This window comes from Nitrospinota bacterium (genome assembly GCA_016217735.1).
Taxonomy (GTDB): domain Bacteria; phylum Nitrospinota_A; class UBA7883; order JACRGQ01; family JACRGQ01; genus JACRGQ01.
In genome coordinates this window covers 1-56,155 of sequence record JACRGQ010000059.1, presented here as the reverse complement: position 1 = coordinate 56,155, position 56,155 = coordinate 1, and the positions used below count along the sequence as shown (strand labels likewise).

59 protein-coding genes, 1 tRNA gene and 1 pseudogene (1 of these 61 cut by a window edge) are annotated in these 56,155 nt (G+C 58.3%); 38 read left to right on the top strand and 23 right to left on the bottom strand.

Translation table 11 applies throughout. The annotated features are described in order from the left end of the window. Positions 1–113 carry the beginning of a hypothetical protein gene (locus tag HZA03_09835; GenBank protein ID MBI5638255.1) on the bottom strand. Its footprint begins 3,808 nt before the window's first position, so the window shows 113 of its 3,921 coding nt (coding positions 1–113); the start codon lies at positions 111–113; its stop codon lies beyond the left edge, outside the window. Between the two features lie 321 nt (positions 114–434). Between HZA03_09835 and mtgA the strand changes: the two genes are divergently transcribed. After that, positions 435–1,268, top strand: a complete 834-nt coding sequence (gene mtgA, locus HZA03_09830) for a monofunctional biosynthetic peptidoglycan transglycosylase (GenBank protein ID MBI5638254.1) — start codon at positions 435–437, stop codon at positions 1,266–1,268. A 129-nt stretch (positions 1,269–1,397) separates the two neighbouring features. Here the strand turns inward: mtgA and HZA03_09825 are convergent, their stop codons facing one another. Further along, the gene (locus HZA03_09825) at positions 1,398–1,538 is read right to left on the bottom strand and encodes a hypothetical protein (protein ID MBI5638253.1); all 141 of its coding nucleotides are present in this window, start codon (positions 1,536–1,538) and stop codon (positions 1,398–1,400) included. Positions 1,539–1,769: 231 nt separating this feature from the next. On the opposite strand from HZA03_09825, the gene HZA03_09820 reads away from it, so the two are divergent. The 13 genes from HZA03_09820 to rho all read left to right on the top strand — a co-directional run bounded on the left by HZA03_09820 (position 1,770) and on the right by rho (position 12,057). Then, a complete protein-coding gene (locus HZA03_09820) occupies positions 1,770–2,048 on the top strand; it encodes a hypothetical protein (GenBank protein MBI5638252.1) in 279 nt (92 codons plus the stop codon). Positions 2,049–2,212: 164 nt separating this feature from the next. Then, positions 2,213–3,289 carry a tRNA 2-thiouridine(34) synthase MnmA gene (gene mnmA, locus HZA03_09815; protein MBI5638251.1) on the top strand — a complete coding sequence of 359 codons (1,077 nt, stop codon included), beginning with the start codon at positions 2,213–2,215 and terminating at the stop codon, positions 3,287–3,289. Continuing rightward, on the top strand, positions 3,290–4,072 hold the full coding sequence (locus HZA03_09810; protein MBI5638250.1) for an inositol monophosphatase: 783 nt from the start codon (positions 3,290–3,292) through the stop codon (positions 4,070–4,072). It abuts the gene before it with no gap. A gap of 89 nt (positions 4,073–4,161) precedes the next feature. Then, positions 4,162–4,965: a 4-hydroxy-tetrahydrodipicolinate reductase gene (locus HZA03_09805; protein MBI5638249.1), complete on the top strand. Its 804-nt coding sequence runs from the start codon at positions 4,162–4,164 to the stop codon at positions 4,963–4,965. Positions 4,966–4,983: 18 nt separating this feature from the next. Then, on the top strand, positions 4,984–5,121 hold the full coding sequence (locus tag HZA03_09800) for a hypothetical protein (GenBank protein MBI5638248.1): 138 nt from the start codon (positions 4,984–4,986) through the stop codon (positions 5,119–5,121). Beyond that, positions 5,108–5,569: a PTS sugar transporter subunit IIA gene (locus tag HZA03_09795; GenBank protein MBI5638247.1), complete on the top strand. Its 462-nt coding sequence runs from the start codon at positions 5,108–5,110 to the stop codon at positions 5,567–5,569. Before HZA03_09800 ends, HZA03_09795 begins: the two co-directional genes overlap by 14 nt. Next, on the top strand, positions 5,570–5,905 hold the full coding sequence (locus HZA03_09790; protein MBI5638246.1) for a hypothetical protein: 336 nt from the start codon (positions 5,570–5,572) through the stop codon (positions 5,903–5,905). It abuts the gene before it with no gap. Positions 5,906–5,926: 21 nt separating this feature from the next. Next, complete coding sequence (locus HZA03_09785; GenBank protein ID MBI5638245.1) at positions 5,927–7,108, top strand: cation:proton antiporter; 1,182 nt, start codon at positions 5,927–5,929, stop codon at positions 7,106–7,108. After that, a complete protein-coding gene (locus tag HZA03_09780; protein MBI5638244.1) occupies positions 7,105–8,439 on the top strand; it encodes a cation:proton antiporter in 1,335 nt (444 codons plus the stop codon). Before HZA03_09785 ends, HZA03_09780 begins: the two co-directional genes overlap by 4 nt. Positions 8,440–8,770: 331 nt before the next feature. Next, complete coding sequence (locus tag HZA03_09775) at positions 8,771–9,352, top strand: flagellar basal body-associated FliL family protein (protein ID MBI5638243.1); 582 nt, start codon at positions 8,771–8,773, stop codon at positions 9,350–9,352. 45 nt (positions 9,353–9,397) lie between these two features. Further along, on the top strand, positions 9,398–10,378 hold the full coding sequence (gene fliM, locus HZA03_09770) for a flagellar motor switch protein FliM (GenBank protein ID MBI5638242.1): 981 nt from the start codon (positions 9,398–9,400) through the stop codon (positions 10,376–10,378). A gap of 89 nt (positions 10,379–10,467) precedes the next feature. Continuing rightward, positions 10,468–10,833: a flagellar motor switch protein FliN gene (gene fliN / locus HZA03_09765; GenBank protein ID MBI5638241.1), complete on the top strand. Its 366-nt coding sequence runs from the start codon at positions 10,468–10,470 to the stop codon at positions 10,831–10,833. A gap of 102 nt (positions 10,834–10,935) precedes the next feature. Beyond that, the gene (gene rho, locus HZA03_09760) at positions 10,936–12,057 is read left to right on the top strand and encodes a transcription termination factor Rho (protein ID MBI5638240.1); all 1,122 of its coding nucleotides are present in this window, start codon (positions 10,936–10,938) and stop codon (positions 12,055–12,057) included. A gap of 179 nt (positions 12,058–12,236) precedes the next feature. On the opposite strand, the gene HZA03_09755 is transcribed toward rho, so the two are convergent. After that, positions 12,237–13,235, bottom strand: coding sequence for an ABC transporter ATP-binding protein (locus HZA03_09755; GenBank protein MBI5638239.1), 999 nt, complete (start codon positions 13,233–13,235; stop codon positions 12,237–12,239). Beyond that, complete coding sequence (locus tag HZA03_09750; protein MBI5638238.1) at positions 13,235–14,155, bottom strand: histone deacetylase; 921 nt, start codon at positions 14,153–14,155, stop codon at positions 13,235–13,237. Before HZA03_09750 ends, HZA03_09755 begins: the two co-directional genes overlap by 1 nt. Before the next feature lie 174 nt (positions 14,156–14,329). On the opposite strand from HZA03_09750, the gene HZA03_09745 reads away from it, so the two are divergent. Further along, a complete protein-coding gene (locus tag HZA03_09745; GenBank protein MBI5638237.1) occupies positions 14,330–15,904 on the top strand; it encodes a tetratricopeptide repeat protein in 1,575 nt (524 codons plus the stop codon). Positions 15,905–16,129: 225 nt separating this feature from the next. Here HZA03_09745 and HZA03_09740 read toward each other — a convergent pair whose 3' ends face one another. Together HZA03_09740 and HZA03_09735 are read right to left on the bottom strand one after the other, a co-directional pair. After that, positions 16,130–16,861 (bottom strand): M23 family metallopeptidase, encoded by a 732-nt coding sequence (locus HZA03_09740; GenBank protein ID MBI5638236.1) that lies wholly within the window; start codon positions 16,859–16,861, stop codon positions 16,130–16,132. Between the two features lie 63 nt (positions 16,862–16,924). Then, complete coding sequence (locus HZA03_09735) at positions 16,925–17,158, bottom strand: rubrerythrin (protein MBI5638235.1); 234 nt, start codon at positions 17,156–17,158, stop codon at positions 16,925–16,927. A 157-nt stretch (positions 17,159–17,315) separates the two neighbouring features. On the opposite strand from HZA03_09735, the gene cobA reads away from it, so the two are divergent. Together cobA and HZA03_09725 are read left to right on the top strand one after the other, a co-directional pair. Further along, positions 17,316–18,839, top strand: coding sequence for a uroporphyrinogen-III C-methyltransferase (gene cobA / locus HZA03_09730; GenBank protein ID MBI5638234.1), 1,524 nt, complete (start codon positions 17,316–17,318; stop codon positions 18,837–18,839). Continuing rightward, positions 18,820–19,182: a PilZ domain-containing protein gene (locus HZA03_09725; protein MBI5638233.1), complete on the top strand. Its 363-nt coding sequence runs from the start codon at positions 18,820–18,822 to the stop codon at positions 19,180–19,182. Before cobA ends, HZA03_09725 begins: the two co-directional genes overlap by 20 nt. Before the next feature lie 125 nt (positions 19,183–19,307). On the opposite strand, the gene HZA03_09720 is transcribed toward HZA03_09725, so the two are convergent. Next, positions 19,308–19,392: transfer RNA gene (locus HZA03_09720), tRNA-Leu, on the bottom strand. A 156-nt stretch (positions 19,393–19,548) separates the two neighbouring features. Between HZA03_09720 and HZA03_09715 the strand changes: the two genes are divergently transcribed. Further along, positions 19,549–20,970: an aldehyde dehydrogenase family protein gene (locus HZA03_09715; protein ID MBI5638232.1), complete on the top strand. Its 1,422-nt coding sequence runs from the start codon at positions 19,549–19,551 to the stop codon at positions 20,968–20,970. A gap of 13 nt (positions 20,971–20,983) precedes the next feature. Then, positions 20,984–21,538, top strand: a complete 555-nt coding sequence (locus tag HZA03_09710) for a DUF1780 domain-containing protein (GenBank protein MBI5638231.1) — start codon at positions 20,984–20,986, stop codon at positions 21,536–21,538. 79 nt (positions 21,539–21,617) lie between these two features. Here the strand turns inward: HZA03_09710 and HZA03_09705 are convergent, their stop codons facing one another. Further along, a complete protein-coding gene (locus HZA03_09705) occupies positions 21,618–23,762 on the bottom strand; it encodes a nitrate- and nitrite sensing domain-containing protein (GenBank protein ID MBI5638230.1) in 2,145 nt (714 codons plus the stop codon). Between the two features lie 216 nt (positions 23,763–23,978). On the opposite strand from HZA03_09705, the gene HZA03_09700 reads away from it, so the two are divergent. The 7 genes from HZA03_09700 (at position 23,979) to HZA03_09670 (ending at position 32,184) form a co-directional block, all read left to right on the top strand. Beyond that, a complete protein-coding gene (locus tag HZA03_09700; protein MBI5638229.1) occupies positions 23,979–24,731 on the top strand; it encodes a pyridoxine 5'-phosphate synthase in 753 nt (250 codons plus the stop codon). Continuing rightward, complete coding sequence (locus tag HZA03_09695; protein ID MBI5638228.1) at positions 24,728–25,021, top strand: Dabb family protein; 294 nt, start codon at positions 24,728–24,730, stop codon at positions 25,019–25,021. The genes HZA03_09700 and HZA03_09695 overlap by 4 nt, the downstream gene beginning before the upstream one ends. 117 nt (positions 25,022–25,138) lie before the next feature. Then, positions 25,139–27,412, top strand: a complete 2,274-nt coding sequence (locus HZA03_09690) for a hypothetical protein (protein ID MBI5638227.1) — start codon at positions 25,139–25,141, stop codon at positions 27,410–27,412. Positions 27,413–27,460: 48 nt separating this feature from the next. Beyond that, a complete protein-coding gene (gene mtnP, locus HZA03_09685; GenBank protein MBI5638226.1) occupies positions 27,461–28,333 on the top strand; it encodes an S-methyl-5'-thioadenosine phosphorylase in 873 nt (290 codons plus the stop codon). Between the two features lie 3 nt (positions 28,334–28,336). Next, the gene (gene hemL / locus HZA03_09680) at positions 28,337–29,620 is read left to right on the top strand and encodes a glutamate-1-semialdehyde 2,1-aminomutase (GenBank protein ID MBI5638225.1); all 1,284 of its coding nucleotides are present in this window, start codon (positions 28,337–28,339) and stop codon (positions 29,618–29,620) included. Between the two features lie 40 nt (positions 29,621–29,660). Beyond that, positions 29,661–30,668 (top strand): hypothetical protein, encoded by a 1,008-nt coding sequence (locus HZA03_09675; GenBank protein ID MBI5638224.1) that lies wholly within the window; start codon positions 29,661–29,663, stop codon positions 30,666–30,668. A 664-nt stretch (positions 30,669–31,332) separates the two neighbouring features. Beyond that, positions 31,333–32,184, top strand: coding sequence for a flagellin FliC (locus HZA03_09670; protein ID MBI5638223.1), 852 nt, complete (start codon positions 31,333–31,335; stop codon positions 32,182–32,184). Positions 32,185–32,253: 69 nt separating this feature from the next. Here HZA03_09670 and ispD read toward each other — a convergent pair whose 3' ends face one another. The 3 genes from ispD to HZA03_09655 all read right to left on the bottom strand — a co-directional run bounded on the left by ispD (position 32,254) and on the right by HZA03_09655 (position 34,556). After that, positions 32,254–32,967, bottom strand: coding sequence for a 2-C-methyl-D-erythritol 4-phosphate cytidylyltransferase (gene ispD, locus HZA03_09665; protein MBI5638222.1), 714 nt, complete (start codon positions 32,965–32,967; stop codon positions 32,254–32,256). Between the two features lie 7 nt (positions 32,968–32,974). After that, a complete protein-coding gene (locus tag HZA03_09660) occupies positions 32,975–33,859 on the bottom strand; it encodes a TRAM domain-containing protein (protein ID MBI5638221.1) in 885 nt (294 codons plus the stop codon). A 193-nt stretch (positions 33,860–34,052) separates the two neighbouring features. Next, positions 34,053–34,556 carry a CarD family transcriptional regulator gene (locus HZA03_09655; protein MBI5638220.1) on the bottom strand — a complete coding sequence of 168 codons (504 nt, stop codon included), beginning with the start codon at positions 34,554–34,556 and terminating at the stop codon, positions 34,053–34,055. Positions 34,557–34,901: 345 nt separating this feature from the next. On the opposite strand from HZA03_09655, the gene HZA03_09650 reads away from it, so the two are divergent. From HZA03_09650 to sppA, 8 genes and pseudogenes are all read left to right on the top strand, one after another. Then, positions 34,902–35,768, top strand: a complete 867-nt coding sequence (locus HZA03_09650; GenBank protein ID MBI5638219.1) for a prephenate dehydrogenase/arogenate dehydrogenase family protein — start codon at positions 34,902–34,904, stop codon at positions 35,766–35,768. A gap of 59 nt (positions 35,769–35,827) precedes the next feature. Then, the gene (locus HZA03_09645; GenBank protein ID MBI5638218.1) at positions 35,828–36,148 is read left to right on the top strand and encodes a nucleotidyltransferase domain-containing protein; all 321 of its coding nucleotides are present in this window, start codon (positions 35,828–35,830) and stop codon (positions 36,146–36,148) included. Continuing rightward, entirely contained in the window at positions 36,132–36,545 is a 414-nt protein-coding gene (locus HZA03_09640) for a HEPN domain-containing protein (GenBank protein ID MBI5638217.1), read from the top strand. The genes HZA03_09645 and HZA03_09640 overlap by 17 nt, the downstream gene beginning before the upstream one ends. Positions 36,546–37,178: 633 nt before the next feature. Then, positions 37,179–38,634 (top strand): annotated as a pseudogene (locus tag HZA03_09635) (N-6 DNA methylase). Continuing rightward, positions 38,589–40,019 carry a restriction endonuclease subunit S gene (locus tag HZA03_09630; protein MBI5638216.1) on the top strand — a complete coding sequence of 477 codons (1,431 nt, stop codon included), beginning with the start codon at positions 38,589–38,591 and terminating at the stop codon, positions 40,017–40,019. Before HZA03_09635 ends, HZA03_09630 begins: the two are co-directional and overlap by 46 nt. Further along, entirely contained in the window at positions 40,016–40,663 is a 648-nt protein-coding gene (locus HZA03_09625; GenBank protein ID MBI5638215.1) for a (d)CMP kinase, read from the top strand. The genes HZA03_09630 and HZA03_09625 overlap by 4 nt, the downstream gene beginning before the upstream one ends. A 45-nt stretch (positions 40,664–40,708) precedes the next feature. Continuing rightward, the gene (locus HZA03_09620) at positions 40,709–42,382 is read left to right on the top strand and encodes a 30S ribosomal protein S1 (GenBank protein MBI5638214.1); all 1,674 of its coding nucleotides are present in this window, start codon (positions 40,709–40,711) and stop codon (positions 42,380–42,382) included. A 12-nt stretch (positions 42,383–42,394) separates the two neighbouring features. Next, positions 42,395–43,324, top strand: coding sequence for a signal peptide peptidase SppA (gene sppA / locus HZA03_09615; protein MBI5638213.1), 930 nt, complete (start codon positions 42,395–42,397; stop codon positions 43,322–43,324). A gap of 296 nt (positions 43,325–43,620) precedes the next feature. Here sppA and HZA03_09610 read toward each other — a convergent pair whose 3' ends face one another. From HZA03_09610 to HZA03_09580, 7 genes are all read right to left on the bottom strand, one after another. Next, positions 43,621–44,541, bottom strand: coding sequence for a TIM barrel protein (locus HZA03_09610; GenBank protein MBI5638212.1), 921 nt, complete (start codon positions 44,539–44,541; stop codon positions 43,621–43,623). A 10-nt stretch (positions 44,542–44,551) separates the two neighbouring features. Further along, complete coding sequence (locus tag HZA03_09605; protein ID MBI5638211.1) at positions 44,552–44,998, bottom strand: hypothetical protein; 447 nt, start codon at positions 44,996–44,998, stop codon at positions 44,552–44,554. A 161-nt stretch (positions 44,999–45,159) separates the two neighbouring features. Next, positions 45,160–45,312 (bottom strand): hypothetical protein, encoded by a 153-nt coding sequence (locus HZA03_09600; protein ID MBI5638210.1) that lies wholly within the window; start codon positions 45,310–45,312, stop codon positions 45,160–45,162. Positions 45,313–45,336: 24 nt separating this feature from the next. Then, complete coding sequence (locus tag HZA03_09595; GenBank protein MBI5638209.1) at positions 45,337–45,909, bottom strand: hypothetical protein; 573 nt, start codon at positions 45,907–45,909, stop codon at positions 45,337–45,339. A gap of 96 nt (positions 45,910–46,005) precedes the next feature. Next, positions 46,006–47,241, bottom strand: coding sequence for a hypothetical protein (locus HZA03_09590; GenBank protein MBI5638208.1), 1,236 nt, complete (start codon positions 47,239–47,241; stop codon positions 46,006–46,008). A 19-nt stretch (positions 47,242–47,260) separates the two neighbouring features. Further along, positions 47,261–48,175, bottom strand: a complete 915-nt coding sequence (locus HZA03_09585; protein MBI5638207.1) for an LPP20 family lipoprotein — start codon at positions 48,173–48,175, stop codon at positions 47,261–47,263. Positions 48,176–48,179: 4 nt separating this feature from the next. Further along, on the bottom strand, positions 48,180–48,983 hold the full coding sequence (locus tag HZA03_09580) for a tetratricopeptide repeat protein (protein ID MBI5638206.1): 804 nt from the start codon (positions 48,981–48,983) through the stop codon (positions 48,180–48,182). A 154-nt stretch (positions 48,984–49,137) separates the two neighbouring features. On the opposite strand from HZA03_09580, the gene HZA03_09575 reads away from it, so the two are divergent. Further along, positions 49,138–49,422 carry a hypothetical protein gene (locus tag HZA03_09575; GenBank protein ID MBI5638205.1) on the top strand — a complete coding sequence of 95 codons (285 nt, stop codon included), beginning with the start codon at positions 49,138–49,140 and terminating at the stop codon, positions 49,420–49,422. Between the two features lie 19 nt (positions 49,423–49,441). Here the strand turns inward: HZA03_09575 and HZA03_09570 are convergent, their stop codons facing one another. After that, the gene (locus tag HZA03_09570) at positions 49,442–49,789 is read right to left on the bottom strand and encodes a DMT family protein (protein MBI5638204.1); all 348 of its coding nucleotides are present in this window, start codon (positions 49,787–49,789) and stop codon (positions 49,442–49,444) included. Positions 49,790–49,827: 38 nt separating this feature from the next. Beyond that, positions 49,828–51,798: a YgiQ family radical SAM protein gene (locus tag HZA03_09565; GenBank protein MBI5638203.1), complete on the bottom strand. Its 1,971-nt coding sequence runs from the start codon at positions 51,796–51,798 to the stop codon at positions 49,828–49,830. Between the two features lie 239 nt (positions 51,799–52,037). Between HZA03_09565 and HZA03_09560 the strand changes: the two genes are divergently transcribed. Both HZA03_09560 and HZA03_09555 read left to right on the top strand, forming a co-directional pair. Then, positions 52,038–52,292: a type II toxin-antitoxin system prevent-host-death family antitoxin gene (locus HZA03_09560; protein MBI5638202.1), complete on the top strand. Its 255-nt coding sequence runs from the start codon at positions 52,038–52,040 to the stop codon at positions 52,290–52,292. Next, positions 52,289–52,546: a Txe/YoeB family addiction module toxin gene (locus tag HZA03_09555; protein MBI5638201.1), complete on the top strand. Its 258-nt coding sequence runs from the start codon at positions 52,289–52,291 to the stop codon at positions 52,544–52,546. The genes HZA03_09560 and HZA03_09555 overlap by 4 nt, the downstream gene beginning before the upstream one ends. A gap of 10 nt (positions 52,547–52,556) precedes the next feature. Here HZA03_09555 and HZA03_09550 read toward each other — a convergent pair whose 3' ends face one another. Together HZA03_09550 and HZA03_09545 are read right to left on the bottom strand one after the other, a co-directional pair. Then, positions 52,557–53,549 carry a response regulator gene (locus HZA03_09550; protein ID MBI5638200.1) on the bottom strand — a complete coding sequence of 331 codons (993 nt, stop codon included), beginning with the start codon at positions 53,547–53,549 and terminating at the stop codon, positions 52,557–52,559. Between the two features lie 179 nt (positions 53,550–53,728). Next, a complete protein-coding gene (locus HZA03_09545; GenBank protein ID MBI5638199.1) occupies positions 53,729–54,361 on the bottom strand; it encodes a threonylcarbamoyl-AMP synthase in 633 nt (210 codons plus the stop codon). Between the two features lie 131 nt (positions 54,362–54,492). Here HZA03_09545 and HZA03_09540 point away from each other — a divergent pair, with 131 nt between their 5' ends. Continuing rightward, the gene (locus HZA03_09540; GenBank protein MBI5638198.1) at positions 54,493–55,305 is read left to right on the top strand and encodes an A/G-specific adenine glycosylase; all 813 of its coding nucleotides are present in this window, start codon (positions 54,493–54,495) and stop codon (positions 55,303–55,305) included. Here the strand turns inward: HZA03_09540 and HZA03_09535 are convergent. Further along, positions 55,302–55,943 carry a methyltransferase domain-containing protein gene (locus HZA03_09535; protein ID MBI5638197.1) on the bottom strand — a complete coding sequence of 214 codons (642 nt, stop codon included), beginning with the start codon at positions 55,941–55,943 and terminating at the stop codon, positions 55,302–55,304. The two genes, HZA03_09540 and HZA03_09535, sit on opposite strands and share 4 nt — an antisense overlap. Between the last annotated feature and the right edge of the window lie 212 nt (positions 55,944–56,155).

The following is a 56,155-nucleotide window of genomic DNA, read 5'->3' as shown; positions in this document are numbered from 1 at the left end:
ACCAATGATTTGCCGCAACCGCCGCCGGTGCCGGTAACCGCGAAGATGCGGGTGGCAACGGCCGAACCGCTCACCTGTTCCTTCAACGTATACTCCTCCTCAACGGGCTTCATTATATCCCATCCGTTAGCCGCTCCCCAAGGAAGCGCCAAAAAACGGACGGGTATCTGCCGCTCAATATTAAGGATGCAAACACCATGCCCTCACCGAATCCGTGTCCGGCGACCCCTGACAAAACAGCAACGCATTGCAATACATGCCGTTATGCGCCATATTTCGCGCCTTTGCTTTTGTCATATCCACCCACCCGGCCCCAACGCCGTAAATAATTTGGCGTACGCGGCAAAACTTGCAATAATCGTGTTTTCCACAATGCCGCAAATATCAGAAACAGCAACGGAATTCAGGCTTTTTTGACCGGACGGGAATATGTGATGGTGAGATATGTTTTTAAGGGCCTCGTCGGTTTTTTGGCCTTTATCGGGTTTATCGTCGTGGGCATCGCGGGCTGGGTATCCACGTTCTTCATTTGGCCGGACATCTCGCACCTGAAGACCGGCATCCCAAAAAAAACGGCCTTCATGGAATTCCGCGAGCGGCAGTGGGCGGAAGGAAACAAAAAGGTGAAGCTGCGCTACACATGGACGCCGCTGGCCGAAATCAGCCCGTTCGTTCAGGACGCGGTGCTGATCTCCGAAGACGATAAATTCTGGCAGCATTACGGCTTCGACCTGGCGGGGATACAGGACGCGCTGGAAAAAAACATGCGCTCCGGCACGATGAAAGCGGGAGGAAGCACCATCACCCAGCAGCTGGCGAAAAATATTTTCCTCTCGCCGGAAAAGACCGCCATGCGCAAACTAAAGGAGGCGTTCTTAACCCTCCGGCTTGAACGCGAGCTGGGCAAAAAGCGGATATTGGAGCTTTACCTGAACGTGGCGGAGTGGGGAACCGGCATTTTCGGCATTGAAGAAGCGGCGCGGCGCCATTACGGCAAACATGCCAGCCAACTGACGCCGGATGAAGCGTGCCGGCTGGCCGCCGTCCTGCCGAACCCGATCCGCTTCTCCCCCACCGGCGATTCGCGCTATGTGGAGACCCGCGCCAACGCCATCCTCGGCGTGATGCAGAAACGGGACAAGGGGCTTTCCATTTGGGAAGACCTGCGGAAGGACACATTGCTGGACGGCCAAACGGAAAATCAGGATATTCCCCTCGTCCCCGCCCTTCCGCCCGGGCCGGACGAAGAAAACGCCCCGGCGCCATGAAACGGCACATCGCCGCGGCAATCGCGGGTCAAGACGCCGCGAATGAGCCGCGAATATTGTGATGGCGGGGGAATGATGCACACGGGGCGGAAACCCCGTGGGAGTTTCCGCCCCGCGCGCGGGACGCAATTACATCAGCGCCATGAACAGGATCGGAAGCATGAAGAGGGCCGCGAACGCCGCCAGCCAGAAATACGAAACAACGTTGCCCTTGGTTTCACAGTGCGTGCCATAGCAGATCAGGTCTTTTTCATAAGTAAGGTGTCGCATAAACCATCACCTCTCTTCTTCGACTTGGTTTTATTCTACCACGATTCCGGGAATAGTGTACCAAATTGGTCAACTATGCCCGGCTGGTTATTTTATCCGTTATTTCAGCCGTTCTTTTGGCCCATGCCTGATGGGTGCGAGAGGTATAATATAGACAAGAGAGGGTGCCGGACAGACTGTCCGCCCCCAAGCGGCCTGTATGGAATAGCGGAAAGGCGGGTGATTCGATTGATGAATGTTTGGGACGCAATTAAAACAGCCTCGAAGGGTTCCCTGGCCGTGGCGCGCGAAGCGATGGGCGACGCCATGACCTCCCCGTTCATGATGAAACAGATGGGGATGATGGGAATGAAGGCCATGCGGATGCTCCCCACGATGAAGCCGGCCATGCCCGGCATGATGATGGGGCACCACTCCATGATGATGATGGCCTCCAAACCCTCCCGCAAACACACGCCGATGCATCGGCTGGAGAGGGGACGCCACGGAACGCGGGGCTGGAACAAATAGTATGCGGTAAGCGGAGCCGCGCGGTCCAACGCCGCGCCTCTCCGCCGGGGCGGGTAAAATAACGCGCACCCGGTTGCCTTCCCGCGTACTTTTTTTGCGCCCCCTTTTCACCCCCGCCCACGCGGGAAATACGGTACAATCGCCGCTTATCCGGCCCAAAAAATATGAATAAAGAAAACGTGCTTGTCGCCATGAGCGGCGGGGTGGACAGCTCCGCCGCGGCGGCCCTGCTGCTGGAGCGGGGTTATGGGGTCATCGGCATCACCATGCGCCTGTGGGACGCGCCCGCCGAAACGGAGAAGCGAACCTGCTGCTCGCTGGACGATGTGAACGACGCCCGCCGCGTGGCCGACCAGCTCGGCATCCCCCATTACACGCTCAACATGAAAGAGGAATTCAAAAAGAGCGTCGTCGATTATTTCGTGGACGAATACATATCGGGCCGGACGCCGAACCCCTGCATCGCCTGCAACCGGGTGCTGAAGTTCGGCCTGCTCCTCAAAAAGGCGCGGCAGCTCGGCTGCGCCAAACTGGCGACCGGCCACTACGCCCGCATCGTGGAACTGGACGGGCGCAAGCGCCTCGCGCGCGGGCGCGACCCCGAAAAAGATCAAAGCTACTTTCTGTTCGACGTCCCGCCGGAAACGCTGGGGGAAATTCTCTTCCCGGTGGGGGAACTGACCAAGGAGGAAACACGCGCGGTGGCGGCACGGCACGGCCTCAAGACGGCGGAAAAGCCGGACAGCCAGGAGATATGCTTCGTGCCGGACGACGACTATCAGAAATTCATCGCCGGGCTGGAACTCAACATCCCCCCCGGCGACTTCGTGGACAAAAAAGGAAAAAAACTCGGCGCGCACAAGGGGATACCCTTTTACACCGTGGGGCAGCGCCGCGGACTGGGCGTGGCGGCGGGCGGGCGGCTGTATGTCACCGATATCGACGCGGAACAAAACGTCATCCGCCTCGGCGCGGAAGAGGAGCTTCTCGCCGGCTCGGTGGAAATCAAGAACCTCACGCTTCACGAAGAGCCGCGCGGCGGCGCGGTGGCGGTGCAGTTGCGCCACCGGCGCGCGCCGGTCAACGGCGTCATCCGGTTCACGGCGGACGGCGCGGAGGTGCGCTTTGACAAGCCGGAACGGGCGGTCGCGCCGGGACAGGCGGCGGTTTTTTACCGCGGCGACATCGTGACGGGCGGCGGATGGATAGAACGTTTTTTCACGGCGGACAACGGAGCATAAATGAAATTTGATATCGGCAAGGCCGCGGAGGCCGCCATGCGGCTGGCGCGCGCGGCGGGGGACATTCAGCGCGCGAAGTACGAAACGAACGTGAAGGTGGAACTCAAAGGCACCATCAATCTGGTGACCGAGGTGGATGTGGAATGCGAGCGGCTCATCACCGCCGCGCTCCGGGACGAGTTCCCGGAACACAACGTGGTGGCCGAGGAAGGAACCGACACCAACACCGGCAGCGGCTACACCTGGTACATCGATCCGCTGGACGGCACCACCAACTACGCCCACGGCGTGCCGGTCTTCGGCCCCTCCATCGGCCTGGTGAAAGACGGCGAGCCGCTGGCGGGGGCGGTGTACGACCCGATGCGCGACGAGATGTTCAGCGCCGTCAAAGGGGAAGGGGCGTACCTCAACGGCAAGCGGATGAAGGTATCGGACACCGCGCGGCTGGAAGGCGCGGTGCTGGCCACCGGCTTCCCCTACGAAATACGGACGCTGAAAAGCAACAACATGGGAAATTTCAACCGCGTGGCGCCCGAATGCCGGGCGATACGGCGCTGCGGCGCCGCCGCCATCGACCTGGCCTGGACCGCGCGGGGCCGCTTTGACGGCTTTTGGGAACAGTACCTTTATGCATGGGACATGGCGGCCGGCGCGCTGATGGTAACCGAGGCGGGGGGAACAGTCACCGACATGAAAGGGGAAAAACTCGACCTGCTGGGAAAACATATCTGCGCCGCGACGCCGGGCATCCACGCCAACCTGCTGAAACTGTTGGAGTGTTGAACCGGTGTTATTTTGGCTGTTGACGGAAAGCCGTCCCTTAAGGGTACAATTGTGTCTTCCTTAAATAAAGGAGTGGGGTAACAGTGGGCATTGTCAGAGTGGGCGTTACGGGCATCGCGGGCCGTATGGGGAAAGAGATCGCCAACTGCGTTCTTGAAAACCCCGCTCTGCGTCTGGCCGGGGGGACGGAACGCCCCGGGCACCCGCAAATCGGGGTGGATGCGTTCATCCCGCTGGGGCGTGGCGCGGGCGGGCCAAAGATCGCCGCCCACCTCAAAGAGATCATCAACGATGTCGATGTGATCATCGACTTCTCAACCCCCGAAGCGACCATGGAACACTTCGCCGTCTGCCGCGCGGCGGGCAAAGGGATCGTCATCGGCACCACCGGCTTTTCCGCCGAACAGGTGAAGGAGATGGACTCGCACCGCGCCGCCATCCGCTGTGTGCGCGCGCCGAACATGAGCATCGGCGTGAACGTGCTGTTCAAGGTGCTGGCGGATACCGCCCGCATCCTGGGAAAAACCTACGACATCGAGATCATGGAAATACACCACAACCTGAAAAAAGATTCCCCCTCCGGCACGGCGATGCGCCTGGCCGAGATATGCGCCCGCGAGACCGGGCGCGGCCTCGACAAAGTGGGGGTGTACGGACGCCACGGCATCACCGGGGAACGGACAAAGGACGAGATCGCCGTGATGGCGCTGCGGATGGGGGACGTGGTGGGGGAACACACCGTATACTTCGCCGGGCAGGGGGAACGGGTGGAGCTTACCCATAAGGCGACGAGCCGCCGCAATTTCGCCGCCGGGGCGGTTCGCGCCGCCGAATGGCTGGCGGGACAAAAAAACGGCCTGTATGACATGCAGGACGTGTTGGGCCTGAAATAGGAAATGTTCGGATGGATAGTGGCCGGATTTATCTTTGTGATAATGGTCTGGCTGCTGGGGCACACCTGCTATTTGATGATGCAAATGAAAAAAAGCGCCGCCGGTGAAAACAGGGAAGATGGGGAAAAGGGAGAAATAGACGATGAGCATCGGTGACTACATAAAACCCGAATACGTGCTGCTCAACATGAAGGCGCGGAACAGGCATGACGTGTTTGTGGAACTGGCCGGTTGCCTGGAAACCACGGGCCTGCTCGACAAGGCGAACGCCGAGGTGCTCGTCCGCAAGCTTGAAGAACGCGAGAAACTGAGCACCACCGGGGTTGGCGAATCCATCGCCATCCCGCACGCCTCCCTCGAAGGGTTCAGCGAAACGGTCATCCTCATCGGCGTCCTCCCCAAGGGGGTCGATTTCGCGTCGGTGGACGGCCAGCCGGTTAAAGTGGTTTTCATGATTATCGGCTCGCAGGCGGTGCCGCGCCTCCATATCCAGATACTCGCGCGGATCGTCCGCCTCTGCCGCAACAAGGACCTTATCAAGAAGGTGCAAATAGCCTCCACCCCGCAGGAAGCGCTGGAAGCCGTCCGCCAGGTGGATAACTGAGTGGAGCTTCTGGTTTGTGTCATCAACAAGCCGGAACTCCTTGAAGACGTTCTCGCGGGCTTTATCGAGGCCGGCATTGTTGGCTGCACCGTCATCGACAGCAAGGGAATGGGAACGATCATCGCCAACGAGGTGCCGATTTTTTCGGGTTTCAAAAATCTTTTCAGCGGCGTGCGGGAATCGAATTACACGGTTTTTACGGTAATACAGGATAAGGAAACGCTTGGGAACGCCATTAAAGTCGTCAAGGAAATCTATGCCGGAGCGGAAGAACCCGACGCCGGCATTTTCTTTACCGTCCCGGTCACGAACGCGTACGGCATCAAGCCGCAGTAGCCGGCCGGCGCGGGGGGCGGCATGAGCGCCATCCTCGGCCTTGTCATCCTGGCGGCGATAGCCTATGCCGGTTCGCTGCATATTTTTTCCAAGGAAAAGCTGCCTCCCCTCCTGCGGTACCTCTTTTATACCGGCTGGGAGTTCATGCTCATCGGCATCATAATCGGCCCCTTCGCGCTCGATTTCTTTCCCGAATTCCTTTTGCGCGAGCTGGAGCCGGTGATTCATCTGGGGCTGGGCTGGGTGGGATTGCTGATCGGCGCGCAGATGCGGTTGACCGATTTGGCCCGCGTGGAACGCTGGCAGCTGCGGCTCACCCTTTATCAGGCGCTTATTTCCGGCCTTCTGGTGATGCTGGCCGTCTATCTGCCGCTCCATTATTTGTACAAGCGGGGCATCGCCGACGCCGTGATCGCCGCGGCGGTTCTGGCCGCCTCGGCGGCGGTCTCATCCCCCACCGTGCTGGCGCTGCTGGGAAAAGAGCGGCGCTTCAACGCCACGGCCCGCCAACTGCTCAACGTCGTATCGAGCCTCGACGCGATGGTGGCCGTCGTGCTGCTGGCGCTTTCCCTGACCGTGCTCCGCCACGGCATCGCCTCCTTTACGCTCGGCCTTAAGTATTTGGCGCAGGCCGCCGGCACGGGCCTGTTGCTCGGCTTTTTCTTCCGGCACTTGCCGCGCGAAAAACTGAAGGAAAAGGAACAGATGGTGCTGATGGTCGGCTTTGTCTTTTTCAGCGCGGGGGTCGGCGGGGTGCTTTCGGTATCGCCGCTGGTCATCAGCTTTATCGCCGGCGCGTTCCTGGCCAATACGCTGCGCCCGGAGGATCCCCTCTACCGCGCGGCATCCAACACGGAGCGCCCTTTTTACATCATCATGCTCCTGCTGGCGGGCCTCATGTTCGTCCCCTCCCCCCTGGCCTTTCCCATTGCGCTGCTGGTGGCGCTGGTGCGGCTTTTGGCAAAACAGCATTCGCTCCGCTGGCTGCTGGGCCGCCGCGCCGCGCCGTTCCCCTTCCCGAAAAGCGGGGGGCTGGCGCTGGCCTCGCAAGGGGCGATGGCGCTCGTCATCGGATTTGCCTATCTCTCGGTCGAAAACGGCGGCATGGGCCGCGACGTTTTTTCCATAATCGTCCTGTGCGTCATGCTTAACGAGATGGCCGCCCCCTTCCTGATAGGCCGGGTGCTGGCGGAGGAGCGATGATCAAACGGCAGATTCTGGCGCTGACGATCATCTTCCTCATCATGGGGAACCTCTCCTTCTTCCTCGGCGGCAAGAGCTACACCGGCGCCTCCGCGGTCACCATCATCCTCGGCTTCATCATGCTGGGGGCTTTTTTCGTATCCAAACTGGCCGAGCGGGCGGCGCTGCCGCTGCTCACCGGCTATATCATTTTCGGCGTTCTGGCCGGCCCCGCCGCGCTCAACATCATCGAGCAGCCCCGCATCGCCGAATTTTCCCTCATCAACACCCTCGCCTTCGCCTACATAGCCCTGTCGGTCGGCGCCGAGATCGAATGGAATTTCCTTAAACGGCAGGGGGTGAAGATACTGGGGATCGGCATCCTGAACGTTTCCATCGTTTTCACCGGCATCCTCATGGTGTTTTACCCGCTCATCCATTACGGCTTTCCCGGCTTCCCGTCCGTGCCGGAGGGGTTTGCCGCGGCGGCCGCGCTTGTCATGGCGGCCATCGGAGCCACCACCTCGCCCGCCGCCACCGGAGCCATCGTGAACGAAACCCGCGCCAAGGGGGAACTGACCGAAAACACGCTCGGCATCGTCGTCACCAAAGACATCCTCGTGATAACCCTGTTCACGGTGGTCATGGCGTGGATCCGCGGCGGCGGCGGAAAACCCCTGTCGGCGGATGAGCTGCTCTGGACCATGGCGGCGGAAACGGGCCTCTCGCTGCTGGCGGGGGCGCTGCTGGGGGCGTTCGTGGCGCTCTATATCAAAACGATGGGAAGCCTGATGCTCCCGTTCACCTTCGGCGTGGCGGTCATCTCCGGCGCGCTCAGCACGATGATGCACCTCAACGTGCTGCTGCTCTGCGTCACCACCGGCTTCGTGGTGCGCAACTTCAGCGCCGAAGGGCACAAATTCGTCCGCGCCATAGAAAAAGGGGCGTTGCCGATCTTCATCATTTTCTTCTCCCTCGCGGGCGCGGCGCTCGATACCGGCGCGCTGCGGCGGATGTGGGCCGTGGCGCTCATCTATTTCGCGGTGCGCGTGGCGCTGATGTACGTGGCGACCACCTTCGCCACCCGGCTGCTCGGCGCCTCCCCCCTGCTGCGGCGGATGCTCTGGAAAGGCTTTGTTTCACAGGCGGGGGTCTCGCTGGGTCTGGCGCTTATCGTCCGTGAACAAATCCCCGTCTGGGGGGGCGCGCTGGCCACCCTCATCATCGCCGAAATAACCATCTGCGAAATTATCGGCCCCATCATATTCAAGGGGGCGCTGATTGAAGCCGGAGAGGCGCTTAAACAGGAGGAATCGACCATGCGGCGCGCGGCGCCCCCCGCGGAGCTTTAGAATTCCGCATGAAAAAAGCGGGGCGGCCTCAGGTTATCGGCTTCCCCGTCCGATAACGGACGGGAAAAGCCGTGAAACGCGGCGGCAAGGGGACTGCCTGAAGGAGATGGGCCGATAGTTTGGGTGTCGCGGAAGTACTTGCTTTTTCAAACAATCAAATCATAATAGAATGACATACAGGCGATTTACCGGTACACACGGATGGAGGCCAAAGGGGATTGCCCCCGCCGTGTCCGGTTAAAAACATCAGCGAAGAATACCGCAAACGCGGCCGCGGGGTTGACGTTATCATCAAGCAACCCGCTGAAAAACCGTTTTAGGAGGTGCTCATATGGCGATGGAAGAGGGGCTTGAAGCTGGCGGCGAAGGTCTGCCGCAACCAAAAAAGGCCAAGAGCAAGCTTGCCCTCATCCTCGTCATTGCCGTATTGATGGTCGGGCTGATCGGCGTGGGCGGCTATCTGGCCGTTTCCATGCTGGGCGGCAAGAAAGCCGCCAAGGGAGGCGCCGAACAAGGCGCTCCGGCGGCCGAAGGGGAGCACGGCGGCGGCGGTGGCGAAGCAAAAGGCGGCGAACATGGCGGCGGCGGCGAATCGGGCGGCGAAGGAAAAATGGGCCTGTTTGTCTCGCTTGATCCCTTCATCGTGAATCTCGCCTCGGACGCCGGCAAACGCTACCTGAAGGTGACCATGCAGCTCGAGCTGGCCCGGCCTGAAATGACCAACGAAGTGAACAACCGGATGCCGCAGATAAAAGACGCGATCATCACCGTGCTCTCCTCCAAGCCGGCCGAAGAGCTGCTGACCATAGAAGGGAAATTCCGCCTGAAAGAGCAGGTGCTCACGCGGGTGAACAACCTCCTCACGTCGGGGGTGGTGAAAAACGTCTTTTTCGTGGAATTTGTCATACAATAACCGCGGCGGCTCCGCCGCCGGCAAAAAGAGGTAACGCGCACCGGCATGAGCCAGATACTTTCGCAGGAAGAAGTCGACGCGCTGTTACGCGGCGTGAGCGACGGGGAAATCGAAACCGAGGCGGAAGACCTCGGCGACGACGGCGGCGTCGTCGCGTACGACCTGACCAGCCAGGAACGGATCATACGCGGCAGAATGCCGACGCTGGACATCATCAACCAGCGGTTCTCGCGCCTGTTCCGCAACTCGCTTTCCTCGGCGCTGCGCAAGGTGCTGGACGTGAGCGCCGTTTCCACCGACACGGTGAAGTTCGGCGAATTCATCAAATCGCTTCCGGTGCCCGCATCGCTGCACATTTTCCGGATGACGCCGCTGCGCGGCTTCGCGCTGCTGGTGGCGGAATCAAAGATGGTCTTCGCGCTGGTGGACAGCTTCTTCGGCGGCAGCGGCGAAGCCAAGATGAAGATCGAAGGGCGCGATTTCACCACCATCGAGCAGCGGATCATCAAGAACGTCATCATCATGGCGCTGGCCGACCTGCAAAAGGCCTGGGCGCCGGTGCATCCGGTTGACATGGTCTTCGTCCGGTCCGAGGTGAACCCGCAGTTCGCCGCCATCGTCCCCCCGACCGACGTGGTGGTGGTCATCCTGTACGAAGTCGAAATGGATCAGTTCAGCGGAACCCTGACCGTGTGCCTCCCGTATTCGACCATCGAACCGATCATCGGCAAGCTGAAGGCCGGCTTCCAGAGCGACCAGCTGGAAGTGGACCTCGCCTGGGTGCGCCGCCTGCGCGAGCGCCTGGCGATGGCCGAGGTGGAGTGCCGGGTAAAGCTGGGCGAGGCGACCGTCACCTCCCGCGACTTCATCAACATCAAGGCGGGGGATGTGCTCACCCTGGGAACCGACGTGTCCGACGAGCTGATGGTCTCGGTGGGAGGGGTGCCGAAATACATGGGGGTTCCCGGCGTGGTGCGCGGCAACAAGGCGATAAAAATCACGCGGGTGTTGCAGCGGAAAACCTGATATACAATAGCGAAACAAAGGGCGATGATTTGAGCAACGAAGAAGACCTCTGGGCGGCGGCGGCCGAAGACCTCGAAGAGCAGCGGAAAATGCTGCGCGACGAGGCGCAGAAACCGAAGGAGGAATCCGCGGTGGCGGCTCCCGTGGCGGCCGCGCCGGCCGGCCGGCCCGCGGCAACGGGGCCGGAAGACAAGAAGCTCGACATGATACTCGACATCCCGTTAAGCCTGTCGGTGGAAATGGGGCGCTCAAAAATGCTTATCAACGATCTGCTTCAACTGGGGCAGGGTTCTGTTATAGAATTAACGAAGCTCGTGGGCGAGCCGCTGGACGTATTCGTCAACGAAAAGCTGATCGCCAGGGGGGAAGTCGTCGTCGTCAACAACGAAAAATTCGGCGTCCGGCTTACCGAGGTTATAAGCCCCTCCGACCGCATACAATCGATGGGCTCGTAAGAGCCCTTCCCATACCGCGGGGCGCGGCGCCCCGCACTTTGTAACGCGCGCGACGGTAATGCGCGCAGGCTGAAAACATTTTTATAAAAAGGTTCTATTCACGTGGAAAATTCCGTATCGGGCATACTTGAAATAGTGCAAAAAGGCTACGGCTTCCTCCGCTCCATCGACAACGGATTCCGTATCTCGCCGCAGGATCCCTATATTTCCCCCAAGCTGGTGCAGCAGTTGCGCCTGAAAACCGGCATGCACATCACCGGCACCGGCAAGGCGCTTAAAAACCAGCCGAACATATCCATCGAGCAGGTGCAACTGATCGACGGGCGGGACCCGCGGGACGCGGCGGGACGCATCCCCTTCGCGCGGCTCACCGCCATCGACCCGCTTGAACAGTTCCGGCTGGAGACCGGCCAGCAGCCGCTGGACACCCGCATCGTCGACATGTTCATCCCGGTCGGCAAAGGACAGCGCATGCTGATCGTGGCGCCCCCCAAAAGCGGCAAGACCACGATAATCGAAGACATCGCCAAAGGGATCAAGACGAATCATCCGGACGCGCACCTGATCATCTTCCTCATCGACGAACGCCCCGAGGAAAGCACCCATTTCCGCCGGTCCGTCGGCGGCGAAGTGATCGCCACCGATTTCGACCAGCCCCAAAAAGAGCACATCCGCGCCGCATACATGGTCTTCGAGCGGGTGAAAAGCCTGGTCGAAGCGGGACGCGACGTGGTGCTGATGATCGATTCGCTCACCCGCATGGGGCGCGCCTTCAACCGCGATTTCGACAGCCGCGGCAAAACGATGTCCGGCGGCCTTTCCGCGGGCGCGCTGGAGTTTCCGCGGAAGTTCTACGGCTCCGCGCGCAACATCGAGCACGGCGGCAGCCTCACCATCATCGCCAGCATCCTCGTGGACACCGGCAGCCGGATGGACGAGCTGATCTTCCAGGAATTCAAGGGAACCGGCAACAGCGAAATCGTGCTGGACCGCAATCTCGCCGACCAGCGGGTATTCCCCGCCATCGACTTCCAGAAATCCGGCACCCGCAAAGAGGAAAAGCTGCTGTCGGTGGAAGTGCTGCGCAAATCGGCCATGCTGCGCCGCGCCCTGCTGGACGACCGGCGCGGCGAAAAATACCGGATGTTCCTCGAAAAATTCGGCCAGGCCAAGAGCAATCTGGAGTTCCTCAAGACCATACCCGATCCCCCGGCGGGGCGCTGAACCGGCAATCCCCCGCATCTGTCATCCCCGTGCAGACGGGGATCCAGACATATTATCCACGCTTTCTCTTATTTTCCCCTTGATGCATAGCGTCAGGCAGGATCGGCCCTTTGGGCCGATGAGGGAAGCTTTGAAAATATGTCTGGATCCCGGGTCGGGGTCCGGGATGACAAAGATGCCTAAGCCGGCGTCACGCAGCCGATGTGGAGATGGCAGGCGCAGAGGTGGCCGGCGGCCACCTCCAGCAGTTGCGGCGTTTCCTTGTCGCACGGCTCGAATCTCTTGACGCAGCGCGGGTGGAAGGGGCATCCGGGCGGCATGGCGTGCAGCGGCGGCACAATCCCTTTTATCTCGCGCAGCCGCACCGGCTTGTCCCCTTCGTCCTGAATGGCCGGAATCGATTCCATCAGGCCGATCGTGTAGGGATGTTTCGGGTCGCTGAAAATCTGCGCCACCGAGCAGGTCTCGACGATTTTTCCGGCGTACATCACGGCGATCCGCTGCGCGTGCTGCGCCACCACCCCCAGGTCATGCGTGATAAGGATGATGGACGCGCCGAACTTCCGCTTCAGCTCGTCCATCAGGTCGAGTATCTGCGCCTGGATGGTGACGTCCAGCGCGGTGGTCGGCTCGTCGGCTATCAAAATGGCCGGCTTGCAGCCGAGCGCCATCGCTATCATGGCGCGCTGCCGCATCCCGCCGCTTAACTGATGCGGATAGTCATCCACCCGCTTTTCAGGGTCGGGAATACCCACCTGCCGCAGCATGCCGATTGCCTTGGCGCGCGCTTCCGCCTTCGACGCATTTTGGTGGATGCGGAAAACCTCGCCAATCTGATCGCCGATGGTGAAAACGGGATTGAGCGCCGTCATCGGCTCCTGAAAGACCATCGCTATGCGGTTGCCCCGTATGGCGCGCAGATCCTTTTCGGGAAGCGTGAGAAGGTCCGCCCCATCGAACATGATCGCGCCGGATGAGATTTCGCCGGGCGGACTTTGGATAAGCCGGAGGATGGCAAGCGCCGTCACCGTCTTGCCGCAGCCGCTCTCACCCACGATGCCAAGCGTTTCGTTGGGATAGAGGTCGAACGATACGTTATCGACCGCTTTGCCCAAGCCTTCCCCGGTGCGGAACCTGATGGTGAGATTTTGAACCGACAGCAGCGGTTGTTGCGGCATTACATAAGCTCCTTCACATGGCGGGCCACCGTGGCCCCCAGCGTGTTCAGATTATAGCCCCCTTCGAGGAGCGATACGATACGCCCGCCGCATAATTCGTCCGCCGCCCGCACCAGCATCTTCGTCATGGCGGCATAGCCGTCGTCGGTGACTTTCATCCCGCCGAGCGGGTCGGTCTCGTGCGCATCGAAGCCGGCGGAAATGAGAATGAGGCCGGGGTGGAACTTTTGTATCTGCGGGATAAGGGAGTGCTCGAAAAGCGCGAGGTAGCTGCCGTCGCCCGTGTGGGCGGGCAGCGGATAGTTCACGGTGAAACCGCTCCCCTTTTCCTTGCCGATTTCGTGGTCGTGGCCGCCGCCGGGATATATCCCCTGCCGGTGGATGGAAATGAAGAGGACGGACGGGTCATTTTCAAACGAGTGCTGGGTGCCGTTGCCGTGGTGGACGTCCCAATCGACGATGGCAATTTTCCGCGCGCCGAGCGACTGCGCGTGGCGCGCCGCGATGGCGACGTTGTTGAAAAGACAGAATCCCATGCCGGCCGCGCGCTCGGCATGGTGTCCCGGCGGGCGGACGGCGCAGAATGCATGCTTCGTTTTGCCGGCCAGAACCGCCTCCACCGCGTTGCAGACGGCCCCCGCGGCGCGGATGGCGGCGGCGTAACTCTTGGGGCAGATGGGGGTATCGATGTCGAGCGCATCGGCCCCAAGCTCGCAGGCTTTTTTCACGTCCTGTATGTACTCGCGGTCGTGTATGGCGGCCACCTGATCGATGGTGGCGTCCGCCGGTTCAATCCATTGTTCGAGCGGAATCAGCTTTTGTATCTCACGATTGATGACGCGGAGGCGCTCCGGATTTTCCGGGTGATCCCCCGTATCGTGCTCAAGAAACAGCGGCGAAAAGTAGTACCAAACCCCCATGCTGGAATTATAGGTATGCGCCGCCCCCTTTGCCAGCCTTTTGGTTTGAACGGCCCGCCGATGCCGGTTTACCCTTCAAAAACCAAAAGCCCGTTTTTTTGTTCTCGACCGCACTGCCGTCATAAACTAGAATGGGTGCTTAACGTAACACCTTGGGGGGATGGGAAACATCGCATGAAAGTGTTTATCGTCAGCGAAAAGTCCTACGAGATAAAGCAGGTAAAGGACTTTTTGGAGCGTCTCCCCTACAGCCAGTATTTAAAAGAAGAGCCGCTCGCCTTCTACAGCGAAGATAACCCCCAGCAGGCGCTCACCCGGCTGGCCGAAGACGCCCAAAAGGGGGTGTTCTACGATATCGCGGTCGTCGCCGCCAAGATGAAGATACTCACCGGACTCCGCTTCGCCCGCTCGGTGACCACGCGGGAGAACATGCCGTCGCTGCCGGTGGCGCTCATCGTGGACAACATCAACAAGGAATTCCTGAAAGAGGCGTTCGCCCACGGCGTATCCGGCTTCATCGAAGTGCCGTTCACCGCCGAGGGGATGCAGGATTCGATGACCATGCTGGCGCTGACCATCGCCGCGCGCGAGAAAAAGAAGCTGGGGCAGGAGTTGGAAAAACTTAAGGCGAAGGATACCCCTCCCGAAATCATCGCCGGAATTTACCAAAAATCGGCCGGCGCGGCGCGGCGGGCCATACTGGCGGCTCCGTGGTCCAAGGAGGCTTGGCTGGAGGTGGCGGATGTCCATATGGAGGCCGGGAGGCACCACGAGGCGATCCCGCTCATCAAGAGTTCGCTCAAGATCAACTTTGATTATCCCGAGGCGCACCGCGCGCTGCTCACCTGTTACAAAAAGACGGGGCAGTGCCTGGAGGAGCTTGCCGCGCTGAGGAGGATGGTTGCCGCCAATCCGAAATCCCCCGAGCTGCTGATCCGCACCGGCGAGGAGCTGTTGCGGGAGTCGAATTACCGCGAGGCGGCGCTCTTTTTCAAAAAAGCGATCATGAACATAAAGCCGAACGACCCGAAGCGGCTGCGCGCGCGGGTACACGTCGGCTACGGCAAGACCCTGGCGCAAGAGGGGGATGCGGTTCCCGATCCGCAAAAACACCGCGAGGCGTCGGAAGAATTTAAAAAGGCCATCGTCGCCGATCCGGCGATGGTGAGCGCTTACATGAACCTCATCGGCGTGTACAAAAAGCTGGGGATGCCCGCCGAGGCCCGCGCCCTGCTGGAGAAGGCGGCGAAGATAACGCCGGACAGCGCCGATGGGTGGCTGGAACTTTTTGCGTGGTACTTGCGGGAAGGGGAGATGCAAAAGGCGAAGTTCTCGCTGGAACGGGCCATGCAGTTGGACCCCGAAAACCAGATCACGCTCATCGCCGCCGGCGAAGTTTACCTGCGGGAACAACTCCACGGCGAGGCGGCGGCGCTGTTTGAAAAGGCGTTGGCGGTGAACCCCTCGGACACCCGCATCTACAATTACCTCGGCATCACCTACCGCCGGATGGAAATGAACGAGCAGGCGGTGAACTGCTTCACCAAGGCGATATGCATCGACAAGGACGACTGCAACCTGTACTTCAACCTCGGCCGGGCGTATCAGCAAAAGCCCGATGCGGCGAAAGCGCGGCAGGCGTATGAAGCGGCGCTGCGCATCAACGCCGAATTTGCCGAAGCGAAGATGGCGCTGCAATCGCTGATAAACGGCGGCGCGGCCCCCGCCCCCAAAGCGGCCACCGCGTAATTTTTCCCCCTCTTGTCGTCCCCGCGCACGCGGGGAACCAGATATATTTTCAAAACTCTCTTTTTCCGGTAACGTGGGCTGATGAAAAAAGCTTTGAAAATATGACCGGGTGCCGCACCCTTGAAGGGTACTTCCGCGGCGGTTTGTATGCGGCTGGCTCCGCAGGCTCCGCCGCCGCATGTTTATTCCGCCGCTCCTTCGTCAAGCCCGGCACGACAAAGCGGATTACCGCTTTTCCAGATAGGCGAGCGGGTCGTACGGGATGCGGTTGACGCGGACTTCAAAGTGGCAGTGCGCCGTGGTGGCGCGGCCGGTGCTGCCGACGGTGGCGACCTTCATTCCCCGCTTCACCGCCGCCCCCCGCTCCACCAGATTTTCCTTGGTGTGGGCGTACACGGTCACCACGGTTTCCGTATGGCGGATTACCACGATGTTGCCGTAGCCGGAGGGACCCCAGCCGCTGAAGATCACCGTGCCGTCCGCCGCGGCCTCGATATCGGCGCCCGCGGGGGCGCCGATATCGAGGCCGTCGTGTTTGCCGCCGCCGCGGATGCCGAAGTTGGAGAGGACGGTTCCTTTCACCGGCCACGTCAACGCAACGCCGATGCGCGGCGCTTTGCCGCCCGCCTGCGGGCGCACCTTCTTGCGCTCCGGCTCTTTCCCCTTTTTTTCGGCTTTATCGGGAGACGGTTCGCTTTTGCCGCCCAGTTCTTCGCCGCCGCGCGGGGGCGGGATGGTCAGCCGCTGTCCTTCGCTCACGGTATCGAGTTCGAGGTTGTTCGCCTTTTTGAGATCGTCCGCGCCGACATCGAATTTCTTCGCAACGTCGGCCAACGACTCGCCGTGCTGCACCACATAAATATCCTGCTTGCCCCGGCCGGATGGATAGCGCTGGATATCCTCCTTGTGCGCCGTCGAGGCGCAGGCGGCCAGCAGAACGGCCGCCGCGGCGGCCATTACCCACCGGCGCAACCGCGGCCTTCGGTGGAAAAACGGTTTCCGCCGGCTATCGCGGCGCCATTACGTTTCGTCATGCAGAATTTTCAATCCCAGCCGTTTTTTAATCGCGTGATATTCCTGGCGCAACAGCTCTTCGTGCCGGTGTTCATCGCCGGCCAGCCTTTCGAACATTGCCTTCACTTCGGGGCGCTGGGCCAGTTCGGCGCCGATGCGGTAGAGGTCTTCGGCGGCCCGTTCGCTGGCGAGCGCTGTTTCGAGGAGTTTTAAAAGCTCTTTTTCAGTATCGCCGCCCATATGCCCCCGCAATAAGAATTATGAAAGAACCCGCCCCAAGCGCGGTGAAGTACGTTGCCCCGGTTCCGGATTAGGATAAAAGCCGCGCCCCGCCAAGTCAACACCATACAAAAACGCGGTTTATCCGCGCCAAGGAATAATTGTATACTGGCGGTCTATGAAAAAAGGAAAAGTCTATCTCATTGGCGCCGGCCCGGGCGACCTGGGCCTCATCACCGTGCGCGGCCTCGACCTCGTGAAGAGCTGCGACATCATCATCTACGACTATCTGGCCAACCCGCGGCTGCTTGATTTCGTCAAGCCGGGGGCCGAGATCATCTATGTCGGCAAAAAGGGGGGCGATCACACCCTGCCGCAGGACAAGATAAACGAACTGCTCGTGCGCAAAGCCGCCGAGGGCAAGAATATCGCCCGCCTGAAAGGGGGCGACCCGTACGTCTTCGGCCGCGGCGGCGAAGAGGCCGAGGAACTGATCGAAGCGGGACTCGCATTTGAAGTGGTGCCGGGCGTCACCTCCGGGGTGGCCGGACCCGCCTATGCCGGGATACCGGTAACGCACCGGTCCGCCACTTCCTCGCTTGCCTTCATCACCGGGCACGAAGACCCCGGCAAAGACGAAAGCTCGCTGCAATGGGATAAAATCGCCACCGGCGTCGGCACGCTGGTGTTTTACATGGGGGTGAAAAACCTGCCGATGATAACGGCCAACCTTATAAAATATGGCCGCTCCCCCCAAACCCCCGTGGCGCTGGTGCGCTGGGGTACCACCCCCCAACAGAAGACATGGGTCGGCACGCTGGAAACGATCAGCGCGATAGCCGAGCGCGAAAAAGTGGCCCCCCCCACGCTGATCGTGGTGGGCGAAGTGGTGAACTTCCGCGAAAAACTCAACTGGTTCGAGAACAGGCCGCTCTTCGGGCGGCGGATCATCGTCACCCGCGCCCGCGCGCAGGCAAGCGATTTTTCCCAAAAACTGGAAGAGCTGGGGGCATCGGTCCACGAGTTTCCCACCATCGAAACGAAAGACCCCGAAAGCTGGGAGCCGTTCGACACGGCAATCGCCAAGTGCGGCACATACGATTGGGTCATCTTCACGTCGGTCAACGGCGTGGGGTATCTGCTGAAACGGCTCAAGGAAACGGGCCGCGACATCCGCGATCTCGCCGGTCCGCGCATCTGCGCCATCGGCAAAAAAACGGCGCAGGCGGTCGAGGCGGTCGGCATACGGGTGACGCTGGTGCCGGAAGAGTTCCGCGCCGAGGGGATACTGGAAGTCATCGGCGATGTGAAGGGAAAAAAGGTGCTCATCCCGCGCGCGCTGGAGGCCCGCGAAATCCTGCCGGAGGAACTGGCGAAGCGCGGCGCGCTGGTGGACGTGGTGCCGGCCTACCGCACCGTGCGCCCCGCCGGGAAAAAAGAGGAAATGCTGAAAATGATCCGCGCCGGCGAACTGGACATGGTGACCTTCACCTCGTCGAGCACCGTCACCAATTTCACCGGCATGTTCGAGCCGGCCGAACTGCCGGACGTGGTAAAAAACCTTGCCGCCGCGTCCATCGGGCCGATTACCACCGAAACCGCCCTGAAAGCGGGATTCAAGGTGGTGGCGATGCCAAAAGTGTATACTATAGAGGCGTTAATAGGGAGCATAGCGGAGTATTATGAGCGGAAAAAAGCCTGAGGGTTCGGCAAACAAGCGCGCCCGCGACCGGGTAAATTTTGACGTGTCCATTACGCTCGACGTGAACGGCCGTAAAATAAAATACGATGAAACCAATGACATCAGCATGGGGGGAATATTCGTGTTCACCGGCTTTCCCGATCCGGTGGGCACGGAGGGAACCTTCACCATCCATCTCTCCATGGTGAAAACGGACAAGGAACACGTCATTACCGGCAAGTTCCGCGTGCAGAACAATGTGACCAAGGCGGATTCCCGCGGCATGGGCCTGAAATTCACCGAGGTTGACTCCGACTCTTCCCTGGAGCTGTTCAATATCATCCGCGCCAACAGCGCCAAATAGCGCTTCCGCTTTCGCCCTCCCCTCCTCCGCAAAAGAGGGATTTCCGGACAATGGAGGGAGGGAATTTCCCCCTGTCAGAAAGGCCGATTGCCGCAAATCGGCATGAAATTGCGGCCGGAAAAAAATGGTGCCGACGGTCAGACTCGAACTGACACGAGTTGCCCCGCCACCCCCTCAAGATGGTGTGTCTACCAATTCCACCACGTCGGCATGCCTTTAAATTGGAATCAGACCCGTAATTATATATATTTTCCCCGCGCAATCAACTGTTTTGCCAAAAAAAGCCTCTTGCGGCCGGAATCCTTCGTCCGCGGCCCGGAATAACAAGCCTTTGCGCGGGAAAAGCGAAAGGGGGATAATAAGCCAATGCGCGAGTATCCGATTTACGTTGCCGGGCGTTTTACCGCCACCGCGAAAAAGACCGCCGTCACCGCGCCGTTCAGCGGCGAAACAATAGGGGAAGTTTTTATCGCCGGGGACGCGGAGGCGGAAGAGTCCGCCGCCGCCGCGCTGGCCTCTTTCAAAGAAACCAGAAAACTTGCGCCGCTTGACCGCGCGGCCATTTTAATGGAAATCCACAACGGCATAGCCGCCCGCGCCGGGGAATTGGCCCGCGTCATCGCGCTGGAGGCGGGGAAGCCGATCCTTAACGCGCGGCAGGAGGTGCAGCGGAGCATTTTTACGTTCCTCGCCGCCGCCGAAGAGACAAAACGCATTTCCGGCGAAGTGCTGCCGCTCGACATCCACCCGCTGGCGAAAGGGCGGCAGTGCTTCGTGAAGCGGTTCCCCATCGGCCCGATCCTCGGCATCACGCCGTTCAATTTTCCGCTCAACCTTGTGGCGCACAAAGCGGCCCCCGCGATGGCGGCGGGAAATCCCATCGTGATAAAACCCGCGCCGCAAACGCCGCTGACCGCGCTGCTGCTGGCGGAGATTGTGGACAAATCGGGCTGGCCCAAAGGAGCGTTCTCGGTATTGCCCGCCACCAACGAATTGGCGGAAACGATGGCGCGCGACGCGCGCTACAAAATGCTCTCGTTCACCGGCAGTCCCGGCGTGGGGTGGATGCTGAAGAATATCGCGGGGAAAAAGAAGGTGGCGCTGGAGCTGGGCGGCAACGCCGGGGTGATCGTGCATGGCGACGCCGATCTTGAATACGCCGCCGGCCGGATCGTCACCGGCGGTTTCAGCTATGCGGGGCAGACCTGCATATCGGTGCAGCGCGTCTTCGTGCAACAAGGGGTTTACGAAAAGTTCAAGGCGCTTTTCATCCCGAAGGTGGCCACCCTGAAAACCGGCGACCCGCTGGACGAGGCCACCAGCGTCGGCCCGCTCATCTCCCCGCGCGAGGTGCAACGCATCCTCGGCTGGATTGACGAAGCGGTCGAGGGAGGGGCGAAAATCCTGTGCGGCGGAAAAGGAGAGGGAAGCATCCTCCAGCCGGCCGTGCTGGAGCGGACAACCCCGCGAATGAAGGTGAACTGCATGGAGGTGTTCGGGCCTGTGGTGACGCTGACCCCCTACGCCACGATGGACGAGGCGCTGGCGCTGCTCAATGACGGCGAGTTCGGCCTGCAAGCCGGCGTCTTCACCAACGATCTCCGCGCTTCCTTCGCCGCGTGGGAAACGCTCGACGTGGGGGGCGTGATGATAGGTGACGTGCCGACGTTCCGCATCGACCACATGCCGTACGGCGGCGTGAAAGGCTCCGGCCTCGGCCGCGAAGGGCTGCGCTACGCGATAGAGGAAATGACCGAGCCGAAGAGCCTCGTTATCAATTTGCCGTAGGGGGGCGAACCGAATGGATTTAGACGAAGCCAAAAAGCGGCTGGCATTTTTTTCCAATTATGGTCGAGATGGCCGGGAAAGGCAGACGGTCGAAAATTGGTTAAAGGTAAAATTCCCGTCAAAGAATTTCAGCATAGTGAAAGGTGCCAATCCCCCGGATTTCTTGATTAATGAAACTATACCTGTTGAAGTTACAGAGGTGATGAAAGAAGGACGCAAAAGAGGGGATGAATATAAAGGCGATTTAACACGCGCACAACAAGGCTTTTCCCCTCAATCACGTGAAGATGATCTATCTGGCATAGGTGAGAATGGAATTGAATGGATCAAGGACGCAATTGATAAAAAAAAGAAAAAGTACATGGGAATTGACACAAGTTCATGGACATTAGTTATATATGCTAACTTTTGGATTTTTGATACTTTCGATTGGGAGAAATTGCGCCACGATTTAAGCGCATCAAGGCCCCCCTTCGCTCAAATTGATGTTGTCAATTCAAGCGAGAACAAAGTATGGAATGTCTACGATTCAGAGAGTGCGGCCCCAGGAAGTCAGGGAAAGCTTTGAAAATATTTCTGGATCCCCGCCTGCGCGGGGATGACAAGGCTGGGAGCGGGTTGACAAAATCAGAAGGGAAAATAGGGTATTACGCGGCGGCGTCGCGCGGGCCGATGTACCGCTTCGCCAGCACCAGCAACTCCTTCTCGGCGTTCTGTTTCTGGAGGAAGTGGTTGGCCCCCGCGCGGATGTACTGCGCCTTGTTCGCGGCATCCGCCTCGTTCCCCGCGACGATGAGCGGGGTGCGGGCATACTCGTCTATGCCGCGCAACGCGGAGAGGAAGTTCAGGATGTTGGCGTTGCCCGCCTGGGCGGCGATGATGATGAATTCCGGACAGCCGCCGCTGGATGCGGTTTTTGTGAGCGCGTAGGGGGTATCGACCTCCACCACTTCCACATTCAAATTATTGGCAAAAAACTTTTCAAGGGTGGATATGAACTGGACGTCGTCCCCCATGATGGCGGCATACGGGCGCCGGTACGGCAGGGTGATCGTGAACATGCTTCCGCCCCCCGCGGCCGATTCCGCCGCGATCGTGCCGCTGTGCGCGGCGATGATGTCGCCGCAAAGAGGGAGGCCGAGCCCGGTTCCCCGTTCGCCGGAAGTGCCGGCGCGGCTGGTCTTCTCCTCATGTTTGAAGATTTTCCCCAGCAGCGCCTCCGGAATGCCGATGCCGTTGTCCCTGACGGTGACGACGCCGTTCCTGCCGAAGGGGGTGCCCACCTCCACCCGCCCCTCGTTTTTTTTGCAGAACTTGATGGCGTTGGTGATCAGGTTGTGGAACACCTCCTCCATCAGATTGGGGTCGGCGTAGAACCGTATGCCGGCGGGAACGGCGTTCACCAGCGTGGCGCCCTTCTCGTCGGCCTGTTGGGCCACGCGCTCAAACACCAAATCGACCGCGCGCCGCACGTCCATGAATTCCCGCTTCACCCCCAGCTGGCCGCCCTTGATGCGGTTGATACTCAGTATCTCCTCGGTCATGCGCAGCAGGTTTTCCACTATCAGGATGACGCGGGAGACGGTGGCGCGGTACACGGCGGGGGGCGATTCCGCTTCGCCCCCGACGCGCTTCAACAGGGAAAGGATGGTGCTGAAACCGCCGCGCAGGTCGTGCGCGACCAGGGAAAGGAGTTTGTTTTTCATTTCCGTCGCCTTTTCGGCCTCGCCCTTTTCAATCTGCAACCTGCCTTGCGCCGCCTTTTGCCAGAGAATAAGGCCGAAGACGGCCAATGCCGCCAGGAACACCAGCATGTAAAGTCCCGCCCGGATGAGCGCATGGTTGCGGATGTCCATCACGCCGCCTCTGGATATGTCGCCGACCGCGCGCGAGATGTCCAGCCCGGAATCGATGGCTTCGGTGGCTTTGACCAGCCAGGCTTCCCCTGAAAGCGGATAGGGGGCGCGCGCCGCCGAAGCGGCGTACACCGCTTTGCGCGTGTTTTCGTAATCGGTCAAAAAGACCCTCTCAAAACGGTCGATGGCCGCCAGAAGCGATGCCGGCGTTTCCTCCAACTGGCGCAACCCCAACACCCTGCCGACGGTATCGTCCACGATGACCCGGTAGCCGCGCAACGTCTCCGCCGTTTCCGGCGGGATCGGACGGCCCGCGGCGATCAGCCCCCCCAGCAGCGCGCGCTCGCGTCCGGCGTATTCGCACAACTTGGCGACGTTGGCCCGGATCACGATGTTGTAGTACATGATTTTTTCCCCGATCTCGTGGGGGGCGAATATCGTGTCGCGCAGATGGAACTCGGTTTCGATGTTTTCGGAGGCGGCGGCAACCCATTCCTCCGTCTTGATGTCATGCGCGGCGACCCTTTTCCGGGCCGCGTCAAGCCCCGCCAGCCGCCGCTTCCATCCGGCCAGCAACCGCTCCACGTCGCGGTCGAAATCCGTCGCCATAAGTTCTTTGAAGTTCCCCAGCGCGGCGTTCGTTTCCACGTCGGCCTTGCCGCCGATTTCGTTGAACCGTTGGATCATCGCGGGGGTGGGAAATTCCGTGCCGAGGATGGTGTTGCCGATGCCGCGTTCGAGCGCGTGCAGGCCGGCGGCGTTGTTCAGGCGTCCCGCCGTTTCGTCCATCAGGCGATACTGCTCCGCCCGCCGCAGTTCTTTGCGTTCCGCCATCAGAAGGGCGGCGGCAAGACCGAGCGCGAAAAGGAAAACAAGAAACACCAGTCCCTGCATACGAAGGAAGATATCCTTCGTGAAGACCTCTTTCATCGGCATTCCTCTCCCGTCCTTAAAAACCCGCCACTCCCACAGCAGGCCCCCCATCACCATCCGTTATTGCGGATGGCCCACCCTTAATACGACACGTTTCAATAATACCATAACTAACCATCAAGGGTTATGGGGAAACATTATTATTAGCGCGGCCCCCGGCGTTGCACTGGCGCGTCTTCGGTGTTCCATGAGGGCAAAATTGCGGTACAATCGTTTTCTATGGCGAAACTGGGCGTAAATGTTGACCATGTGGCGACGCTGCGGCAGGCGCGGCGCGCGGCGTACCCCGACCCGGCGCTGGCCGCGAAGCTGGCGCTGGAGGAAGGGGTCTCCTGCATCACCGTCCACCTGCGCGAAGACCGCCGCCACATACAGGACGCCGACCTGCTTGCCATCCGCAAGCTTCCCGGCTGCCGCCTGAACCTCGAAATGTCCGCGACGGACGAGATCATCGCCATCGCCCTCAAGGTGCGGCCGGAACAGGTGACCATCGTGCCGGAGCGGCGGGAGGAGTTGACCACCGAAGGGGGGCTGGACGTGGCGGCGCGCCCCGAATTTTACCGCGACCTGACCAAAACCTTTTCCGCCGCCGGGATCGGCCTCTCTTTTTTCATCGATCCCGGCCAAAAGCAAATTGACGCCTGCGCCGCCACCCACGCGGTGGCGGTGGAGATCAACACCGCCGCCTACAGCGGGGCGGTGAGCGACAAGGACATCGTCAAAACCCTGCGCGACGTGCAACGCTCGGCCCACGCGGCGCGCCAACTGGGGCTTATCGTTCACGCCGGCCACGGGCTGAACTACAAAAACGTCACTTCCATCGCCGCCATCGACGGGCTGGACGAACTGAACATCGGCCACAGCATCGTGGCGCAATCGGTGTATGTCGGATTTCCCGCCGCCGTCGCCAGCATGAAAAAGCTGATCGAGGCCGCCATCCCGAAAAAACGGGCCGCGGCGGGAGCGAAATGATCCGCCACATCGTGTTGTTCAAGCTGAAGGAAGGGACTCCCGCGGCCGAAGGGAAAGAACTGGCCCGCCAGCTCGCCGCCCTGTTGCACACGACGGGCGGACTGATGAAAGAGGCGGAAGTCGCCTTTGACGTTGTTCACGCGCACAACTCATACGACATCGTGCTCAACTCCGTGTTCGAAAATATCGAAGATCTGAAAGAGTATCAGGCGCACCCGGAGCATGTAAAAGTGCTTGATTTGATTAAGAAAATCTGCTTTGCTACCGTAAAAGCAGATTACGGGATTTAATGAGGAGCGGGGAAAGGCTTCCCGATGGAAGCGTTTTCCCCAAAATGCCGCCCGAAGAGGGTATAATGCCGGCGTTTATGACGGTGTCCGTTTCGCGTTAAAGGGAGGTTGTTGCCGATGGAACAGGAAAAGACGGCCGCGCAGGGGAACGCGCAGCTCACGCGGGAAGACATTAACCGCTTTGCCGATCTGGTGAAAGAGGCCGACGCGCAGCGCAAGAGCCTCAACCTTCTCGTCGAATACATCCAGAACAACATCGACAAGGTGAACCAGAACGTCACCACGATGAAGAACCTCGAAAGCAAAATCCCCTTCTTCAGCGAATTCGCCGACAAGATGGGGGGGAAATTCGAAGAACTGCGCAACCTCGAAATCCGCGTGAAAGACATCGCCTCCGGCGTGGAAGAAAGCGCCGGCCGCCTGCATGAGCACCGCATGGCGGTGGACGAGGTCTCGCTGATCGCCGAACATGTGAAAAGCAAGGTGAAGGCGCTGAACCAGCAGCGGCTCGTGGTGGAAAAAGCCAACGAAGAGGCCGGCAAGCTCAACATCCTGATCTGGGACATGGAAGCCAAGGTCAAGAAGCTTGGCGAAGAGAACAAGCTGGTCAAGCAAACCGAAAAGGGCATCGTCCGCCTCGAGGAGATGCTGGACAAAGTGGGCGACCGGATGCAGGACATCGAAACCTTCAAGGGGCTGCTCAAAACCTCGGACGAACAGATCGGCCGTTTGCAGGGCATCAGCCGCGAACTGGAAGACAAGATCGGCCGCATCGCCCGCCAGAAGGAAGAAATCGACGGCTACGGGCAGGACATCGAGAAAATCGGGCAGACCATCGGCCGCCTGCAGGCAAGCAGCGAAGACCTGCTCCGCCAGAACGCGCTGGTGACCCAGATGAACCGCGACGTGGCCCAACTGATCAAGGACATGAACGCGTTGCGCGTGGAAACCGGCAACATCATGATGAAAGAAGACATGATCAAGCGCATCGGCGCCAAGCTCAAGCAGCTTGAGGAAATGAACAGCGAGCTGGAAGTGAATGTCACCCGCGTGCGCGAAGACAAGGACGTGGTGGCCGCCACCGAGGAGAAGATCAACAAGCTCAACGTCTTCCTCATCGATTCCATCGGCAACAAGATGAAGATACTCAAGGATGACATGGGGGCCGTGGAGTCCGCCCGCGAAAAAATGGCCCGCTTCCAGCAGGAGGCGGACGACCTCGAACTCAAGCTCCAGCGCTTCCGCGAGGATATCAAGATCAGCGAAGAAATAGAAGTGAAGCTCAAGAAGATGGGCGGCATGCACGAAGTGCTCAACGCCCAGATGAACGACCTTTCGGCGCGCCGCAACATCGTCGACCAGGTGGAGAAAAAGGTCAATACCCTCTCTTCCACCGTCATCAACCTCGATGTGAAGATGGAAAACCAGCTCCAGCGCAAGGCCCTCGTCGAGAAGCTGGAGAAGAAGCTGGACGGCCTCGACTACTACATCGAAGACGCCACGCTGAAGGTGGACCGGATCAACAAGAAGGTCGAGTTCCTCGAAAACCTCGACAAGAAAGTGGAAGACCTGCGCGAAATCACCCGCCAGGTGGAAGAGAAGATACTGGACATCACCCGCGAGAAGAGCGTCATAGACGCCCAGGAGCGCCGCCTCCAGATGCTGGGCAGCAAGCTGGTCGTCATCGAGGAAAGCGTGTCGGGCAAGCTTGAAGACGTGCGGGAAGGGAACAACCTCCTGCAGGGAATCATCAAAGCCAAGGAAGAACTCATGCCGGCGGTCGACAAGGTGGACGGCCAGATAAGCAGCCTCGCCTCCCGGAGCCAGCAGCTCGCGGGCACCGAAGAGAAGCTGGGCGGCATCCAGGCGCGGCTGGCCGACCTGGAAAAACGGCTGGGAAGCGTCCGCGACGAAGAGGAACTCCTCATCGAGACCGAAAAACGGCTCAACATGCTCGGCAACATGATGGAAAAGACCTCCCGCCAGGCCGACCAGATCGGCAAGGAAGAGGCGCTCATCAAGAAAGTCCAGGAAGACATTCTCGTCCTCACCTCGCAGATAGAAGACCTTCGCGCGCAGGAACGGAAGATCGCCAAGCACCAGGAGTCGTTCGGCGAAATATCGGACAAGATCAGGTCCCTCTCCTCCATCATGGGCGAGGCCGAAACCAAAATCGACGTCCTCAACTCCCGCATGGCGCTTATCAACCGCACCGAACAGCGGCTCAACGATCTCAACCTCCTCGCCGAAGACATCAAGACCAAGATCAAGGTGCTCGCCTCCGAGGAAAAGATCATCGACAAGGCCTCCGGGCAGATCACCGAGCTCCGCTTCCTGCTGGGCGAGATCGAAAAGAAAATCGGCGATTACCAAAAGGCGGAGCGGGAATAGTCCCGCTCCTCTTTTTCCCCCACAACCCCCATCCACGGAGCGCGATACATGGCGATAGGTGTTATAGGCGGCAGCGGCCTGTACGGCATGAAAGAGCTGAAAATAAAGAAAACCAAAAAGCTCAAAACCCCCTTCGGCAACCCCACCGACGAATACATGTTCGGCGAGCTGAACGGCAAAGAGCTTATTTTCCTCCCCCGCCACGGCAGGGGCCACCGGATACTTCCGAGTGAGCTGAACTTCCGCGCCAACATTTACGGCTTCAAAACGCTGGGGGTGAAAAAAATCCTCTCCGTCTCCGCCGTCGGCTCCCTCAAGGAGGAGATCGCGCCGGGCCACATCGTTTTCCCCGACCAGTTCATCGACCGCACGTTCGCCCGCGCCAGCACATTCTTCGGCAACGGCGTGGTGGCCCACGTCTCGTTCGCCGACCCCGTTTGCAAACACCTCATAGGCGTGACCTCCGCGGCGGCCAAACGCGCCGGCGCCGTCACCCATGTGGGCGGCGCCTATGTGAATATGGAGGGGCCGCAGTTCTCCACCCGCGCCGAATCGCGCATGTACCGCTCGTGGGGCGCGTCCGTCATCGGCATGACCAATCTCAACGAGGCGAAGCTGGCCCGCGAAGCGGAAATCTGCTACGTCACCATCGCCCTGTCCACCGATTACGACTGCTGGTACGAAGGGCATGAGGAGGTGAGCACCGCCGCCATCCTGGAGATCATCCACAAGAACGTGGAGATGTCGCAAAAGATCATCAAGGAAGCGGTGGCCGAAATCGATGATGCCGCCGATTGCCCCGCCGGGTGCAATCACATGCTGGCCCACACCATAATGACCGATCCGAAAAAAATACCGCCGAAGACCAAGCTGGCGCTGAAGCCTATCATCGGCAAATATTTGAACCCGAAAAAACAGTGAGGAATCCCCATGAGCGGCTCAAAAGAACTGTTTGAAAGGGCAAAAACGCTGATGCCCGGCGGGGTCAATAGCCCCGTCCGCGCGTTCAAAAGCGTGGGGCGCGACCCGCTTTTCATCAAGCGCGCCAAAGGAAGCGCAATCACCGACGTGGAAGGGCGCACGTATATCGATTATGTCGGCTCGTGGGGGCCGATGATTGTCGGCCACGCCGATGACCGGGTGCTGGCCGCCATCGCCGAAGCGGCGAAGGACGGCACCAGCTTCGGCGCGCCGCACGAGCGCGAGATAGAGCTGGCCCAAATGGTCATCGACGCCGTCCCCTCAATCGAGATGTGCCGCATGGTGAGCAGCGGCACCGAGGCGGTGATGAGCGCCATCCGCCTGGCGCGCGGCTTCACCGGGCGCGACATGATACTCAAATTTGAAGGGTGCTATCACGGCCACGGCGACAGCATGCTGGTGAAGGCCGGCAGCGGCGTGGAAACCCTCGGCCTGCCGGACAGCCCCGGCGTTCCCTCCGGCATCGCAAACAACACGCTCACCGCGAAATACAACGATCTCACCAGCGCCGAAGAACTCTTTGCCGCCCACCCCGGTAAAATCGCCTGCGTGATACTGGAAGCGGTTGTCGGCAACATGGGGGTCTGGATACCGGAACCGGGATTTTTGCAGGGACTCCGCGCGCTGTGCGACAGGCATGACGCGTTGCTCATCTTCGACGAAGTCATCACCGGTTTCCGCCTCGCGTATGGCGGCGCGCAGCGGTATTACGGCGTGAAGCCCGATCTCACCACGCTGGGCAAGATCATCGGCGGCGGCCTGCCGGTCGGCTGCTTCGGCGGGCGCGGGGATATCATGAAGATGATGGCCCCCGAAGGGCCGGTCTATCAGGCCGGAACCCTCAGCGGCAACCCGCTGGCGATGGCGGCCGGCATCGCCACCCTTAACATCCTGAAGCAACCCGGCACCTATGAGGCTCTGGAGCAAAAGAGCAAAAAACTGGCCGATGGCCTCGCCGCCGCCGCGAAAAAGGCCGGACACAAAACCACCAGCAACCGGGTGGGGGCGATGTTCTCGCTCTTTTTCACCGGCGAAAAGGTGTTTGATTACCCCTCGTCCAAGACTTCCGACACGAAGAAATTCGCCAAGTACTTCGGGCTGATGCTGGAAAACGGCGTCTACCTCGCCCCCTCGCAATTCGAGGCGGGATTCATGTCGCTCGCGCACAGCGATGCCGATATCGCCAAGACAATCGCCGCCGCCGAATCCGCCTTCAGCCGGCTCTGATAGGCAAGGGCTTGAATAGTGGCCATTAAGGAAATACTGGATGATCATAAAAAATGCTGGCTACGATCGTTCGCATTTAACGAATTTTGATCTCTTGGGAAGCGATGAGGTTGGTTTATCTAAAGCTTTTGCGTATACATTAGGGCATGAGCCGAAGTTTCTGTATAAGTTTTTACGCTTTATCGGCTTGAAGGTTAAGTTCAACTTAGGTAATTTTCAACAGGTCGAAATTTCTACTGAAAAGGTCGTAAAGGAGGGAAGAATAGATATAAATATTTACCGAAAAAAAACATTTCAAGTAATTATTGAGTGTAAGGTAAGGAAGAATCGTATTGGCAAGCAAAAAACCCAATATTTATCTGCTTTCGAAAAAGATGCTAAACATAGAATCCTATGTTTTATTGCTCAGGAAAACAGTTCCCGCAAGTCCTCGTCCGGGAATATTCGAGTGGTTGACTTAACATGGAGTGACGTTTTAAGTGCATTTGATGAAAAATCATTTTGGGACAATCAAATAGCAGGAAATTTTTTTCGTTTTGCATTGAGAGGATTTGCAATGAGGTCGCGCAAAGAGATATTAGTTCAAGACTTGGGAAGAGCCGAAGAAGTTCGTAAGTTCTATGAGTGTTTGGTTTATCGAAGAAATGTTATTTTTGGAAATCCACAATATTTTGCACCTCATTTTACAAGGAGCGCAAAGCAGGAAAAGGGTGAGGGAATACCCTGTGTCGCACGCATATTGGGAATATTAACAGTCGCTCCCCGAAATATTGGTCAATTTAAAACTGATTTAATGCGTTTTGCAGAAGAAAAGGGGAATAAGGCTCCAGAGTGTGTTGAGCGTTGGATGGATGGAGTAAAGAAGGATAAAGGAGCGAAAGAATATACTTATTTCTTTTTGGATGAGCCAGTTTATCTTAAGGTGCCATTAAAAAAGGACGGGACAATTAAACCGGGCCGAGGGAAAAACTGGATTGCAGCAGCAATTCCCCCTAATCGGTGTGTAACATTTGAGGAATTTCTACGGCGTATCGTTAAGACCTGTTAAGTAGGATTGTGCGAACTAAGAAGCACTTTATCGTCGTTTATTTATAATCCTTTTCCGGCAGGTCACGCAGGCTGCGTGATATCGGCAGGCCGGCCTTTCTTGGCGCGTGGCGCCAACAGGCGGACAAGTTGCCTATCCTGCCGGGGAAATGAAATCCCACCCCCACCCCCGGCTGAAAAAAGCAAAACTTTAGTTCCTGCACGCTTTTCCCCAATACCCCCAAAAAGGGGTAATGGGAATTTTTTGCCGGGTCGATAAGTTATCTAGATAAAAGTAGAGAAGCGCCAAGGGGTAAAAATTTGGCGTTTCGCAACGTAGGGTTTCAAAGGCAAGAACGCCGGGGGTACGGTGTTCCGCCGATGGGTGACAACCATCAACGGATACACCTCTCCTCCGTCCGTTCTCCAAAAAACCTCACCGCGCGAACCGCTGATTATCTTGGCAAATCTTAAACGTGGGAACCGGGTGGGGTCCGCAAAGACTTCGCCCCCAAAGGAGGAATCCGACCAGCAACAGCCTTTGAAACCGTTTCACTACATTCCCGGCTGGGGTGGCTGGGGATGCGGGCGCGCCGCCACGCGCGTCCGGCCGCCGATTTTCGGCGGAACGCGGAAGTTCCGCGGTGGCATGGCAAGGAAGCCGATTCTTCAAGGAGGATACGATCATGGCTTTACGTGTTTATAACAACCTTTTCTCGGTTAATGCCCAAAGAAATTTGGCGACGAACAGCTCGGCGTTGGGCAGTTCGCTCGAAAAACTCTCTTCCGGTTTGCGGATAAACAAGGCGGCGGACGACGCGGCCGGGTTATCCATATCCGAAGGGCTGCGGTCGCAGATCCGCTCGCTCAACCAGGCTACCCGCAACGGCAATGACGGCATCAGCCTCATCAACACGGCGGAAGGGGCGCTCTCAGAGCAGTCCTCGATCCTCGTGCGTATGCGCGAACTGGCCTCGCAGGCGGCCACCGGCACCGTCGGCAGCACCGAACGCAGAACGATAGACCGCGAATTCCAGGCTCTCAAGTCGGAAATCGACCGTATCTCGGCGGTGACGGAATTCAACGGCCAAAAACTGGTTGACGGATCGCTCAGTTCCGCCGCCACCTCTTCGGTGGTTATCCAGGTCGGCATCCGCGCGACCAGCAACGACCGGCTCAGCCTGAACACCGCGGTCGACCTGACCGCCATCACCACCACCGGCCTGGCGGTGCAAAACACCAACGTGCTCACCGCGCAGTCCGCTTTGAACTCGCTGGCGAATATCGACAGCGCCATCACAAAGGTGACGGACGGCCGCGGCCGCCTCGGCGCCGTGCAGAACCGGCTGGTGCATACGCTGGCCAACCTGTCGGTATCGGCGGAAAACCTGACCGCCGCCGAATCGCAGATCCGCGACGCGGACTACGCGACGGAAATCTCGAAGTTCACCCGGAACCAGATACTGGTGCAGGCTTCGACCTCGATTTTGGCGCAGGCGAACCTGGTGCCGCAGACCGTGTTGCAGTTGCTTGGCTGATTTTACGGATGCAGACCGCGCCCCGCGAAAGCGGGGCGCGTAACGGCGCGCCTTAAACAAGGAGGCTTTCTATACGCGGGCGGGGCCCTTCACAAAAGGGCTCCGCTCCGCCATTACTTGCGCCAGCCGGAAATCATCCGGCGTGGTTATCTTCATATTCGCCGCTTCGCCCGGCACCCACGCAACCTTTATCCCCGCCTGTTGCAGCAAGGAGGTCTCGTCGGTCCATTCCTTTCCTTCATGCCGCAGCTTTTCGTGCGCGGCGAGGAGATCCGCCGCGCGGAATACCTGCGGCGTCTGTATGTGCAAAACCGCGGCGCGGTCGAGCGTTTCCCCCAAAAAATCGCCGTCGCGCGTTTTCAGCGTATCGTGCGCGGGAAGCGCGGCGGTGGCGGCGCCATGCCGCAACGCGGCTTCGACGGTGCGGCGCACCAGCGCGGGGGTGACGAACGGGCGCGCCGCGTCGTGCGCCAGTATCCATTCGGCGCCGGCGGCCCGCACGCCGTTATAAACCGATTCGGCGCGTGTGGCTCCGCCGGCGACGGCGCGGGCCACCTTCGGCCAGCGGGGATTCCCCACATATTTTTCGGCCATGTGCGGCAAATCGCCGGGCGGCACCACGAGAATGATCGATCCGATCTCATCCGCTCGCGCGATGGCGGCAAGCGTCCAGTCAAGCAGGGGATGCCCGTTCAGCTCCATGAACTGCTTGGGAACGGCGGCGGCCATGCGGCTGCCGGATCCGGCGGCGGGGATTACCGCCGCAACGGGGGAGCCGCCCACGGCCGGTTCACTCCCTCTCGGCAACGGCCGGTGCGCCGGGTTCCGAAATGAATTTCGCGAAGATCATCCGTCCGGTGGGGGTTTGCAGCACGGAGGTTACCTGCACGTTCACCTTCTGGCCGATCCGCTTCCGGGCGTTATCCACGACCACCATCGTGCCGTCTTCCAGATAGGCGAGTCCCTGGCCCGGTTCCTTGCCTTCCTTCACCACCAGCATGGAGGGAAGCTCTTCCCCCGGCAGCAGCAACGGCCGCGTGGAGGTGGCAAGCAGGTTGATGTTCACCACGCCGACGCCGTGCAGCTCGGCCAGTTTATTCAGGTTGAAATCGTTGGTGACGATCTTGCCGTCAATCTTCTTGCACAGTTCTATCAGCTTGTGGTCCACCTCTTTTATGCGGGGAAAATCCTCTTCCACTATCCGCACGTCGAACAGCGCATTTTGCTGGAGGCGATGCACCACTTCGATGCCGCGGCGGCCGCGGGTTTTTTTCAGGTCGTCCGGCGAGTCGGCGATGTGGTGCAGTTCGGCCAGCACAAAGGCGGGAACCACGATGGTTCCATCCATAAAACCGGTCTCCGCCACGTCGGCGATCCGGCCGTCAATAAGCACGCTGGTGTCGAGCACTTTCGGCAAAAGGCCGAAATCCGATTTCCCCCGGATGATCTTGCTGATGATGGTGAGATCCACCTCCTCGATGATGCGCAGGCCGACGGAGGCGCCGATAAACGCGGCGGTGAGGTTCACCATCAGAATGAGAATGCGGTTTCCGGTGGAAGGGGTGAGCGAAAGGCCGGTCAGCGCGTAGGTGAGGAGGTTCGCCAGGATGAGCGCCGTGAAAATGCCGAATACCGCGCCGGCGATGGAGCGGAGTTTCAACGTGCGGAGTTTCATCTCGGCGGCCACCGCCAGCGCGGCGATAACAGCGCCGAAAAGCGCCCCTTCGGAGATGGATAGGAGCCGCAGGGTGTAATAAACGCCGCTGGCCCCCAAGTGGCCTATAAAACCGCCCAGCACGGCCCCGACGAGGATGAAGAGCAGGCGGAACGTCAACATGGGGGCGCCTTACCCTCGGCCTCGGCTGGTATCAGGCGGTAAACGCTTTATCGAGCAACTTGGCGGCGGCATCCTTCTGGATTCCCTTCGCTTCCGCGATTTCCACCACCATGAGCTGCCGGACGTTGTCGTACATCCGCTGCTCGCCGAACGAGAGCTCTTTCTTGGCTTGAATGAGGGTGAGTTCCCGCAGTATCTCCGCCAACTCGATTACCGAGCCGGATTTTATCCGGTCGATGTAGCTTTTTTGCCGTTTGTGCCAGTTCACGCCGTTAACCACTTTTCCTTTTTCGCGCAACAGCTTAAGCACCTTGCGCACTTCCCCTTCGGACATCACGTTGCGGATGCCGACCTGCTGGGCGCGCGAAGAAGGAACGCGGATCGTCATGCCTGACTCGTCGATTCTGATCGTATAAAATTGAACCGCCGCGCCGTTCGTTTTTATTTTCTCGATCTTCTCGATAATCCCCACGCCATGCGCGGGATAAACAACGCGCGCGCCTCTCTTAAGCTCCGAAAATTCTTTCTCTTCCAATTGCTGCCACCTCTCTGGAATCGTGAATTGACACGTAAGATATTGTAGAAATGATAGTAACACTAACTTAACATTCTGTCAATAAAATGTGGGGGCGAAGGGGGCGGAAGCCACCCACAGCCTCCCACAACATTAATGCCTTTACATACAAATAGATGCACACGGCATCGATGAAATTCGCCGTAATCATGGGAAAACATAGTCTTTTGTTTTCGCGTAACGCATTGTTTATAATGCAGATGCGTTAGCATGCCATTTCTTTTCCTCCGCATCCGCCTTTTTCTAAAAATAGTTGATTTTCAATGCTATAAGCGGGTAAACTCATGCTATTGCGAAAACCGGAACATGAATAAAAAACCTTTTTTTGATACCGCTGTCATCATCGGCGTCGGGCTTATCGGCGGTTCGATAGCCCGTGTATTGAAGAACCGCGGCATGGCCAAGCGGGTAATCGGCGCGGGACGGGGCGAGGCAAATTTAAAGGCCGCCCTCGAACTTGGCATCATCGATGCCGCGCTCCCGGCGGCCGAGGCGGTAAAGGAAGCCGATTTCATCGTGCTCTGCCCGCCAGTCCTCTCCATAATCCCCACCCTCGAAGCCATCGCCCCCCACATAAAAAAGGGGGCGTTGGTGACCGATGGCGGCTCCACAAAAAAAGAGATCGTGGAGCGGGGAGAGAAAATCGCCGCCGGGCGGTTCGTCTTCATCGGTTCGCACCCGATAGCCGGCACCGAAAAATCGGGGGCCGCGTCGTCGTTTGAAACGCTTTTTGAGAACCACAAATGCATCGTCACTCCCACGCCCAACACCCCCGCGGAACCGTTGGAAAAGCTGACGGCATTCTGGCGCGGAGCCGGGATGAAGACCGTACAGATGGATCCCGTCACGCACGATACCGTTATGGGGGCGGTGAGCCACCTGCCGCACCTTGTGGTCTATGCGTTGGTGAACACGGTAAGCCAACTTGAAGGTGGGGAAAAACTGCTGGATTTCGCCGCCGGTGGTTTTAAAGATACCACCCGTATCGCCGCCAGCCCGGCGGAGATGTGGGCCGATATCGCGCTGGCGAACGGGCCGAAGATGCTGGAGCTTTCATCCGCCATGCGCGGCAATCTTGTGGACATCGAAAACGCCATCCGCTCACATGACCGCGAGGCGCTTATGCGGATGCTTCAGCGGGCGAACGAATTTAGGGGAAAGCTGGAAAAGTGATTTAAGGTATTATAATCAACGTATCAAGTGCGCCCAAAACGAACAGCGGGAGTTATGGAATGACGGATCAGGAAGCCATAGGCAAAATGGCGGAAGTGATTGTAAAGCGCTTTCATCCCGAAAAGATCGTCCTTTTCGGATCATACGCCAAAGGAACGCCTGGCAGGGATAGCGACGTGGATCTGTTGGTGATCATGCGGGTTGAGGGGTCAAAGCGAAAAAAAACGGCGGAGATCGATTTAGCCCTGGCGGATCGCACGTTGCCGCTGGATGTGATTGTGGTCACGCCGGAAGAGGCTGAGAAATACCGTGATGTTGCCGGCTCAATCATTTATCCCGCGCTCAAGGAGGGAAAAGTCCTGTATGAACGCGCCGCCTGACAAGGGAAGGCTTGTTCGACAGTGGATTGAGAAGGCCGAGCATGACCTCCGGACGGCGGAACATACACTAACGCTGAAAGACGATTGTCCATTCGATACCGTTTGTTTCCACGCCCAACAATGCGCCGAAAAATATTTAAAGGGCCTTCTTGCTTTTAACGCACTGGATTTTCCCAAGACGCATGATCTGATCTTACTTAAGAATCTGGCGATAAAAGCGGGATGCATGAATCCCCACGAACTCCCTTTGCAGACATTGAACCGGTATTCGATCGAAACCCGTTATCCCGGTGAATGGGAGCCGATAACCCGAGTTGAAGCGGAAGAGGCCGTTGATTTGGCCCGCAAAGTGAGGCATCTGGTGCGCTCAAGCTTGCCCTTGGATGTGATTGATTGATCTGGAATAAAAAAGGTAGCCAAAATGATAAATGAAAAAAATCGTGCTACGCTCGACTCGATTCTAAAAGATTCAAACTACAATCTTTCCCTTTTCTCAGGCGAGGATATAAAAATCCTAGAAAAAAAAATTGCGATCGAAAAAAGCAAACCTTACGTAAAATGTATTATCCGTGAAAAGCTAATCCAACTTAAGCCTGAAGAAATTGTCCGTCAGCTTTTTACCGCAAGACTCATAAATGAATACGGATATCCAAAAAAACGAATACGTTTTGAGCATCCTGTTCAGTTTGGAAGAGAAACAAAATCGGCGGATATTATTATCTTTGATAAGGATAGGCCAACCGTTGAATACATTATCGTTGAAGTCAAAAAGCCGAAACTCAAGGATGGGAAGGGCCAGCTTAAGTCATATTGCAACGCGACTGGCGCCCCGATCGGCGTTTGGACAAATGGCGGGCAAATTTCCCATTACAACCGCAAAGACCCCAATTTCTTTGAAGACATAACCGATATTCCAAAAGCCGACCAGACTCTGGAGGACATTTTAAAAGAACGTTTCACATGGCGCGACCTCATCGTCAGGGACAAAATTCCAAATGAAGGCAAATCCCTGAAGACAATCATCACAGAAATGGAAGACGAAGTCCTTGCTAACGCGGGCGTAGACGTCTTTGAAGAAGTCTTTAAACTTATCTTCACAAAATTGCACGACGAAACAAAAAGTAAAGATGACAAGGTCATGATAGATCGAACAATTAAACGTAAACTGAAAGTTGAAGAAATTGGCGATTTTGAAAAAGTAAAAGCGATTTTGAAAAATGTAGACACAAGCGATTTCCGGGTACTTGAGTTCAGGAATACCGGACAATCCGAAGGTGAATTAAAGTCGAAGATTCAGAGGTTATTTGATGAGGCAAAAAGGAAATGGCACGGCGTATTCCCTGAAGAAAGCAAGATCGAACTTTCCCCCTCTCATCTCTCTGTCTGTGTATCAAGCCTTCAAGACGTTAAGCTTTTCAACTCCAATCTTCAGGTTATAGACGAAGCATTTGAATATCTGGTCAGCAAGTCCTCCAAAGGGGAAAAAGGCCAGTATTTCACGCCTCGGCACGTGATAGACATGTGCGTGAAGATGCTAAATCCAAAGCCCGGAGAATATATGATTGATACCGCCTCTGGATCATGCGGCTTTACTGTTCACACGATTTTTCAGCTTACTGGACACCTCTTTGAAAACACTGAAATCTCGCAGGAAGAAAAAGAGGACGTTCTTAAGGTCTTTGGCATTGATTTTGATGAAAAGGTTGTTCGTGTGGCGCGTACATTGAATCTTATTGCCGGTGATGGGGAAACAAACGTTCTTCACCTCAACACGCTCGATTATGATCGTTGGAATGAAACAGTTACTAATCTTGAGTGGCGCGATACCTATGGTAACGGTTTCAGGCGCTTGGAAGACCTTAAGAAAGAGCCCAACTCGTATAAGGAGTTTGACTTCGATATCCTTATGGCAAATCCGCCATTTGCTGGGGACATTAAAGAATCCCGCATCATTCATAAATACGAACTAGGCTATAACAATAACAACAAGCCAAAATCAAAGGTTGGGCGCGACATTCTTTTTATCGAGCGCAACCTTGACTTTATTAAACCCGGCGGACGTTTGGCAATTGTGTTGCCGCAAGGACGATTTAATAACTCCTCTGACAAAGAAATCCGGAAATACATAGCCGAAAAAGCCTGCATTTTGGCCGTTGTGGGACTCCATGTAAATACTTTTAAACCACACACGGGTACAAAGACAAGCGTCCTATTTTTACAAAAATGGGACGATAAACTGTGCCCTAAAAAGGACGATTACCCCATTTTTTTTGGTGTTTCAGAAAAATCCGGCAAGAATAATTCAGGCGAATATATTTATGTCAAAAATGGTTCTGGGGGGGGGGCCCAAGCTAGATAAATATGGCCATCTTATCGTTGACCATGATCTGCACAATCATGGTAGTGAATTGCCTGACGGCATTGCGGAAGCATTTATTAAGTGGGCGAAAAAGGAAGATTTGAGCTTTTGGAAGAATGGAGCATGAGGCTTGCAATAGTTACATTTTCAGAAATAAAGAGGCATAAAATCTGGAGATTAGAGGCAGAGTATTATTGTCATAAATCTCAAATTGATTCTAGTTTTGTAACGGGAGAGGATGCCGTTGATTTTGTACAATATGGCACATCCGAAGAACTTAACGAAATCGGGAACGGCTACCCCATTCTGAGGTTAAATGAATATGACGGTATGTTTATAAAAAGGCCAGAAAAGTTTTGCGACAAAATCAATGCTGAAACATATGGGAATTTAATTTTAAAAAAAGGCGATGTTCTAATTTGTCGGACAAATGGCAATCCAAAGTTGGTTGGAAAATCAGCCCTAGTTCCCAAAGATTATGATTATGCGTTTGCATCATATCTATTTCGCGTTCGTCCCAAGAGAAAAATAATTAATTCTGCGACATTGGTTGTTTATTTAAATTGCAGAGTTGGCAGGGCACAGATAGAAAAAAATTTGATGATTAGCAATCAGTCGAATTTTAGTCCTGCAAAATTCCGAGACATCCAGATTCCTGTTTTGGCTCCTACTATTCAATCTATGATAGAGGAAATAGTCTACGCCGCTTACAAAAAGCAGGAATCCGCTAACGCAATTTATATAGAAGCAGAAAACGCATTAATTGCCGAGCTTGGTTTCTTAAGCTGGAAGCCGAGACATCGTCTTTCTTTTATCAAGAATTTTTCGAGTGCTCAATCTAGCAATCGCCTCGACGCTGAATATTTTCAGCCGATGTATGAGGATGTGGTCCACCGCATCAAACAATACAAAAAGGGTTATAAACCTTTGGGCGAAATTGTTAGGATTAAGGATAAAAATTTCCAGCCGAAGGATGATGAACTCTATCAATATATCGAGCTTGCGAACATATCTACCAACGGAAACATTAATGGATTCATTGAGGCGCAAGGCAAAGAATTACCAACCCGGGCAAGACGTAAAGTCAATTCCGGGGATGTTATTGTTTCGACAATTGAGGGGTCGCTTTCAAGTATCGCCCTAATTGCGGATGATTTAGATAATGCTTTATGTTCAACGGGCTTCTTTGTTATCAAATCAGATGGAATTAATTCCCAGACCTTGCTTGTTTTGCTCAAGTCGGTGGTTGGGCAATTACAGCTTAAGAAGGGATGTTCAGGCACAATCTTAGCGGCCATAAGCGATGATGAGTTTAAGCGCATTATTCTGCCGGAATTGTCCTTAAGCATTCAGGAAAATATTAAAAATAAAATCTCGAAAATGTATGCCACCAAAGCGTTGTCAAAAAATCTTCTTCGTATCGCCAAGCAGGGTGTTGAAATGGCAATTGAAAAAACGGAGAAAAAAGCTCAAGACTGGATTGAAATCGAATTGAAAGCATTGCAAAAATGATTATCACGCTTGACGGGCCGGCGGGGAGCGGCAAGAGCACCACCGCCCGCGCACTGGCCAAAAAACTGGGGGGGGTGTATCTCGATACCGGCGCGATGTACCGCTCCGTGACGCTGCTGGCGCTGGAAAGCGGGACGAACCCCGCCGACGCCGCGAAACTGGACGCCATTGCCGGCGCTATCGCCATCGATTTTCAGGAAGCGGAAGGCGGCCAAAAAGTTTTTGTCAACGGACGCGAGGTTACCGCCGCCATCCGCACCCCCGAGATCGACGCCAGCATATCCGCCGTTTCGGCGCACCCCGGCGTGCGGGAAAAAATGGTGGCGCAACAGCGCGGCATCGCGCAAAAACACAAGACGGTGATTGTGGAAGGACGCGACGCCGGCAGCGTCGTTTTTCCGAACGCCGACCATAAATTTTTCCTTAGCGCCAACCCCGCCGAACGTGGCAAGCGGCGCGCCTTGCAAACGGGGGAACCGGCGGAAAAGGCGCAAGAGATTGCAAAACATATAGTTGAACGCGACGCCAAGGATTCCAGCCGGCTGGTTTCACCTTTGGTGGTTCCGCGCGGGGCTGTTGAAATAGACAACTCCCATTTAAGCCTTGACGAGACTATCGAAAAAATCTTACAATTTCTCGCTTAATGCGGCAGGCGCCGCAAATTTTGTAAATCAGGAGGTTTTAACGTAATGACTAACATTGTCGGTTCCCGTCCCGCAGCCGGGGTAAGTTTCGAGGAAAAAGAATACACGTCCGCGGAACTCGCGGCGATCTACGATGACAGTATTCGCAATTTTAAGGCCGGGGAGGTTATCACGGGCGTGGTCGTCGCCATCACCCCGGACTCGGTCGTCGTCGACGTCGGGTTCAAATCCGAAGGGATCATCCCGATCGACGAATTCGGCGGATTCACCAAAGACATAAAGATCGGCAGCGAGATCGAGGTATACATCGAAGAGACCGAAAACGACGACGGCGTCATGGTCTTCTCGCGCGAAAAAGCCCAACGCCAGAGCTGCTGGGAAATCATCCACAAGAAATACGAAGCCAACGAGATCGTCAAGGGCGTCGTTGTCGGCAAGATCAAGGGGGGGCTTGCGGTCGATATCGGCATCAAGGCGTTCCTGCCGGGATCGCAGATCGACATCCGCCCGCCGAAAAACCTCGACGCCCTCCTGGGCCGCGAATTCGAGTTCCGCATCATCAAGATGAACAGCAAGCGCGGCAACATCGTCCTTTCCCGCCGCGTGCTCATCGAAGAAGAACGCAAAGTCACCAAGGATTCCACCCTGTCCCAACTGGAAGAGGGCAAGTGCGTGGAAGGCGTGGTCAAGAACATCACCGATTACGGCGCGTTCATCGACCTGGGCGGCGTCGACGGCCTGTTGCACATCACCGACATGAGCTGGGGCCGCATCAACCACCCGAGCGAACTGCTGAAGGTGGGCGACACCGCAAACGTGATCGTGCTGAAATTCGACAAAGAGACCGAGCGCGTATCGCTGGGCCTCAAGCAGCACACCCCGGATCCGTGGGTGAACGTTGAAGAGAAATACCCCATCGGCAAGCGCATCAAGGGCAAAGTGGTGAGCGTGACCGACTACGGCGCGTTCCTCGAGCTGGAAAACGGCGTGGAAGGGCTGGTGCATATCTCCGAAATGACCTGGAGCAAGCATGTCCGGCACCCCAGCCGCATCGTGACCATCGGGGATGAAGTCCAGGCCGAAGTGCTCAACATCGACAAGGAAAAAAAGCGCATCTCGCTGGGCATGAAACAGCTCATCCAGAACCCCTGGGAGAAGATCGAGGAACAGTACCCGATCGGCACCACCGTGGAAGGAACCGTGCGCAACCTCACCGATTTCGGCGCCTTTGTGGAGCTGGAAGACGGCGTGGACGGCCTGATCCACATCTCCGACATGAGCTGGACCCAGAAAGTGAAACACCCCTCGGAACTTCTCAAGAAGAAGGACCAGGTGAAGTGCAAAGTGCTCAAGATCGACAAGGAAAACGAGCGCATCTCGCTCGGCCTCAAGCAGCTTGAGCCCGATCCGTGGGAGACCGTCGCATCGAAGTACACCATGGGGCAGGACGTGAAAGCCAAGATCGTGAAGGTGACCAACTTCGGCGCCTTCGCCGAGATCGAGCCGGGCATCGAAGGGCTTATCCACATCTCGCAGATCGGCGATAAACGCGCCCCCGCCAACGCCCGCAAGGAGCTGAAAATCGGCCAGGAGGTCGACGCCAAGATCATCAAGGTTGACCTCGAAGCCAAGAAGATCGGCCTCTCCATGAAGGCCTTCTCCACCGGGGAAGCCGGCGAAGGCGAGTATGAGATCGTAGACTTCCCGGACGAAGAATAACCCGTCCGCACAATGGAAAACCCGGCCAATAGCTCCCATAAAAAAGGGCTGCTGGCCGGGTTTGTTCTTTTAATCGCCCTTTCCGTCGGCTTCATCGCCCTCATCTCGTTCCTTCCTTTCGGCGGCGGCTCAAGCGGCGAAACAATCAAGTCCATCGGCAAAGATAAAATCGGCGTGGTCGAAGTCTTCGGCACCATCATGACCGCCGACGAGACCGTAAAACAGATAAAGAACTACGCCAACGACAAGGCGATAAAGGCGATCATCATCCGCATCGATTCCCCCGGCGGGGCGGTCGCCCCCTCGCAGGAGATACACGACGCCATCCTCGCCGCGCGGCGGAAGAAAAAAGTCGTCGCCAGCATGGCCACCCTCGGCGCGTCCGGCGGCTACTACATCGCCGTGGCGGCCGACAAGATCATCTGCAACCCCGGCACGCTCACCGGCTCCATCGGCGTCATCATGAACCTGATGAACGTGCAGGAACTGATGGGGAAAATCGGCGTGCAGCCGATGGTGGTGAAAAGCGGCGAGTTCAAGGATACCGGCTCGGCCTTCCGCCCGATGACCGAGCGCGAAAAGAAGGTGGTGCAGGAAATGATCGACGACGTGTACGGCCAGTTCGTCACCGCCGTGGCCAAAGGGCGCAATATGCCCGAAACGAAGGTGCGGGAACTGGCCGACGGCCGCGTCTACACCGGCAACCAGGCGAAGAACAACGGCATGGTCGACGCGCTGGGCGGGATGGAAGAAGCGGTGAAACTGACGGCGCAGCTCGCCGGCATCAGCGGCGAACCGGCGCTGGTGCGCCACGAAGAAAAAATGCTCTGGCTGAAAGAGCTGATGAGCGAAAAAACATCCCTCGCCGGCAAATTCGACTGGCTGATGAACGAAGTCGCCGTCCACAAGCCCGGCGTCTACTACCTCTGGTCGATGAACTGACCGGGCGCGGCCTGGAGCGTGATTCGCGATTCAGTCAAAGGCAAATCCAGGAATTTTCTCCACGACACTCGTCCCTGATGATTTGTTATTTCCGCCCCGTATCAAGTACAAAGCAAAGATGTCATCCCCGCGAAGGCGGGGATCCAGTATTTATCCTTGACGTACGTCATTTTTAACGTATGCGAACCAGCAATTAATCCTGTGTCTACCTTTGGTCGATAAACTAACCTGGCGCGGCCTAGTGGCAGATCGTCCAATTTTCCAACGAAGGGTGACGATTGGAAAAGTTGGGGAGCCTAGTCAAAAATTCCTTTGGCGCGGAGGAACGCCGCGCCCTGCAATGCGCGATCCAGCGGAATCCGGCGGTTGATCTCCATCACCCGGATGGTATCCGGCTTTAAAAACCCTTTCACCATGTCCCAATCCACCGCGCCGCAGCCCGGCTCGTTATGGTCGGTGTAGCCGTTCACCACATCGTGCAGGTGCATGCCGACGAGGCGGCTGCCGAACGTCTCCAGCATTTTGCGGTGCGGGATGCCGAAGAGCGTCTGAAGCGTGTGGGCGTGGCCGGTATCGTGCCAGTAATGCAGGTTGCCGCCGTCGAACATATTGAAGATGACGCCGAATTCCTCGAAGAGCGGGAACTCGCCAAAGTAATACCGGTTTTCCAGCCCCACCTTGACCCCCGCCTTTACCGCCGCCCCGTTTATCGCGTCCAGGCTTTTTAAGGTCTGGGCGAACGGCCTCCGCGCGGCGGCCACCCGCTTGACCAGCAGCGCCTCCCGCGCCGCTTCGGCCTCCGGGCCGTCCAGCTTTCCCTCATCGCAAAAGCGCATCATGGTTTTGTGCGCATTGAGTTCTTCCGAAATGGCGCCGCAATGCAGCACCACCGCCCCCGCCCCGATACCGGCCGCGCGGCGGAGCGTTTCGATAACGTCGCGCACCCCCCTCTTCCGCTGTTCATCATCGAGGTCGGAGATCAAAAATTCCTCGGCCCCCTTGCCGCGGCCCGGCGCGGAGGGGCAAACGGCGTGCAACGACGAAACGCGGATTCCCCAGGCCTCGCGGTTTTTTTCAATCGCCTCAAACAGCGGCGCGCCCACGCGGAACTCCAGTTCCAGCGCGTTCATGCCGGTTTCCTTCATTGCCGCGATCAACGCGGGCGGGTCGGTCAGCTCTTCCGACCGCCAGCAGGTGGATATGGCGCAGAGGCTCATCGCTTTCCTTTCACGGCAGCGGCGCTCCGGCGGGCGTGGCGCTGAACGAGGCCCGCCCCTTCATCCAATAATAAAGGCAGAACGGCCAACTCGCCGCCTCCGCCGCCAGCATGTACGGGTGCGGCCCGCCCCGGTAATAGGAGAGCATATTTTCGCCGATGTCTTGCAGCGGAAAATACTCCCATCCCCCCAACAGCGGCCACGCGAAGATGTGCGGATAGGGCCAATCTTCGATCAGGTGAAACGCCGCGCCCGCGGCCACTGCCGCCAACGTTGCGCGGTGGCGCGGCATCAGCCGAAATAAAAGGTAAAACCCGATAGCCAAGACGGCCGCCGAATGGGCGATGCCGCGCGGCGGCCACCCGGCCAGCAGATAGAGCGGCTTATCCACGAGGTCCGGCAGCATCGCCCCCAGCAGCAATGGATAGAGCGGGCGCAACACGGACGCTTTTCCCATTGTTGCGCCGCGAACGGCGTAAGTGACGGTAAGGTGTCCCGCGTACATCTCCGGCGTGCTCCCTGTTTTTTTTACTGGACGGGGCCGTGGCGGGCATTAACGCGCATAAAAAAAGGGGGCCGCGGCCCCCTTTTAAATCCGTGCGCTCCGCCGTATGGCATTCAGCGCTGTTCTTCCTTCTCCAGCTTTTTGCCGGTTTCGCCGGCGCGCTGGCGCACCCCTTCCTTGTCCCACGCTTTTTCCGGGGGCGGTTGCTTGGCGCAGGCGGCGGCCAACAACAGCGCCGCCACCGCGAAAACAGTCAGTTTACGCATGATCTTTCCTTTCGTCAGCCGGAATTAGCGCTTGGCCTCTTCCTTCTCCAGCTTTTCAAGCATCTTGTCGGCGTTGGCCCGGACGTATTCCTTCATCTTGTCGGTCAGCTCCGCCTTCTTGGCGATGGCGTCCTTGAACTTGTCCATATCCAGCCGGGACAGGGAGTAGAACATGCCGGATGCGCGGTCCTGGCAGCGGTCCGCGATCATGACGCCGTTGAGCGTCTGCTTCACCACCGTCTTCTTGACGACTTCCACATGCTGCTCTTCCGAAGCCTTGTCGGCGGCGGAGGTGGATGCCATGTAATCGTTCATCAGCGAGGCGGTATAGACCTCGAACTGCTTGGCCATTTCGCTGATGGAGCGGTTATCGGCCGTTTCCCGCAACAGCGAGGGGTTGCTGATGTTGGACGCCATGCCGACGCCGTAGAACACCTTGCCGATATCGGCCGGAAAGGCCATCGCCCCCTGCATGGTCCATGCGGGAAGTTCGCGCCCATCGGTGCAATACGATTTTGGCGGCGGGGGCGGCGCGCTGGCGCACGACGCGAGGAGCGCCACAAGTCCCATTACCGTGACCGCTTTCATAAATTTCATCGGTATATTTCCTCCAAAAGTATGTTGTCCGCAATGGCTTTGCCGGGATTCAACCGGCGCAATCATTCTACCACCCGTCCCGAAACCGGGGCGGTTTTAAATTTTCTCTTCCGGGCTGACCGGCGGCTGTTCGGGCTTCTTGACGGTTGCAGTTTTGATGCGGCTGTCAAACAGGCCGTCCATCGCGTCCGCCTCGGCATAGTGCTGCCCCAGTTCGTTCCTGATAATGACCACGTTATCCTTGAGCGAAATGACGTTCAGCAGCAGCCGCGCAACCCGTTCGCCGGCGAACGGCGCGCGCATCAGGCGGTTCAGTTCGTCCGGCAGGTTCATGAGCGAATCGGGAAGCCGCGCCATCGCGATGAAAACAAGCGCGGAAGCGTCGATGTGCAGGCCCTTGACAAGCCCCACCGCGGCCTGCACGTTTACCGCCAGTTCCCGCTGCTCCGGCGTGAAGGCGGTGGTCTGCCGTTTCACCTTCGCCAATTCCAGCTTCCACGCGCCCAGCAATTCTTCATAGCGGGCCGCGGCACTGTCGTATTCCTTCCGGTGCGCCGCCATTTCGTTTTCCAGATCGGCTATTTCGGCGGCGTTCTTATTTTTATCTTCGTCCTTGAGTTTTTTTATCTGCATCGCGGCGTCGTTCATGTCGCGCACGGCGCGCTTTTTTCCGTCCTCCGTTTCCAGCATGTCGCCGCGTATCTTTTGGAGCTGCTCCTGGTTATCCGCCAGCGAAATGACGGCGTCTTCCAGATTCGCGAAGTATTCCGCCGGCGCGTTCTCGAACTTCCCCTCGAAATGCGCCCGCTGCGGCACGAAGTCCGGCGTATAGCGGAGGAAGCGGTAAAACGACTTGTTGAAAACCGGGTTGTAGTCCCCCCCCAGCGTTCTTTGGCCGTACGCGCGGATGGCGTCGTTATCCGGCGGGATGTCCACATATTGGCGCCGGTAGTGCAGGCTGGGAGCGCTGTCGAACAGGATTGTTTGCAGATAGAGCGTCCGGATGCGGATGAACGACGGCCTGAAAACCGATCCGGGGCTGAAAATCGCGTCCTGCGCGGCGATGGCGGCCAGTTTTCCCATGTCGCCCGCCGGAATCGTTTTATCGCAGTCCTGCGGCCACCGGGAGCCGGCGGAGAACGGCATGGCGTGCAGCATGATGTCTTCCAGCTCCAGCACGCGCGCGGCGGTATTCACCCGGTCGACCACCATTTCCACGCTGGGCGGCTCCTGCGTGGCCTGATACGCTTCCAGCGCCGTGGCGCACGAGCCGATGAACGGCAGCGCCGCCAGCAAGGCAAAAAGCGCGGCGCGCCGCTTTGTCAACCCCACGCCCTTCTCCGCGCCGCCCCTACTCGGAGCCTTGCATGTCCCGTTCAAGTTTTTTCCTGATGTCGGCCACGCACTGATCCGCCGCGATCAGGCCGATGGCATCGGCATCCTGCGCCGCCCCCCCCACGCCGCGGCACTTGACGTCGATGACGCTCACGGTGCGGTCCTTGAAGTAGAGCGCCCCCTTGAAAAAATAAAAGCGCGCCTTGTACTGCCCGTCGGCGGAAAGTTTCTCTTTGTCGAATTCCAGGGTGAAGCCGCCGTAGATGGTCTCGGCCTTCCCGTCGCACAATTTCGAATACGTTCCCTGCGCGCACGGGAGATATTTTATTTCGGGCGTCACCATCCCCACCCCCATATCGCGCATCACCTTTCCCATGGCGGCGGAAACGCGCCGCTCCAGATCGTCAGGCTTGTCCGGATGCGCCAGCGGGAAAAGCATCAGGCTCTTGCTGGTGAACTGTTTCCGGGCACGCTCTTCCATCTCCTTTTGCACCGCCGCCACATCCTCGCGGGAAACGGTTACCAGCGTCCAAAGCTGGCAGTTTTTCCGGTCCAGCCATTTCTCTTTCGTCTTCGCGCCGCGCAGCAGCGCGGTCACCCGCGTTTCGGTCTCGGCGGTGATTTCCTGGTCGCTCCAGCGCCCCTCCTGCCGCGCGATATCGGTGAACGTGCTTTTAACCGTCACGGTGATTTCCTTGCCGAGGTTTGTCAGCGCGTTGGCCTGCGAGGCGTCGATCTGTTCCTGCGGCTCGCGCATCGGACCGGCCACCCCCACCCCCACGTAATAGCCGGGCATTTCGGGGCGCTTCTCCACCCATGCGGGCATCGGGCTTTCGGGGAGATAGCTGCAATTGGCGGCGCGGGCGCTCCCCGCGCTTACGCACAAGGAGGCAAGCGCCGCGAAAAATAAAACGGCCGTTCGGCGTGGCATCGGCCTACTCCTTCATCCGTTCTTTTTGCTCGGCCGCCTTGAGCGCGTTTTCCGCGCGGGCCAGCGCTTCGATGTAGAGCGTATCCTTGTCATTCTCGGCGGCGCGTTTGTAGTCCTTGATCGCCTTCCGCAGGTCGCCGCGGGCTTCCCACGCGACGCCCCGGTTATAGAGGGCGTTGTGGTCTTTGGGAAACTGGTTGATCCGCTTCGTCCATATCTGCACCGCCATCTCCCAGTTGCTGCCCATGGCGGCGGTAATCCCCTGATCGTCCGGGGAGACCGGCTTGAAAACGCGCACCTCCTGCCGGGTGGTGGGAATGAACATCGACACGAACGAACGGGCGACGCGGTCCACCAGCACATCGCGCACCTCCGCCTCCGAAGCGCCGGGACGGTTGGTATCCTTGTTCACAACGAAGGTGCGCCACACCTGCCCGTTATAGAGCAGCGAGAAGTTCGCCGACAGGGCGCCGGAGCCCATGCCAACGGCGCACTTGTCCACGGCGCCGGTCACGTCGACGGCGGCGGATCCCCCCTCTTCAAACCCGGCGATCTCCTTTTTGAAAATGCCGGCGTTGACGATGAGCGACCCGATTTTCGTCTGGAGCGGCGCGGCGCAGTTTTTATCCCCCGTTATCTCGCGCACGTTGATCGTGTTGATGTCCCCGCTCAGCGCCTTCAGGTCCACCTGCGGCGTCACGGTTACATCGACCAGCACGCCTTTCTGCTGCGTGGTGGCGCAGGCGGCGGTGAACAGGAAAACCGAAACGGCGAAACACCTTGCCCAGCGAAACCGGATATTGTCCATGCTTGATACTCCATAACTAATGATACCGGGATTGAAGTTGGCTCCATTTTTACCAGAAACCCCGGAATAGTCAATCGGCGGAGCCGGCGCGCGATAAAAGATATTTACAAAACGGACGCAAGGGAAGATGATTGGGGGGAGGGAAAAACGGACGATGCAGGTGATTATTTTGCGTTACGCGCCGGACGCGCCGGAAATCCGCGTCTCGCTGGACGCGCACCGCGCGTTTCTCAACCGCCATTTGGGCAACGGCGATTTCGTCTGCTCCGGGCCGCTGCCCGAACGCGCCGGCGAAGTGATCATCGCCCGGCGGAAAACGCGGGAGGACATTACGAAGGTGATGGAGAAGGAGCCGTATGTGGCGGCCGGTTCCGCCACCTTTGAAGTTTTCGCCTTCAACCCCTCGGCCTACGCCGATGGTTTCGAAAAGTTTTTATAGCCGCCGCGCCGTTTATTCCTTATTGCGCGGGGATACCGTCCTTGAAAATGAAGTAGGCCGCCCCGATCAGGCAAAAACCCGCCCAGACGAAATTCCGCGTGATCGGCACCCCCATGTACAGAAGCGCGAATCCGGCGAAAATTATCATCGTGATGATCTCCTGCATCACCTTGAGTTGCGGCAGCGTGAAGTAACCGTAGCCGATCCGGTTCGCCGGCACCTGGAAGCAGTATTCGACGAATGCGATGGCCCAACTGATCAGGATGGCGACGTACAGCGGCTGCATCTTCAGGTTTTTGAGGTGCCCATACCACGCGATGGTCATGAAAACGTTGGAGAGCGATAAAAACAAAACCGTGCGCCACATATATTTTAAAATCCTCCTGATCTTTTTATTATAAACCGTTAACGGGAAAAACGCTTTTTCCCCTTCGCGCCGCCCCGCCGCGGCCCATCCTTCGGGCGGGCGTGAACGCCGCCGTGCATTTTGTACCAATAGCCGGTTCTGCGCAAAAGCTCCTGGTTCTCCAGCTTGTTCGGCTGCAAGAGCGCCTGCTGAATCTTGCGGTCTTTCCACTCCCGCGCCACCCATAGCGGCCGCTTGGTGGCCGGATCGATGCCGCTGTGATACATGGCGGTGGCCAGCGTCATCGGGGTGGGGATGAACGCCTGCACCTGCTGCACGCGCCAGTTGCGGCGCTGGAGGTAGGCGCCGACCTCCTCCATCTGTTCGTGCGTGCAGCCGGGAAAACCGCTGATGAAGTACGGCACGAGGTACTGCTCTTTTCCCGCCTCATGCGTTGAATTTTGGAAAAATTCGACAAATTCGTCAAAGCTCTCCATCCCCGGCTTTTTCATCAAATGCAGCACCTCCGGGTTGAGATGCTCCGGGGCTACCTTGAGCTGCCCCCCGACGTGGTGGGCGATGAGGTCGCGCAGATATTTGTGGCCGGCTTTTTTATCGGCCAGCGCGATGTCGTACCGCAGGCCGGAGCCGATGGATATTTTTTTCACTCCCGGCAGTGTGCGCGCTTTTTCCAGAAGCTTCACCTGCGGCGTGTGATCAGTGACGAGGTGCGCGCAGATTTTCGGGAAAACGCACGACAGCTTGCGGCAGACGCCCTGTATCTCGATGCTCTTGCAGTTGAGCCGCCACATGTTCGCCGTCGGCCCGCCGATGTCGGTGACCTGCCCCTTGAACGCGGGGTGTTTCGTCATCGCGGCCAGCTCTTTCAGGATGCTCTCTTCGGTGCGCGACGAAACGATGCGGCCGTGATGCAGCGTGATGGCGCAGAACGAACACCCGCCGAAACAGCCGCGCGTGGCGATGACGGAGAACCGGATCATCTCCGCCGCCGGTATCCGTTCCTTGTACAAGGGGTGCTGTTCGCGCGTGAACGGCAGTTCGTAGAGAGCGTCGAACTCTTCCGTGGTGATCGGTATCGACGGCGGATTCGCCACCACCGCCGTCTTGCCGTGCGGCTGAACCAGCCGCTTGCCGTTGTAGGGGCTGGCTTCTTCCTCGGTGAGAAGCGCGGCGCGGGCGAATTTCTTTTTGTCGTCGCGCACCTCGTGGAACGAGGGGAGCAACAGCCGCGGCTGAAGCGCCAGCGCCTCGTCAATGGGCATTTGGCAGACCACGCCGCGTTCGCCGCGCAGCGTGCGTAGGGCGGATTGCGCCGCCTCGCCGCGCAGCGATACCGCCGCGCCCCCTTCGGCGTCCGACGCCGCCGCCAGTTCCTTTGCGATGCGGACGGCAAGCCGCTCCCCCATGCCGTAGACCAGCAGGTCGGCGGGGGCGTCCAGCAGTATCGAGGGGCGCACCTTGTTCTGCCAGTAGTCGTAATGGGCCACACGGCGCAGGCTGGCCTCCACCCCGCCGATAACGATGGGGGTATCGGGAAACGCCTCGCGCGCAAGGCGGGCATAGACGGTGGTGGCATAATCCGGCCTTTTTCCCCCAACGCCGCCGGGGGCGTACTGATCGTCGCTGCGCTGGCGCTTGTTGGCGGTGTAGTTGTTTATCATGCTGTCGACCGTGCCGGACGAAACGCCGATGAACAGCCGGGGCCGCCCCATGCGGGCGATGTCCTTGGTGGAGTGGTGATCGGGCTGCGCCACAATGCCGACCTTGAAACCCTGTTGTTCCAGCAAGCGCCCCAGCAGCGGAATGCCGAAGCTGGGATGGTCTATGTATGAGTCGCCGGTGATAAGAAGCACGTCCAGTTCGCGCCAGCCGCGCCACTCCATCTCCTGCCGTGTGGTGGGAAGGAAACTCCTCACGCTTTCGCGGTACGCCTGCGCGCCGGGGGCCGCGTTGTGGCGGGCGTTGGAATTTGCCCTGTGGTGCGCGTTGCCTGGTGTCTTATACTTCATCTTTCCAGAATATCAGAAATCCGCACGGCGGGATTCCACATTTGCCGCTCACGCGGCAAAACGGCGACAGGAGTGTCGCCGCTACCGGGGGAAACACCGGGAGAGGCCGGCCCGGAGGGCCGATGTGCACAATAACATATACGTGCTGAGAACTTGTACCTGCCGGGGAAGGGTCGTCCTTGCCGTGGCGGAGGGGGCGTGATATTGTACAGGTTGTTGTACATATATAGGAGTGTGCCATGAAGGCGATCAGCTACACGGAAGCGCGGCAGAAACTGAAAGACGTTATGGATGCCGTCTGCGAGGATCACGAACCTGTGGTGGTCACCCGCAAAAGGGGCGAGAACATCATCATGATGAGCCAGGAGGATTACGACTCGCTGGCGGAAACGGATTACCTGCTTTCCACACCAGCCAACGCAAAGCGCCTGCTGGCGTCGCTTGAAGAGGCCAAACGGGGGAAGACGACGCCCCTTGCCAAGCTCAAGCTGTGAACATATCGTTCACCCCCACCGCGTTCGATGACCTCCGCTACTGGATGCGGCATGACCGGAAAACCGCCGATCGGATCATGGCGCTCATCGAGGAGATAAAAAGAAATCCGTTCACCGGTTCCGGCAAGCCGGAGCCGCTGAAATTCCAGCTTGCGGGCTGCTGGTCCCGCAGGGTTTCTGTGGAACACCGTCTTGTGTATCTGGTCAAAGACGGTGAAATTGTCGTGCTTGCCTGCCGCCACCATTACCGGTAGCGGCAACCGCTCACTGTGGCGGCGAAACGGGCCGGGAATCCGCCGGGGGGGCGAGGTGCTTTATCAGCGTCACGCGGGAACCGCCGTTGCCGTAGTAAACCGAGTCGAACTGCCGCGAAGCAATTACAATTCCCCGCCCGCTCGGCTGCTTCAGCCGTTCATGCAGCCCGTCCTTGCCGATCCGCAGGTAGCGCTCGAAGTCGAAGCCGGGGCCGTCGTCTTCCACGGTGACGGCCACCTTGTCATGCAGGAGGCTGATGCAAACCTCTATCCGTCCGCCGCGCCGTTCCCGCTCGCGCTTCATCAGTTCTTCGGCGTAGCGGTCGGAGCGTATCAGCTCGGCCTTGAGCTGTTCCCCCAGCCCGAGGCAGCCGTGCTCGTGGGCGTTCATCAGGAACTCGTACAGCGCGTACACGAACGCCTTGTCGCGGTTGGCAAGACGCCGCGGCTCCAGCTTGCGGAAGAGCCACGCATGCGCGCGCGGTATCTCGCTCAACCGCGGCTCGATGATGATCCGGTCCAGGTTCCCCTCGAAGGCGGGGTTTTCCTTTATCTCCTGATAAAAGCGGTGGCGGGCGAGGGCGTTCACCACCACGTTTATCAGCAGATGTTCCTCGGCCGGCTTCACCAGATAGTCCTGCACGCCGTAGTGCAGCGCGTCGAGCGACATGAAGGGGTCGTTCACGGCGGTGCAGATGACGAAGGGGATGAACCGGTTTTCGAAGTTGATTTTGGCGAACTCCACGCCGTCGACTTGCGGCATCAGGATGTCGGATAGCACCAGGTCAATGGTATGCCCAAGCGCTTCATACAGCTTCAGCGCCGCGCCGCCGTCCGCCGCCTCCAGCACATTGAAGCCGTGCTTGCGCAAAATCATCCCCGCCGCATGGCGCCAGATATCGTCATCCTCGGCCACCAGCACGGTGGCGCCGCGCCAGTAGTCCGGCTTCATGAACGCCAATGCGGGCTTGCCGCCGGGCGTGGTATCGCTCTTTGTCTCCATGTCCCCCCATCCGGTATTGGCTTCAGCCGCGTGACGCATCGCCGCGCAATGGCGCCTTTGTTGGAAAAATAATATCACCAACGGAGAGAATATGGCATCCCCCCAAAGGGTGGAAAGCCGATAATTATTTTCCGCACCCGCCAGGCGGGAAAAAGGGCGGAACCGGCACGCGCGGCCTGTTACTCCCCGGTGTGGGCGAAATCGATGTACGGCCTCAGCTCGTCGAACCCCTTCCCCTTGCGGAGCACCACCGGATCATCCTTTGTGAAATCGATGATGGTGGAGGGTTCGTTGTCCACCGGCCCGCCGTCGATCACCACCGCGACCGCCGCCAAAAAAGCGTGGGAAAGGTCGCCGATCGCGTTGATCGGCTGGTCGCTGGAAAGATTCACCGACGTGGTGATGATCGGCCCGCCGAATTCTTTCGCTATCGTCAGCGGTATCTGGTGGTTCGGAATGCGGATGCCGACGGTGTGTTCGGTGCTCATCATCTTGCGCGGCACGCCGGAGCTTGACGGCAGAACAAAGGTGTACGGCCCCGGAAGCACCCGCCGCATCACCCGGTGGGCGGCGTTTGATATCTTGGCGAAGTGCGCCGCATCGGCGATATCGTTCACGATAAAGCTGAACGGTTTGTTGCTGGGGCGGTTCTTGAGCTGGTTCAGCTTGTCCAGCGCCTTGCCGTTGCGCATGTCGCAACCAATGCCGTAGATGGTGTCGGTGGGATAAATGATCAGTTCGCCGCCGCGCAACGCCTTGAGCGTTGCATCCAGCATCCGCTTTGAAAGCCCTGAAAAAACCGTCGCCGCCATATACCGCCCTCACTAAGGAATAACCGTTGATGAAAAGTCTTTCCCTCTGTTGAGTATATGCCATCCGGATTTTCGGTAACAGCGATAAAGCGCCGCGCCACGGCCCCACCGCGTGTGGTAAAAATACGGGCATGGAGCAACATCGGGTGGCGGCGTTCCGGCGCACAGTATATGCCCATTTTGCGAAAGAGGGACGCGCCCTGCCGTGGCGCGAAAAGGTGACGCCGTACCGCGCTTTCGTTTCCGAGATCATGCTGCAACAGACGCAGGCGCCGCGCGTGGCGGAGTTCTTTCCCCGGTTCGTAAAACGGTTTCCCAACTGGAAACGGCTTGCGGAAGCGGAACTCAAGGATGTGCTGGCCGCATGGCAGGGAATGGGCTATAACCGCCGCGCCCGGTTTTTGCGCGAGGCGGCGAAGCGCGTGACCGCTGAATTCAAGGGACGCCTGCCGGACGATCCGGCGGTGCTGGTCACCCTCCCCGGCGTCGGCAAGGCCACCGCCGCCAGCATCGCCGCCTTCGGTTTCAACAAACCGGCGGCATTCATCGAAACCAATATCCGCGCCGTTTTTATCCACCATTTTTTCCGCGGCCGCGAAAGGGTGACGGACGCCGAACTGCTGCCGCTGGTGGAGCGGACGCTCGACAAAAAAAATCCGCGCCGGTGGTATTCGGCGTTGATGGATTACGGCACCGCCCTGAAGCGGCTGCACAAAAATCCGGCGCGCCGCTCGGCGCACCACCAGCGGCAATCGAAATTCGAGGGGAGCATCCGGCAGGCGCGCGGCGCGCTGTTGAAAACGCTTTTGGCCGCGGGAAAGGGGATGACCGCAGCCGCGCTTGCCCGGCAAACTTTGCTCACGGAAGGGCGCGCGGCGGCGATATTGGCGGTTCTGGCCGAAGAGGGTTTGGTGAAAAGAAGAAAAGACCGTTTTCGGCTTTAACGCCGCTTGGCGAACCGCATCGCCGCGAATCCGGCGGCGGGGGAAAGGCCGTCTTCGGCGCACACTGTTTTTGGCGGTTCTTCCCCCGGGCCGAAAAAGAGGGCCGATGCGGCCCGCACAAAAACGAAACCGGCCGCTTCAGCCATTGCCCGCACCGCCGCCGAAGTGTAATACCGCCCGCGCGAATACACCGGATGCCCCTCTTCCGCCATCAGCGCATAGGCCGTTCCCCACGCCCCTTCGCGCGGCACGAAGCCGATCACAAGCGCACCTTCCGGCTTTAGCGCGCGGGCGGTTTCACGCAATGCGGCGGAAGGATTTTTTAAAAAGCAGAGCGTCATCATTATCAGGCAGCCTTCCAGCGCGCCGCCTTTCACCGGCAGCGCGGCGGCATCGGCGGCGCAGACGGCCACTTTTCGGGCGCGCGCGGACAAAAGCATATTTCGCGCCGTGTCAAAACCGTACCGGATGCCAAGCCCCGCGGCAAAGCGTCCCGTCCCCACGCCCAGTTCCGCCCATCCGTCACCCGCCGCCCCCACCCGTTGCAGGGCTGCAAGTTCGGCCGCGAAAACCGCTTTCCCGCGCGGTGTGCCATACCATGCGTCGTATTGCTCCGCGATCCCATCGAAAATATCCATACGCACATTATAGGGCCGCCGCCAGCGCCGCCATCAGGCTCCTGACGTATTTTTACCGCCCTGAAGGAACGGGGTGTTGCGAGCAAATAGAAATGTCCGGTTTTGGAGCACATTACTTGTCCGGTTTTCCAAAATTACCTTAGCCGTGATTCTTTTTCAAGCGGCCTTCTTTTTTGTCTGTTTTACCTCCTTTCCCGTTACGTCGTAAAGCG

Coding starts and splice junctions, on each gene's coding strand:
- mtgA (MBI5638254.1), top strand. CDS start 435: ATGGTGAGATATGTTTTTAAGGGCCTCGTCGGTTTTTTGGCCTTTATC.
- HZA03_09825 (MBI5638253.1), bottom strand. CDS start 1,538: ATGCGACACCTTACTTATGAAAAAGACCTGATCTGCTATGGCACGCAC.
- HZA03_09820 (MBI5638252.1), top strand. CDS start 1,770: ATGAATGTTTGGGACGCAATTAAAACAGCCTCGAAGGGTTCCCTGGCC.
- mnmA (MBI5638251.1), top strand. CDS start 2,213: ATGAATAAAGAAAACGTGCTTGTCGCCATGAGCGGCGGGGTGGACAGC.
- HZA03_09810 (MBI5638250.1), top strand. CDS start 3,290: ATGAAATTTGATATCGGCAAGGCCGCGGAGGCCGCCATGCGGCTGGCG.
- HZA03_09795 (MBI5638247.1), top strand. CDS start 5,108: ATGAGCATCGGTGACTACATAAAACCCGAATACGTGCTGCTCAACATG.
- HZA03_09785 (MBI5638245.1), top strand. CDS start 5,927: ATGAGCGCCATCCTCGGCCTTGTCATCCTGGCGGCGATAGCCTATGCC.
- HZA03_09780 (MBI5638244.1), top strand. CDS start 7,105: ATGATCAAACGGCAGATTCTGGCGCTGACGATCATCTTCCTCATCATG.
- HZA03_09775 (MBI5638243.1), top strand. CDS start 8,771: ATGGCGATGGAAGAGGGGCTTGAAGCTGGCGGCGAAGGTCTGCCGCAA.
- fliM (MBI5638242.1), top strand. CDS start 9,398: ATGAGCCAGATACTTTCGCAGGAAGAAGTCGACGCGCTGTTACGCGGC.
- fliN (MBI5638241.1), top strand. CDS start 10,468: ATGCTGCGCGACGAGGCGCAGAAACCGAAGGAGGAATCCGCGGTGGCG.
- HZA03_09755 (MBI5638239.1), bottom strand. CDS start 13,235: ATGCCGCAACAACCGCTGCTGTCGGTTCAAAATCTCACCATCAGGTTC.
- HZA03_09750 (MBI5638238.1), bottom strand. CDS start 14,155: ATGGGGGTTTGGTACTACTTTTCGCCGCTGTTTCTTGAGCACGATACG.
- HZA03_09745 (MBI5638237.1), top strand. CDS start 14,330: ATGAAAGTGTTTATCGTCAGCGAAAAGTCCTACGAGATAAAGCAGGTA.
- HZA03_09740 (MBI5638236.1), bottom strand. CDS start 16,861: ATGGCCGCCGCGGCGGCCGTTCTGCTGGCCGCCTGCGCCTCGACGGCG.
- HZA03_09735 (MBI5638235.1), bottom strand. CDS start 17,158: ATGGGCGGCGATACTGAAAAAGAGCTTTTAAAACTCCTCGAAACAGCG.
- cobA (MBI5638234.1), top strand. CDS start 17,316: ATGAAAAAAGGAAAAGTCTATCTCATTGGCGCCGGCCCGGGCGACCTG.
- HZA03_09725 (MBI5638233.1), top strand. CDS start 18,820: ATGAGCGGAAAAAAGCCTGAGGGTTCGGCAAACAAGCGCGCCCGCGAC.
- HZA03_09715 (MBI5638232.1), top strand. CDS start 19,549: ATGCGCGAGTATCCGATTTACGTTGCCGGGCGTTTTACCGCCACCGCG.
- HZA03_09710 (MBI5638231.1), top strand. CDS start 20,984: ATGGATTTAGACGAAGCCAAAAAGCGGCTGGCATTTTTTTCCAATTAT.
- HZA03_09705 (MBI5638230.1), bottom strand. CDS start 23,762: ATGCCGATGAAAGAGGTCTTCACGAAGGATATCTTCCTTCGTATGCAG.
- HZA03_09700 (MBI5638229.1), top strand. CDS start 23,979: ATGGCGAAACTGGGCGTAAATGTTGACCATGTGGCGACGCTGCGGCAG.
- HZA03_09695 (MBI5638228.1), top strand. CDS start 24,728: ATGATCCGCCACATCGTGTTGTTCAAGCTGAAGGAAGGGACTCCCGCG.
- HZA03_09690 (MBI5638227.1), top strand. CDS start 25,139: ATGGAACAGGAAAAGACGGCCGCGCAGGGGAACGCGCAGCTCACGCGG.
- mtnP (MBI5638226.1), top strand. CDS start 27,461: ATGGCGATAGGTGTTATAGGCGGCAGCGGCCTGTACGGCATGAAAGAG.
- HZA03_09675 (MBI5638224.1), top strand. CDS start 29,661: ATGATCATAAAAAATGCTGGCTACGATCGTTCGCATTTAACGAATTTT.
- HZA03_09670 (MBI5638223.1), top strand. CDS start 31,333: ATGGCTTTACGTGTTTATAACAACCTTTTCTCGGTTAATGCCCAAAGA.
- HZA03_09660 (MBI5638221.1), bottom strand. CDS start 33,859: ATGAAACTCCGCACGTTGAAACTCCGCTCCATCGCCGGCGCGGTATTC.
- HZA03_09650 (MBI5638219.1), top strand. CDS start 34,902: ATGAATAAAAAACCTTTTTTTGATACCGCTGTCATCATCGGCGTCGGG.
- HZA03_09645 (MBI5638218.1), top strand. CDS start 35,828: ATGACGGATCAGGAAGCCATAGGCAAAATGGCGGAAGTGATTGTAAAG.
- HZA03_09640 (MBI5638217.1), top strand. CDS start 36,132: ATGAACGCGCCGCCTGACAAGGGAAGGCTTGTTCGACAGTGGATTGAG.
- HZA03_09625 (MBI5638215.1), top strand. CDS start 40,016: ATGATTATCACGCTTGACGGGCCGGCGGGGAGCGGCAAGAGCACCACC.
- HZA03_09620 (MBI5638214.1), top strand. CDS start 40,709: ATGACTAACATTGTCGGTTCCCGTCCCGCAGCCGGGGTAAGTTTCGAG.
- sppA (MBI5638213.1), top strand. CDS start 42,395: ATGGAAAACCCGGCCAATAGCTCCCATAAAAAAGGGCTGCTGGCCGGG.
- HZA03_09610 (MBI5638212.1), bottom strand. CDS start 44,541: ATGAGCCTCTGCGCCATATCCACCTGCTGGCGGTCGGAAGAGCTGACC.
- HZA03_09605 (MBI5638211.1), bottom strand. CDS start 44,998: ATGGGAAAAGCGTCCGTGTTGCGCCCGCTCTATCCATTGCTGCTGGGG.
- HZA03_09600 (MBI5638210.1), bottom strand. CDS start 45,312: ATGCGTAAACTGACTGTTTTCGCGGTGGCGGCGCTGTTGTTGGCCGCC.
- HZA03_09595 (MBI5638209.1), bottom strand. CDS start 45,909: ATGAAATTTATGAAAGCGGTCACGGTAATGGGACTTGTGGCGCTCCTC.
- HZA03_09585 (MBI5638207.1), bottom strand. CDS start 48,175: ATGCCACGCCGAACGGCCGTTTTATTTTTCGCGGCGCTTGCCTCCTTG.
- HZA03_09580 (MBI5638206.1), bottom strand. CDS start 48,983: ATGGACAATATCCGGTTTCGCTGGGCAAGGTGTTTCGCCGTTTCGGTT.
- HZA03_09575 (MBI5638205.1), top strand. CDS start 49,138: ATGCAGGTGATTATTTTGCGTTACGCGCCGGACGCGCCGGAAATCCGC.
- HZA03_09570 (MBI5638204.1), bottom strand. CDS start 49,789: ATGTGGCGCACGGTTTTGTTTTTATCGCTCTCCAACGTTTTCATGACC.
- HZA03_09565 (MBI5638203.1), bottom strand. CDS start 51,798: ATGAAGTATAAGACACCAGGCAACGCGCACCACAGGGCAAATTCCAAC.
- HZA03_09560 (MBI5638202.1), top strand. CDS start 52,038: ATGAAGGCGATCAGCTACACGGAAGCGCGGCAGAAACTGAAAGACGTT.
- HZA03_09550 (MBI5638200.1), bottom strand. CDS start 53,549: ATGGAGACAAAGAGCGATACCACGCCCGGCGGCAAGCCCGCATTGGCG.
- HZA03_09545 (MBI5638199.1), bottom strand. CDS start 54,361: ATGGCGGCGACGGTTTTTTCAGGGCTTTCAAAGCGGATGCTGGATGCA.
- HZA03_09540 (MBI5638198.1), top strand. CDS start 54,493: ATGGAGCAACATCGGGTGGCGGCGTTCCGGCGCACAGTATATGCCCAT.
- HZA03_09535 (MBI5638197.1), bottom strand. CDS start 55,943: ATGGATATTTTCGATGGGATCGCGGAGCAATACGACGCATGGTATGGC.